This is a genomic window from Streptomyces deserti, from assembly GCF_054782695.1.
Genome location: NZ_BAAGRZ010000028.1, coordinates 56052 through 111196, shown reverse-complemented (window position 1 = coordinate 111196; position 55145 = coordinate 56052). Strand labels below are relative to the sequence as shown.

The following is a 55145-nucleotide window of genomic DNA, read 5'->3' as shown; positions in this document are numbered from 1 at the left end:
CCGTCCACGAGGTGAACTCCGAGGTGTGGGCCAAGGGACGCGGCACCCGATCGCTGGGCATCGTCCTCGACGAGGCCACGGCCGCCCTGCGGTGAGCACGCCCACCACGACGGGCACGACACCGGGTGACGCCCCGGCGAAGCAGCGGACCGTACGCCGCGCACGATCCGGCGCACGGTGGCAACTCCCCGCCCTGCTCGTGCTGCTGACGGCGGCCTCCGCCTGCGCGCTGAGCCTGGGAACGCCCTACGTCCCGCCGCACCGGCTGCCCGGTGCCCTGCTGGCCGGGGACACCACGCTCGCCGGGATCGTCGTCGGCGAACTCCGCGTGCCCCGCCTGCTGCTGGCCCTGGTCGCCGGGGCCTGCCTGGGAGCGGCGGGGCTCGTCCTGCAGGAGGCGCTGCGCAACCCCCTGGCCGTCCCGGAGATGCTCGGCGTGTCCTCGGGGGCCGCGCTCGGGGTGGCCGCGCCGCTGGTGCTGGCCGTGTCGATCCCGGCCGCCGTCCAGCCCCTGCTGGCCATCGGCGGGGCCGCGCTCGGCGGCGGACTCACCCTGCTCGCCGCCGGGTTGGGGCGCAGCCCGTCCGCCGTCCTGCTCACCGGCGCGGCGGTCGCCGCCGCACTCCAGGCCGCACTGCTCGTACTGATGGTGATGGCCGACCAGTTCGACCTCCAGCTGATCTACCGCTACCTGCTCGGCTCCCTGTCCGCCCGCACCTGGGACGACGTCCTCGGCCTGTGGCCCTGGCTGCTCGTGGCGGTGCCCGCGCTCGTGCTGTGCGCGCCGGTGCTGTCGGTGCTGCGGCTGGGGGACGAGGACGCCGAGGCGCTGGGCGTGCGCGTCCAGCGGGCCCGGTTCGCCGCGCTGGCCATCGCCGTCGTCCTGATCGCGCCCGTGACGGCCGTGTGCGGGCCGGTGGCGTGGGTCGGGTTTCTCGCCCCGCATCTGGCGCGACGGCTCAACCCCGATGGCGACGCGGTGCGTTGGCTGCCCTGGTCGGCGGCGTGGGGTGCCGCCGTGGTGGCCGTGGCCGACGTCCCGGCCCGGCTGGCGCTGGCGCCCGTGGAGACACCGGCCGGCGCCTGGACGGCCCTTCTGGGCGTACCCGCCGGGGTCGCCCTGCTCCGGTCCGGCGGCCGGCGAGCGGGAGTCGATCCTGGAGAAGTTCCCTCGGGCATCTCGCGCCTCCCCAGCGCGACTGGAACGGCCGCAGAGACGCTCAAGGGCGCGACCGGTACGGGGGAAACGCTCACGGGCGTGACCGGTACGGCAGAGACGCTCAAGGACGCGACCGGTACGGGGGAGACGGGATGAGCGGGCGTTTCGGTGTGCTGGCCGCAGTCGTCCTGGTGTGCGCCGGTGTGGAAGTCGTGGCCGGGCGGGGCATGTCCCCGGCCGCGGTCTGGGACGTCCTCGGCGGGGGCGGCGACGCGACCGAACGGCACATCCTGCTCCAACTCCGTCTGCCCCGGCTGCTGGTGGCCCTGGGTGCGGGAGCGTGCCTCGGTGTCGCGGGCCTGGTGCTGCAGTCGGCCCTGCGCAACCCGCTCGCCGGGCCCGAGGTCACCGGTGTGACGCCCGGGGCGGTGCTCGGGGCCGTCGCCGCGACCGGTCTCGGACTGGCCGGATGGGAATCACCCCTCGCCGTGGTCGTCGCCGCGTGCGTGGGCGGCTGTGCCGGGGCCGCGCTGCTGTGGCTGCTCGCCGGGCCCGGCCGGAGCGACCCCGCGCAGACCGCCGTGCACGGCGTGCTCGTGTCGGCGGTGCTGGGCGGGCTCACCGCCATGGTGCTGCTCGTCGACCCCGGCGAACTCGGCAGTGTCGTCCAGTGGCTCGTCGGCACGACGGAGGGCCGCGTATGGCAGCACTGGCACCTGCTGTGGCCCTGGGCGCTGGCCTGGGGCGCCGCCGCCTGGCTGCTGGCGGGCCCGTTGACCCTGCTGCGCTGCGGGGACGACATCGCCACCGCCGCCGGCCTCTCCGCGGGGCGCGCCCGCAGCCTCGCCCTGCTGTGCGCGGTGGCGCTGACGGCGGGTGCGGTGGCCGCCGTGGGGGCGCTGGGTTTCGTCGGGCTGCTCGTACCGCACCTCGCGACGGCCGTGTTCGGCGCGGACCTGCGGGCGGCGCTGCCCGGTGCCGCCCTGGTGGGGGCGGCCGTGGTGTGCGGTGCCGACGCGGCGGCGCAACTCGTCTCACGGCTGCTGGCGGTGACGCTGGACGCCGGGCGGCTGACCCTGCCCGTCGGGGCGCTCACCACCTGCGTGGGAGCCGCGTTGCTGCTGATCGTCGTACGCCGTGCGCCGAGCCGGACGTTCTGATGTCTCCGAAGTCTTTGAGGTCTTTGATGTCGACGAAGGACAGAGCATGACCGACCCCGTGGGGATCCACGTCCAGGGCGTCCACTTCGGCTATCCGGGCCGACCCGTGCTGCGCGGCGTCGACATGACCGTCGAACCCGGCGAGCTGACCGCCCTCATCGGCCTCAACGGCTGTGGAAAGTCCACCCTGTTGCGGCTGGCCGCCGGATTGCTGCGTCCCGACGAGGGCCGTGTCCTTCTCGGTGGCGACGACCTGGCCCGGCTCTCCCGGCGGGCCACCGCCCGGCGGGTCGCGCTGCTGCACCAGTCGGCCCCGGCCGTTCCCGGTATGACGGTGCGTCAGCTCGTCCGGCAAGGCCGGTACGCGGCCCGCGGCCCGCTCGGCATGCTCCGCGAGGGCGACGATCCCGTCGTACGGCGGGCCCTGCGCGACGTCGGCGTGGAACAGTGGGCCGAGCGGACCGTGGACGCGCTGTCCGGGGGCGAACGGCAGCGGGTCCGGCTCGCGATGGCGCTCGCGCAGGACACCCGTGTGCTGCTGCTCGACGAGCCGACCACCTACCTGGACCTGCACCACCAACTCGACGTGCTGCAGACCGTGGTGCGGCTGCGCGAGGAACGCGGCCTCACCGTGGTGATGGTGCTGCACGACCTGGCCCACGCCGCCCGGTTCGCCGAGCGGATCGTCGCGCTGCGGCACGGCCGCGTGGTGGCCGACGGGACACCGAAGGACATCGTCACCCCGGGGCTGCTGGCCGACGTCCTCAAGGTGGCCGGCCGGGTCGGCCGGGACCCTAAGGGCGGCTGGCCGGTGTGCTACCCGGACCACCCTCTGACCGGGGTGGCGCCATGACGGCCCGGTCCGCGGGCCAGGGCCCCATCGCCGACGCGGGCGCCGCAGCGCGCCGGGACCGGATCGTCCACGGCCCGCCCCCGCGCACCAGCCAGCCCGGCCAGGAGGGGACCTCGTGATCGTCCACCCCGAGCTGCGCCGCGCCGCCCGGCACGCCCGGCGCCCCCTGCTCGCGGCCACCCTCCTGCAGGGCGCCGTCACCCTCACCCACCTCGCGCAGGCCGTGCTGCTGGCCCACGCCCTCGCCGACGTGGCCCGCGGCGACACCGGCCGGCTCCCGCCGCTCCTCGGGGCGGTCCTCGGCGCCGTCGCCGCCCGCGCCGGCCTCGGCTTCCTGCAACGGCGTACCGCCACCCGTGCCGGTGCCCGGGTCAGAGTGACCCTGCGGGACGAACTCCTGACCCACCTCGGCCGGCTCGGCCCCGCACACCTGACCACCGCCCGCGCCGGAGCCGTCCGCACCACCCTCGTCGACGGGGTCGAGGGCGTCGACGCCTACGTCTCCCGCTACCTCCCCCAGCTCCTGATCACCCTCACTGTGCCGCCCCTGCTGCTCGCCGCCCTGGCGGTCGTCGAACCGGCCGTGCTGCTCGGCCTCGTCCCCGCCCTGCTGCTCGCCCTGGCCGGGCCGCGCGCCTGGGACCGGCTGCTCGCCCGGCGGGGCAAGGAGCACTGGGACACGTACGAAGCACTGGGCGCCGACTATCTCGAAGCCTTGCAGGGCATGCCCGCGCTGCGGGCCGCGGGCGCCGTCGGGCGCACCCGGCAGCGGCTGGAGGAGCGGTCGGCGGCGCTGCACCGGGCGACCGTCGCCAAGCTCCGCGTGTCGCTCGTCGACACCGGGCTCACCGACCTCGCCATCCAGGGCGGCGTCGTGGCCGCCGCGCTGCTCGCCTGCTGGTCGGCCGTCACCGGCTCACTCGCGCCGACGGGCACGTATCTGGTGCTGCTCCTGGCCTCCGAGTGCTTCCGGCCGGTGCGCGATCTGTCCCGCGAGTGGCACGCCGGATACCTGGGCGTGTCGGCCGCCGACGGGCTCATGGCCCTGCGGACCGCCGAGCCCGCGGTCGCCGACCCGGGAACCGTACCGGCACAGTGGCCGTCCCCGCCCCAACTGCGTTTCGAAGATGTGGAGTTCACCTACGACGGCGCCGAGACGCCCGCGCTGCGCGGCGTCACCTTCACCGCCGAGGCCGGACGGACGACCGCGCTCGTCGGCCCGTCGGGCGCCGGCAAGTCCACCCTCCTCGCCCTGCTCCTGCGACACCACGACCCGCGGCACGGCCGGGTCACCGTCGACGGCCGCGACGTCGCCGCCTACGCCCTCGACTCACTGCGGCAGGGCATCGCCGTCGTCTCCCAGGAGACCCACCTCTTCCACGCCACCATCGCCGACAATCTGCGCCTGGCCCGGCCGGACGCGACCGACGACGAGCTCGTACGCGCCGCCCGCACCGCCGGCGTCCACGACGAGATCGCCGCCCTCCCCGACGGCTACGCCACCGTCCTCGGCGAACGCGGCGCCACCCTCTCCGGCGGCCAGCGCCAGCGGCTCGCCCTCGCCCGGGCCCTGCTGGCCGACGCCCCGGTGCTCGTCCTCGACGAGGCCACCAGCGCGGTCGACGAGCGCCGCGAGGCGGACATCGTCCGCGAACTCCTCGACGCCGCCGGCGGCCGGACCGTCCTGGTGGTCGCCCACCGGCTCGCCGCCGCCCGGCACGCCGACCGCGTCGTGGTCCTGGACGGCGGACGCGTCGACGCCGTCGGCGACCATGCCACCCTCGTCGCGGCAGGGGGCCTGTACGCGCGGCTCGTCAGGGCGGGCGAGACGTACGAAGGAGGACTCGCCGCATGACCGGCACCACAGGCACGGACACCACCACCGGCACCACCGAAGCCGCCGATCGCAGAACCACCGGCACCGCCACCACCGGCACCCTCGACGCGGCGCCGCCCGCTCGCGGCGCACTGCGCGCCCTCCTGCCCGCCCTCGCCGGGCACCGGGCCATGATGACGCGCACCTGCGGCGCCGCCCTCCTCGAACAGGGCTCGCTGGTCACGCTGTTGACGCTCGCCGCGCACACCGTCGGAACCGCCGTCATCGAGGCCCGTGCCCCGTCGGCCGGTACGGTCACCGCCCTCGTCGTCCTCGTCCTCGTACGCGCCCTGATGACCTGGCGCGAGATGGACCTCTCGCACGACCTCGCCTACCGGGTGCTGGCCGAGCTGCGGGTGCGGGTCTTCGACGGGCTCGCCCGCAGCGCCCCCGCCCGCCTGGCCGGCCGGCGCAGCGGGGACCTGGCCGCCACGGCGATGGCCGACGTGGAGGCGCTGGAGTTCTTCTACGCCCACACCACGGCCCAACTCCTCGCCTCGGGAGTCGTGTTCACCGGAGGCGCGGGAGTCCTGGCCGCGACGGAGCCCTGGCTGCTGGCGGCGGTGCTGCCGGTCGCCGCGCTGCTCGCCGCGGCACCGTTCGCCGACGCGCGCGGACGCGCGGCGCGCGGGGCCCGCACGCGGTCGGCCGCCGCGAAGCTGTCCGCCGACACCGTCGAGGCCGTCGACGGGCTGCGCGAACTGCTCGCCTTCGGCGGGCTGACCGAACGGCGCCGCCGCCTCGCCGCACAGGGCCGGAGGGTCGGGGATGCCCAGCGCGCCGAGGCCACCTGGGAGGCCCTGGCCGCCGCCGTACGCGACCTCCTCATCGTGGTCGCGGTGCTCGGCGTGGTGACGGCCGCCGCCCAGTCCGCCACCGCCGGGCGGCTGCACGGCGCCTGGGTTCCCGCGGCGATGACGCTGGCCCTGTCGGTGCTGGGCCCGGTCGCCGAGTCGGCCAGGACGCTGAGCCAGGCCGTGTCCCTGCGCGCCGCGGCCGCCCGCGTCGACGCGGCCCTGACCGCCCCCGCGCTCGCCCCGCCGCCCGCCGCGCCCCGCGGCCTGCCCTCCGGTCCGCTGGCCGTACGGCTGCACCGGGTGAGCTTCGGCTACGGCGGCCGACTCGTCCTGGACGGCCTCGATCTGACGGTTCCCGCAGGCCGGACCGTCGCCCTGGTCGGCGCCTCCGGGACCGGCAAGTCGACCTGCGCCCACCTGCTGGCCCGCTTCTGGGACCCGTCCGAGGGAGCCGTCCAACTGCTCCCCGGCACCGGCGACCCCGTCGACCTCCGGGACGTGGCCGACGCCGAACTCCGCCGTGCCGTCGCCGTGGTGGGCCAGGACACCCCCCTCTTCCACGGCACCCTCGCCGAGAACCTGCGCCTGGCCGCCCCGGACGCGGACGAGCACCTCCTCGCCGAAACCGCCCGCCTGTGCGGGGTCGACCGGATCGCTCCCCTGGACACCCTGGTCGGCGAGCGCGGCGCCACCCTGTCCGGCGGCCAGCGCGCCCGGATCGCCCTCGCCCGCGCCCTGCTCGCACAGCCCCGGGTCCTCGTCCTGGACGAGACCACCGCCCACCTGGACAACACCGGCGACGCGGAGCTCGCCGCCGCACTCGGCAAGGACACCCACCGCACCACCCTGGTGATCGCCCACCGCCCGGCCACCATCCGCCGCGCCGACCGCATCGCCGTCCTGGAAGGCGGGCGCATCGCGGAGGAGGGCACCTGGGAGGAGCTGACCGCCCGCCAGGACAGCGCCCTCCGGCGCGTGCTGGCCGTCGCCCCGCACTGAAGCGGGTGTCGCGAGGAGCACGCGCGTTCAGCAATCACACGCACCTGCGCCCAAAGGGGCACCTGCCTCAAGGGGGCACCTGCGTTCATCATCACGATCGGCAATCACGTGCACGGACATTGACGTGCTCAGAGCAGCGCCCTTAGCTTCGCCAGAAAGCGCTTTCTCTCACCGCTTTCCCTCACGCCCTTGGAGCCCCGCGATGCGCCTGAAGCCCGCCCCCACCTCCGCCGGTCTGCTCAGCCTGCTGGCCGGCGCGCTCGTCGCACTGCCCGTCGGCACGGCGCACGCCGCGTCCGCGGACGTGAACCAGTTATACGTGGCGACCAACGGAAACGACGGCAACCCGGGGACCCTGGCCGCACCGCTGAAGACGATCCAGCGGGCGGTGGACCTCGCGCAGCCCGGGTCCACGATCCTGGTCCGCGGGGGGACGTACGCGCCGAGCGGCAACATCCAGCTGCTCAAGAACGGCACGTCGAGCCGGCCCATCACCCTGCGCAGCCACAACGGTGAACGAGTCGTCATCGACGGCGAGAACATGCCGTACACGCCGGGCGCCGTGGGCTCGACGATCCCGCGCGCCCAGCGCGGCGCGATCCACATCGAGGGCGACCACTGGCGGCTGGTCGGCCTGGAGATCATCCACGGCCCGTACGGCGTCTTCGGTCTGGACACCAACCACACCGTCTTCGACCGTCTGGTCACCCGGGACAACTACGAGTCCGGGTTCCACCTCCAGGGCTCCTCCGCCCACAACCAGATCCTCGACCTGGACAGTCACGGCAACCGTGATCCGCGCAAGAACGGCGAGAGCGCCGACGGTCTGGCCGTCAAGGAGGGATCCGGCAGCGGCAACGTCGTGCGCGGCGCCCGGCTGTGGAACAACGCCGACGACGGCTTGGACCTGTGGATGTTCGACGCGTCACCGATCCTCGTCGAGAACACCCTCGCCTGGGGCAACGGGTTCAACCGGTGGAACCTGCCCGACTACCAGGGCGACGGCAACGGGTTCAAGATGGGCGGCAACGGCGTGGCGGCCGATCACACCGTCCGCAACAGCATGGCGTGGGACAACTCCGCCGGCGGCTTCGTCGACAACGACAACCCGGGCCGGATGAAGATCGAACGCTGCACCGCCTGGGACAACCCCAAGACCGGGTTCAACTTCGACCGCTCCGCCAGCACGCTGACCAAGAACCTCGCGGTGGCCAACGGCACCAACGCCTCGCTGGGCTCCACCTCCACCGGCAGCGGCAACTCCTGGAACCTCGGCGGCACTTGGTCGTTCACGAGCACCGACCCGGGCGCCATCACTGGCCCCCGGGCCGCCGACGGCTCCGTCCCGTCCTCCACCTTCCTGCGTCCCGCGAACGGGGCGGACGTCGGGGCACGGTTCTGACCAGGCCCAACAGATTCAGGCGCTCAGCGCCTCGTCGAGCGTGGGATGGCAGCCCACCACGGTGTCGAGTCCCACGAGCTGGACCACACGCAGCACCGGCCCCGGCGGTACGACCAGGCGCAGCCAGTTGCCGCCGCCGGCCTGGTGGGCGGCGACCAGGGTGTTGATGCCGGTGGAGTCGATGAAGGTCACCGCGCTGAGGTCGACCACGGTGTTCCGCCCGGCGTCCATGCACGTCACGACGGTGTCGGCGAGCCGTGATCCGACGGTGTAGTCGATCTCTCCCTCGATCGTGACGACCGTGATGCCGTCCCTTGTGGCGGCCTGTGTGATGGCCAGCGGTTCGGGGACCGCTGCTCCTTCGGCTTGCGTCACTGTTCCCCTCGGAGGTGGTGGAAGCAGGGCCCTGCCCGGCCCGGCCGCTGGGCCAACGATGCAACGCCGTCACCAGGCGGTGCAACCCCGCGTACGGCCCGCTCCCGAAACGCAACATCCGTGCGACCGAAAACCGCTCGACCGGCGCGGACCGGCGTGTCTACGATCCGGGGCGCGGCATCGCGTGTCGGTCACCGGCCGGGTGAGGCATGGAGGCGCCGCGGAGATGCCCGTGGAGGCATTCAACCGTGTCAGTCGAGTTCAACCACACCATCGTTCTCTCCCGCGACCGGGAGAAGTCCGCTCGTTTTCTCGCCGAGATCCTGGGACTGGAGGTCGGGGAACCGGCCGGGATGTTCCTGCCGGTGACGACCGCCAACGGCGTCACGCTGGACTTCGCGACCGTCGACGCCGACATCCCCGCGCAGCACTACGCGTTCCTCGTCTCCGAGGCCGAGTTCGGCGCGGCCCTCGCCCGGCTCGTCGAGCGCGGGATCCCGATCCAGGCCGATCCGCACGGCAGGCACCCGCGCCGGATCAACCGCAACGACGGCGGGCGCGGCGTGTACTTCACGGACCCGGCCGGTCACGGCCTGGAGATCATCACCCGCCCCTACGGCAGCGACCCGACCTCCCCGCTGAACGGCGTGACGGAAGAAGTCCCCGGGGCCTGCTGAGCCGGTGGGCCGGGCCGGGGTGAGGCGAGCGGCCGCCACGCCCCGGCCCGGTGGCCGACGCCTCCCGTCCCCGTTGCGTTCAGCCTCCGTCCGCCTTGAGGGGCAACCGGGCCGGCTCGCGGTCGCGGTCCGTGAGCTGGTCGCGGCGGGGGAGCAGCAGTGGGGTGGCCAGGAGGAGAACGCCGGCCACCGCGATCGCGGTGCGGAGGCCCGTCAGGCCGGCCAGCAGGCCCCACAGGGCGGTGAGGGCCGCGATGGTGGCCTTGCCGGTGGCCGACCAGGCGGACAGCGTACGGGCGACCCGGTCCGTCGGGGTCTGCTCCAGGCGGTACGTGGCGAACACCGGGTTGAACACGCCCATGCAGGTGATCAGTGCGAACTCCACGGCCATGACGAGCACGAGCCCCGCCGTGCCGGGCCGGACGAAGGCCAGCCCGAGGGGCCAGCAGGCCCGCAGCGCTCCGGCGGTGAGCAGGACCGGGTGCCGGCCGAACCGCGCGACGAGCCGGCGCGACAGCCGGGAGCCGAGCAGACCGCCGGCGCAGGGCACCGCGAAGGCGAGGCCGTACTGCCAGGGTGCGAAGCCGAGGTCTGCGAGCATCAGGACGGCCAGCAGCGGCGAGGTCGCCATGATCAGGCCGTTGACGAGGACCGTGTTGAAGAACAGCGGGCGCAGCGCCGGGCCGGCCAGGATGTACCGCCAGCCGTCGAGCAGGTCGCCGGCGTGCGGCCGGGGCCGCCGTGCGTCGGTGCGTACGGGGCGCTGTTCCGGGCCGCCGACCGCACGGATGCCGCCGGCCGACAGCAGATAGCTGACCGCGTCGGCGAGCACCGTCGTCACCGGGCCGAACAGCGCGACCGCGGCTCCGCCGAGCGGGGGCCCCACCATGGTGGCGGTCCATGTCGTGGCCTCGAACCGGCCGTTCGCGACGAGCAGGTCCCGCCGCGGGACGAGCTCCTTCAGGCACGCCCCGGCCGCCGCTTTGAAGGTGATGTCGGCCGCGGCGACGACGACGGACACCACCAGCAACTGGGCGAAGCCGAGCCCGCCGAGGGCGTACACGACGGGGATGCTCAGCAGCGCCGCGCACCGGACCAGGTCCGTCGCGATCATCACCGGCCGTTTGCGGCGGAACTCCACCCACGGCCCGAGCGGTACCGACACCACCGCCCCCACCGCCGCCCCCGCGGCCGCCAGCAGCGACACCTGGGCCGGCCCCGCGTCCAGCACCAGGACCGCGATCAGAGGGAACGCGTCGAACGCGAGCCACGTGCCCAGCGTGCTGACGGTGTACGCCGCCCACAGCCACCGGAACCGCCGCCCCAGCGACCGCCTCCCCACCATGCCCGGCTCGTCCTCGCTCTCCCACCCGGACGACCTCGCGTCGACCGGGGGACATCAAAGCGAGCAGCGGTCCGCGCGGGCAAACAACCGATCGGCCGGTGAGTCACCACCACTGGTTGTTCCACTCCCGGCCGGCCACCGCGGGGGCACTCCCGACCCGAGGGCGACGTCCCGTGGCCGGTTTACGGCCGCCGGTGCGGGCTACGCGGCGACCGGAACACATTGGCCGCACAGCCCTGGAGGTGCCCATGACCCGGCGGATACGGGACGTCATGTCGCCGGACGCGACGTCCGTCGAGCCGATGACCACGGTGGCGCGGGCGGCCCGCCTGATGCGAGAGAAGGACATCGGCGACGTCCTGGTGGCCTACGACTGCGACCTGTTCGGTGTGCTCACCGACCGCGACATCGTTCTGCGGGGCGTCGCCGAGGGCCGCGACCCCGAGGCCACGTCCGTAGGCTCCCTGTGCACGCGCCCGCCCGTGGCGACCCTCGCGCCGGACGACACGACCGACCACGCCGTCGACCTGATGCGGCGCTACGCCGTGCGCCGCCTGCCGGTCGTGGAGCGCGGCGGCTGCCCGGTGGGCATGGTCAGCCTCGGCGACCTCGCTGCGACGGAGGACCCGCACTCGGCCCTGGCGGACATCAGCAGGGCCGCGCCCAACCACTGAACCGCCGCGACCAGGCACGCCCCGCAGTGCCAGTTCAGCGCCGGTTCCAGCGCCGGTGTCAGCGCTGGTACAGCCCCACCAGCGTCCCGCTGGCGAGCTGCCGTTTCTCGACCGCCTCGTGCACCTGGTCGGCGCTGGGCGCGTCGGGCAGGACGCACGGTTCGGACAGGGCGTAGAGCCGGAAGAAGTAGCGATGCGCCTCGTCCCCGGGAGGGGGATGCGGGCCGCCCCAGCCCCGTTCGCCGTAGCCGTTGACGAGTTCGGTGCCGCCCGGTGGGCACTGGCCCGCGTCGACGCCCCCGCTGCGCGGGTCGATGCCGACCACGATCCAGTGCGTGAAGGTGCCCGACGGGGCGTCGGGATCCTCGCAGAGCAGCAGCAGTTCGGCCGCGTCGTCCGGTACGCCGCTCCAGGTCAGCGGAGGGGAGACGTTCTCTCCCTCGTACGCGTACCGGCGTGCGATGAAGGAGTGGTCGTTGAATGCGTTACTGATGAGTTCGATGCCGGACATGTGCCCCGGTGTACCCCCGCCGGGACCGGACATGCGGTTCGGCCTCGACGGCCTCGGGTACCCGAGGGATCTCCGGAAAGAAAGCCGGACATCGGCCCGGAACCGGTCCGGAGCAGTCCTTGGGACCGTGTCCGGACAACAGGAGGGGACGGAGGAAGCGAGGATGTCTCCCCTGGCAGAAGCATCCGCGGCTGAAACGTCCGCGGCAGATACGTCCACAGCGGAAACGTCCGCGGCAGACCCGTCGGCGGCCGACCCGCACGAGGACCGCCGTGCCCCCGCCCGCACCGCCCGGCTGCGCAGCCGTATCCCCGAGCCCGACGAGGAACCGGACCTGCTCGGCCAGTACCTCGCGCAGATCGCGGCGACGCCCCTGCTCAGGGCCGAGGAGGAGGTACGGCTCGCGCAGCGCATCGAGGCCGGGGTCCAGGCGATGGAGGAACTGAGCCGGGCCGACGTCGGTGAGCCGGGCCTCGAACCCGAACGGCACCGGGAACTCCAGGAGGCCGTCCGCGACGGGCAGGCGGCCAAGGACCACATGGTGCGGGCCAACCTCCGGCTCGTGGTGTCCATGGCCAAACGGCACGCCCACCGGGGCCTGCCCCTGCTGGACGTCATCCAGGAGGGCAACCTGGGGCTGATCCGGGCGGTCGAGAAGTTCGACCACACCAAGGGCTTCAAGTTCTCCACGTACGCCACCTGGTGGATCCGCCAGGCGATCGAGCGGGGCCTGGCCGCGCACGCCCGGACCGTACGGCTGCCGATGCACGTCGTGGAGCAGCTGCAGAAGCTCGCCAAGGTCGAGCGGAAGCTGCAGCTGAGCCTGGAGCGCGAGCCGACCGCCGCGGAGGTGGCCCGCGAGAGCGGCCTCGCCGAGGAGAAGGTCGACTGGCTGCGCCGCGTGGGGCGGCACGCGGTCAGCCTCGACACGCCGGTGGACGAGACCGGCGAGACCGTCGTCGGCGACCTCATCCCCGACACGGAGGTGCTGCAGGCCCCGGAGGTCGCCGAATACCAGGCGCTCGCCGAGGAGTTGCGGGAGGCCGTCGGCACGCTCGCGCCCCGCGAGGCGCTCATCCTCAGCCTGCGGTACGGCCTGCACGACGGACGGCCCCGCACCCTGGAGCAGGTCGCCCAGCACGTGGGTCTCACCAGGGAGCGGGTCCGCCAGCTGGAGAAGGCCTCGCTCGCGCACCTGCGCGCCCCGGAGACCCGGGACCGTCTGCTGACCTGGGCGGGCTGACCGGGAACAGCAGGGAGTACGTGCGCCCCTCCACGCCCCACTCGCCGGCCGGCGGCCGTGCCCCCGCGTCCATCGCGCGCAGCACGGGCCGCCCGATGTGGGCGAACACCAGCCGCCGCACCCCGTGCCGTACGGCCTGCTCGGCGACGGTCTGCACGGTCGCGTGGCCGCCGACGCCGCCCCGGAACCGGATCGGCCGGCCCCAGGCGGCGGCCTCCGCGAACATCAGGTCCGCGCTTGCGGCCCACCGAGGGAATTCCCAGAACTCGGGCGCCCACACCACCGCGCGCCCACCCGCCTCGACGCGGTAGCCGTACGCGGGATGGGATGTGTGCGCGACCGGGTGGCACCGCACCCGTACGTCCTCCAGGTCCATGTCCCCGGCCCGCAGCGGAACCCCCCGCTCGGCGGCGCTCCGGCGCAGTGCGGACCGCAGTTCCGCCTGCTCGTCGGTGACCAGCCAGCCGTCCAGCCGGCCGGGCGGCGGCTCGGCCCCGGCCCCGCCGTCGAACGCCACGCGGTGCCCGGCGCAGCGCAGCAGCAGGCCGGCGGGCGCGAACCGCGGCGAGTTCATCGCCCCGGCGCCGAGCAGGGTCAGGCGCAGCCGGCGGTTCATGAGCCGCGCGCCAGCGCGAGGGCACCGTCGGACTCCAGGACCACCCGCACCCCGCCGCTGATCCGGTCGAGCGTCGCGCGCAGCCAGGCGCGGTCCTCGTCCGGTGCCGGTTCGAGCCGCATCCGCCGGACCCGCAGCGGCACCATGCGCAGCCCGGCCAGATGCCCGCTGTCCGCCGCGACCGAGACGAGGAAGGCCAGCCGCAGGTCGTCCCGGTAGTCCTCGTAGCCGGAGATGCCCTCGTAGTCGTCGACGAAGTCGCCGCAGCCGTACAGGATCAGCCGGTCGCGGTACACCTCCAGCGGGCGGGGGTGGTGCGAGGAGTGGCCGTGCACGACGTCGACGCCGCCGTCCACCAGGGCGTGCGCGAAGCGGACCTGGTCCCGGGAGACGCGGTAGCCCCAGTTGGAGCCCCAGTGCACGGACACGACCACCAGGTCACCGGGCCGCCGGGCCCGACGTACGCGCTCCACGACCGCGTCGGCCTCCCACAGCGACAGTTCGGGGAGGTACGCCACACCGGGCCGGTCCCGGGTCGCCGCCCAGTCGGACGGGACGCCGCTGGACGCCGCACCGAGGGCGAACACCAGCATGCGAACGCCGCCGGGCAGGGGGACGGCGGCGGGCGCGTGGGCCTCGTCGGCGTCGCGGCCCGCGCCCGCCGTGCGCAGGCCCGCCCCGGCGAGCGTGTCCAGGGTCTCCAGCAGACCGGGCGGGCCGAAGTCCAGGACGTGGTTGTTGGCCAGGACGCAGACGTCGGGCCGGATCGCGGTCAGCGCGGGCAGGTTGTCCGGGTGCATCCGGTAGTGGATCTCCTTGCCCGGCGCGAACGTGTCGCTGCGGGTGACCGACGTCTCCAGGTTCACGATGCGAGCGTCCACCCCGTTGGTCACCCGAAGCGCCTCGCCCCACGGCCAGGAGGGCGCAACGGGCGCGGGGATCGGCCCGTTCACCGACTCCGCCAGCCGGACGTAGGACCGCGCGTCGACGACGTACGCCTCCCGCAGTGCCGGATCACCGGGATGCGCCAGGATCTGGTCGACGCCGCGCCCGAGCATCACGTCCCCGCACAGGAACAGCGTCACCACGCTGCCGCCCATGTCTCCACGGTAGGCCGACCGCGCGCATGGAGCCGCCCCCGCGCGGTACTCGCAGCATGGCGCAGGAGGTCGCGATGGAACTGGCCGTGGACCTGGTCGAGGACCGCCCCTACCGCTTCCGCATCCCACCCCGGGCGCCGATGCGCGTACCCGGCGTGGTCTTCGCCTCCCGCGACCTGCTCGCCGACGCCGAGCAGTCCTTGCAGCAGGTCGTCAACGTGGCCACACTGCCGGGCATCGTCGGCGCCTCGTACGCCATGCCGGACGTGCACTGGGGCTACGGCTTCCCCATCGGCGGCGTCGCGGCGACCGACATCGGCCGGGGCGGGGTCGTCTCGCCCGGCGGGGTCGGCTTCGACATCTCCTGCGGGGTGCGGCTGCTGGCCGCCGACGCGGACCGGCGCGAGCTCCAGCCGGCGCTGCCCGCCGTCATGGACGGCCTGGACCGGGCGATCCCGCGCGGCGCGGGCCCCGGCGGAGTGTGGCGGCTCACCGGCCCCGGACAGCTGGAGCGGATCCTGCGCGGCGGCTCCCGCTACGCGGTCGAGGAGGGGCACGGCGAGGAGCGCGACCTGACCCGCTGCGAGGACGGCGGAGCGGTCGCCGACGCCGACGTCGGCCAGGTGAGCGGGCGGGCGCGGGACCGCGGCCTCGGGCAGGTCGGCAGCCTCGGGTCCGCCAACCACTTCCTGGAGGTCCAGCAGGTCGCCGAGGTGTACGACGAGACGGTCGCCGCCGCCTTCGGCCTCGCCCTCGGCCAGGTGTGCGTGATGATCCACTGCGGCTCGCGCGGACTCGGCCACCAGATCTGCACCGACCACGTCCGCGCGATGGACCGGGCCATGGCCCGGTACGGCATCACCGTGCCCGACCGGCAACTCGCCTGCACCCCCGTCGACTCCCCGCAGGGACGGGACTACCTGGGCGCGATGGCCGCGGCCGCCAACTACGGCCGCGCCAACCGCCAGCTGCTGTCCGACGCGGCCCGCCAGATCTTCCGCCGCGCCGCAGGGACCCGTCTGTCGCTGGTCTACGACGTGTCCCACAACCTCGCCAAGATCGAGACCCACGAGGTCGAGGGGCAGCGCCGCAAGCTGTGCGTCCACCGCAAGGGCGCCACCCGCGCCTTCCCGCCCGGCCACCCCGAACTGCCCGCCGACATCAGGGAGTTCGGCCAGCCGGTGCTGATCCCCGGCACGATGGGCACGGCCTCGTACGTGCTGACCGGCGTGCCCGGCGGCGACGCCTTCCACTCCACCTGCCACGGCGCGGGCCGCGTCCTGAGCCGCCACCGCGCCGCACGCACGGTCACCGGGAGGGAACTGCGGGCCAGGCTGGAGGCCTCCGGCATCGCCGTCCGCCCGAAGTCCTGGCGGGGCCTGGCCGAGGAGACACCCGAGGCCTACAAGGACGTGAGCGCGGTGGTGGCCGCGAGCGAGGGCGCCGGGCTGTGCCGCACGGTGGCCCGGCTGGTGCCGCTCGGGGTGGTCAAGGGCTGACAGGGCTGACGCCGAGTTCGCCCGGGAGGGGCAGAGGCCGGTCCGCCCGGGAGGGGCACAGGCCGGGTCCGCCCGGATACCTGCCTGTCTCAGGCGCCGACCGTCACGGCGCACGACCAGCCGTTCACGGGTCGACCGTCACCGTGGACGACCAGCCGTTCACGGCTCGACCGTCACGGCGCACGACCAGCCGTTCACGGGTCGACCGTCACCGTGGACGACCAGCCGTTCACGCGTCGACCGTCACCGTGCACGACCAGCCGTGCACGACCAGCCGTTCACGCGTCGACCGTCACCGTGCACGACCAGCCGTACGGATCCGGCCCGATGTGCAGATCGTTCCACGCCACGGCCTTCGGCACGGCCCCGGTGATCTCCACGTCCGACAGTCCGGCGACCGCCAGCCGCACGTCCAGGTCGCCGTCGGCCTCGTCCGCCTCCACGTCCACGGGCACCTGGCCGTACACCTCCAGCCGGTAGATGACCTCGTCCAGCAGCGTGGCCAGCAGGTCGTCGTCACTGGCCTCGGCCAGCCGGACCCGGTCCACGGCGGTGGGCCGCACCCCGGAGACGTCGGCGAAGCACTCCACCATCCCCAGCACCGCCTCCGCCAGGCAGTGCTCCCGGCTCGCCGCCCACGCCTCGATCCGGATGTCGGCGGTATGCGGCACCGCCCGGTGCCCGCTCGTACCCGGCCGCCGTACCCGCCTGTCGTCGTCCGCGTCACCGACCATGTCAACCGACTGCCCGATCATCGGCCACGCATGCAGTGCTGCGGATGGACCTTGACGCTCAAGGGCGCCGCGCGCTTCCTTGAAAGAGGTATCAAAGGGGACATCAAAGGGTGGTCACCTGGGCACCGCCGGACCGGGGCGGGGTGTCAGACGCCTGCGTTCCGGTTACCCGGAAGGAATCGGGAGTGGAACGGAGGTTGTGTCGTGAATCTGCCCGCGCAGCACACCGGCGGGCCTCTGGAAGAGCGGCGCCGGCCGGGCTGGGGACTGTGGGACTGGAACCCCTTCACCGAGGTCGACAACCCCCGGCGTGACACGGGCCGGACCCCCGGGCACGGCGCGACTGCCGTGTGGGGGAGCGGCTCCTGGGTGCCCGCGGTCGAGGAGGACGAGACCGACGACGCCTACGTGGTCCGCGCCGAACTGCCCGGCATTCCGCGGGAGAACATCACCGTGGACATCGACGACCGGGACCTGCGGATCTCCGGCGAACTGACCGACGAACTCAAGGACCGGGTCCTCTCGCGCCGCGCCGGCCGGTTCTTCTACCGCACCAGCCTGCCCAGCGGCGTCGACCCCGAGAAGGCCGAGGCGGAACTGACCGACGGCGTCCTGCGAGTCCTCCTGCCGAAGGCCGGCGCCACCAGGCGGCGCAGCATCGCCATAGGAGGCAGAGGCTAGAACGCGTGGCACGCGCACGTGCCGAACCGCACGTGCCCTTTCGGACGATGGGTAAGACGAGGGGTGCCCGCGCGGGCACCCCTCGTCGGGTGACGAGCACACCGGCGCTCGTACCGAGGGAGGAAGGAGGGAGCCAGGTATGCGGCAAGCGTGTGTGCTGCTGAAGTACGGAGAACTGGCGCTCAAGGGGCGCAACCGCGGGCGCTTCGAGCAACAGCTGCTCGCCAACGCGCGCCGCGCCCTGGACGACCTCGGCCCGGGCGTGCGGGTCCGCCGCCGGCGCGGGGTGATCGTCCTGTCCGCCCCCGGCCGGCCGGACCTCCAGCCGGAGCTGCTTCACCGGGCCCGCGAGGTGATCGGGGTCAGCGTCGTGCAGCCGGCGCTGCGCGTGGACCGCACGCCCGAGGCGGCGGTCGCGGCGGCCCTCGAACTGGCCCGCGCCGCACGGCCCGACGGCACGCGGCCGCGTTTCGCGGTACGGGCCCGGCGCCGGGACAAGGACTTCCCGCTCACCTCGACCCAGTTGAACGCCCTGATCGGCGCCGCGATCAACGGGGAGCTCGGCTGGCCGGTCGACCTCGGCCACCCGGAGGTGGAGGTGGCCGTCGAGGTCGACCGGCGGGAGATCTTCGTCTCCGCGGAGCGGTACAGCGGCCGGGGCGGGCTGCCCGTCGGCTGCAGCGGCCGGGCGCTGGTGCTCCTCTCCGGCGGCTTCGACTCCCCGGTCGCCGCCCACCGGGCCATGCGGCGCGGCCTGGCCTGCGACTTCGTGCACTTCACCGGCGCCCCGCTGACCGGGCCCTCCTCCGCGTACAAGGCGTACGCCCTGGTCCGCTGCCTGGCCCGGTTCCAGGGCGAGGCACGGCTGTGGATCATCCCCCTGGGGCACGCCCAGCGGGAGCTGTCCCTGGCCGGGGCCGGTTCCCTGCACGTGGTCGCCCAGCGCCGCCTGATGGTGCGCACCGCCGACCGCCTCGCCCAGCAGTACGGCGCACACGCCCTGGTCACCGGGGACAGCCTGGGCCAGGTCTCCAGCCAGACGCTGTCCAACCTGGCCACGGTCGAGCAGGCCGCCACCCTTCCGCTGCTGCGGCCGCTGCTGGCCTGGGACAAGGAGGAGATCATGGCGGAGGCGGACCGGCTGGGCACCGGGGAGATCTCCCGCCTGCCCGACGAGGACTGCTGCAGCCTGCTCGCCCCGCGGTCCGTGGCCACCCGCACCACCCCGAGCGGCCTGGAGCGGCTCGAGCGGCGGCTGGACGTGGCGGGCACGGTGGAGAACCTGCTCGCCAAGGCCCGCCTGCTGCGCGTGACCTCGGGCCGGGCGGAGAACACCGAGGCTCTGGCCGGGGAGCGGTCCGCGGCGGCGTCCTGACCGACTCCCCGCCCGGGAGGTGGGAGCCGCGCCCCATCGCGGGTACGCGGCCGGGAGCACACACTCATCGATCCCGGGGGAGAGGAGTCTCCCGATGATCTCCCAGACGGTCACGGTGCCCGCCGACGGCAGGGCGCTGCCCGGCGACCTCGACGTGCCGGCCCCCGCCCGGGCGGTCGTGCTGTTCGCACACGGCAGCGGCAGCTCCCGGCACAGCCCGCGCAACCGCCAGGTCGCCGCCGATCTGCGCACCGCCGGACTCGGCACCCTGCTCATCGACCTGCTCACCGCAGAGGAGGAGCGGCAGGACATTCTGACAGCCGAACTGCGCTTCGACATCCCCCTGCTGGGCCGCCGCCTGATGGCCGCCATCGACTGGCTGGCGGCCGAGCCCGCCACGCAGGACCTGCCCGTCATCCTGTTCGGCGCCAGCACCGGCGCGGCCGCCGCCCTGCTCGCCGCCGCCGGACGGCCCGACCGGGTGCTGACCGTCGTCTCGCGCGGCGGACGGCCCGACCTGGCGGGCGACGCCCTGGACGCCGTACGGGCACCCGTACTGCTGATCGTGGGCGGGAAGGACCACCACGTGCTGCGCCTCAACGAGGAGGCGGCCCGGCGGCTGCACGCCCCGCACTCCCTGCACGTGGTCCCCGGCGCCACCCACCTCTTCGAGGAACCCGGCGCCCTGAACCAGGTCGCCGACGCGGCCCGGCAGTGGTGCGACGAACAACTGAGGGCCGCGGCACGCTGACACCGCCCGACCGGCCTCCGGCGGTGGCCGGGCTACGGCAGCGCGAGGGCCGTAGCGCCGCACCCCGCAGCCGCCCGTCGCCGTCAGCCGGCCGAGGCATGCGCCCTGCTGCTTCCGCGTGCCGGCTGTAGCAGGCGGCGGACGGCAGTAGCGCGCGTGTGCTCGTCCCGGCTGCCCCGGGCCGTCAGCCCGCCGCTGGTGCGCCGATCCGCAGTCGGGCGCCCTGGCGCAGGAGTTCTCGTTGCACCAGGCGGTAGGGCAGGCCCCGTGGGCCGTGTCCGTGGCGTACGGTCATCGCGGCGCACACGCCGGCCGCCTGGCCCGTCGCCATCGCGATCGGCATGACGCGGTACGACGAGTGCGCCACGTGCGTGCCGGAGATGCAGCGGCCGGCCACGAGGAGCCGATCCGTCCCGCGCGGGATGAGGCAGCGCAGCGGGATGTCGTAGAAGCTGCCCGTCGGGACTCGCTTCAGGACGGTGCCGGAACCGCGCGGGTTGTGGATGTCGACCGGGTAGGCGCCGTGCGCGACGACGTCCGGGAAGGGGCGGGCGGCCAGGATGTCGTGACCGGTGAGCTGGTAGTCGCCCAGGACGCGCCGGGTCTCCCGTACGCCGATGTGGACACCGCTCTGCACCAGGTACGACTCCTCGAAACCGGGCACGCGGGTGCGCAGGAAGTGGTCGATCTGCGCCATCTGGCGGCGGGCGGTGTACTCGGCCCGGGTCAGGTCCCACACGCTGGTGCCGAGCACCCGGTTCACGCGCGTGCAGTTGACGCTGACCTCGCGGGGATGCGGGGTCGCGAAGAACAGGATGTCCTCACGCGGCAGCCGCAGATCGCCGTCGGCCCTGGCCTCCTCCACCAGGTCCCACAGGCCGTGCACGCCGCGCCACTGGTCGGGATGCGCGCGCACGTAGTCGGCGAAGTCCGGCCGGGCGAAGTCCGCGACCCGGAACATCAGCGTCATGGGCTGCACGAGTCCGTCCTCGGGCCGGCCGATCTCGTACGGCGCCCCGCACGCGGCCGCGACGTCGCCGTCGCCCGTGCCGTCCACGACCACCCCGGCGTCGATCACCACCGGACCGGACTTGGTCTCGAACACCACCCGCCAGCCGGAGCCGTCCTCCAGCCGCAGCGCGCTGGAGGCGAAGGCGTGGAACAGCATCCGCACACCCGACTCGTCCATCATGTCGAGCAGCACCAGCTTGAACAGCTCCGGGTCGAACGGGACCGTGTACCCGGTCCTCGGCGAGGGCTTCAGACAGCCGCCGCGCCCCATGAGCCGGTCCAGCAGCCGCCACAGCACCCCCGCGACGACCGGCTCGCCCTCGCCGTGGTCGGTGGGCAGCAGCCGGGCGTCCTCACCCGACTCGCTGAACGTGGCCTGCTTGTGCTCGTTGTGGAACGACATCAGCGGCATGACCAGCGCCACCGTCGCGTTGCCGCCGAGGAACCCGTAGCGCTCCACCAGGACGACCTCGGCCCCGGCGTCGGCGGCGGCCACCGCGGCGGCGCACCCGGCCGGGCCGCCGCCGACCACGAGGACGTCGCACCGGCCGCCGTGCCGGGCGGACCGTGGCGGCAGAGTGACCGTGCTGTTCTCTCGGGGCTCTTCCAGGATCGGCATCGGTCTCCTCCCGCGGGGCGGGCTCGGCTGCCACGTCCGGCAGGCTCGGCGGCGTCACACGTTCACACGCTCAGCGGCCGGGGCTCGGCTGCCGAGGCGTCCTGCTCCGCCGCCGTGTCCGCCCCGCCGTCGATCTCGTCGAGCAGGGTCCCGCAGCGGGTGCAGGTCTCCCGCGCCAGCACGGACAGTTCCCGCATCCGGGAGTGCAGGTCCGTACGGCGCTGCGGATACTCGTCCCACAGCCGGTCCACCTCCGCCAGCAGCAGCCCCGCCTGCTCGCGGGCCACCCCGACCAGGGCGGGCGCGCCGATGCGGCTGGCGAAGTCGAAGACCTTGCCCGAGTAGGGCAGCGGCAGCACGGGCAGCCCGGACAGCGCCGCGAAGATCACGAAGTGCAGGCGCATGCCGACGGCCAGGTCCAGGTGGCGCATGAAACCGAGGACCTGCCCCGGACTGTAGGAGCCGTGCAGGATCCGGCCCTGGTCCGGCGCCGTCATGTGGGACAGCACGGCGTGGGCGTGCCGTACGTCGTGCCGCTCCATCGGCAGGAACACCACGTGCGCGTCCAGACGCCGTACGAGGAAGTCCGCGACGTCGGCGAGCAGCGCGTGGTAGTCGCCCTCGTCCAGCTTCTCGGCCGCCCGGCCCGGCTCCCGCACCGACATGCCCACCAGGCGGGCGGCGGTGGGGACGCCCTCGTGGCGCATCATCTCATCGGTGAAGGGCTCCGGCTCCAGCAGCAGCGCCGGATCGGCGGTGACGACGACGTCGCGCTCGACCCCGACCTCCTCCAGCACGAGACGGGACTCCTCGTCGCGCACCACGACGTCGTCGAAGTCCGCCAGCACGGTGCGCACGGCCTCCCGGTCCTCGGCCTCCCGCAGCGGGCCGGCGCCCACGGCGTAGGCGAACGTACGGATGCCGCGCTCCTGCGCGGCCCGCACCAGCCGGAGATAGCGGCGCGCCTCGCCGTCGTAGAGGATCCCGCCGCCGCCCAGCACCAGCAGGTCCAGGGATGCCAGGGTCTCCATGACCCGGTGGCGGCTGACGCCCTCCCAGTCCACCACCTCGTCGGCACCCGGATGGTGGATACGGGTGTGCTCGGCGTTCCGGCTGAAGACGACCAGCCTGGCCTGCGGCCGCTGTGCGCGCAGACAGCCCAGCACACAGGTCAGGATCGACTCGTCGCCGATGTTGAAGCCGCCGTACGAACCCAGCACGCCGATGCGCGGGCCCGACCGGGCGAGCTGCGGATGTGAAGGGGGAGTGATCATCCGGGTGGCTCCCGTCACGTCGGAGTCTGCGAGGGCGGGTGCGCCCATGGCGCGGAGGGGTGATGCCGTGCGATGCCGTGCGTACGGTCCCTCGGGTTGCCTGCGTGGCCCGGCCGGAAACACCCCGCCTTCCGAGTGTGACGGAGGTCGGGGCGGTGCGCATCGTCCAGCGGCGAGGGGGTACGCGGGTGCCGGACCGAAGGGGCCGTCTCCGGATGGGAACGACGGGAGAAGGAGGCGCATCCGCCATGCGGTTCCGTGATCGCCGGGAGGCCGGCCGGCAACTGGCCGAACAGCTGCGCGTTCGCCAGGACGAGGGAACCCTGCCGGATCCCGTCGTCCTGGCCCTGCCCCGCGGCGGCGTCACCGTCGCCCGCGAGGTCGCCCGGGCACTGGACGCCCCGCTGGACGTGCTCGTCGTACGGAAGATCGGCGCGCCCTTCCAGGAGGAGCTCGGTGTCGGCGCGATCGCCGGTGACGAGGAGCCGCTCTTCGACACGGACACCTTGCGCCGTCTGAGTCTGAGCGAGGCCGTGCTCGCCCCGGTGGTCCAACGGGAACGCGCGGAACTCCGTCGCCGTGAGCGGCTCTACCGGCAGGGCCGTCCCGCCCCCGAGCTGCGGGGACGGACCGTGATCGTCGTCGACGACGGGCTGGCGACCGGCGCCACGGCCCGCGCCGCGCTGCGCTTCCTGCGGCGCCAGGATCCCGCGCGCATCGTCCTGGCCGCGCCGGTCTGTTCACCGGAGGCGGCCGACCTGCTGCGCCCCGAGGCGGACGAGGTGATCTGCCTGTACCAGCCGGCCGCGTTCATGGCCGTCGGCCTCTGGTACGACGACTTCGACCAGCTGACGGACGAGGACGTCCTGCGGGCGCTGCGGGATCACCACCGGTCGGTGAGCCAGTAGCCCCGTCCTTACCTTTGCTTGACCCGCTGTTCACCTGTGTGCGGTGGAAGAGACCACTGACTGCGGCGACGCTGTCGATCTCCACCCCTGCACCAGGAGTACCAGTGAACGTCTCACCCGCCGTCTGGCTGCTGACCGTCGCAGCCCTGTGTCTGCTCGTCGCCGTCGACTTCTTCATCGGCCGCAAACCCCACGACGTGTCCGTCAGGGAAGCCGGGACCTGGACCGTCGTATGGATCGTCCTGGCCTGCGTGTTCGGGCTGGGGCTGCTCTACTTCGGCGGGGCGCGGCCGACGGGGGAGTTCTTCGCCGGGTACATCACGGAGAAGTCACTGAGCGTCGACAACCTCTTCGTCTTCGTCCTGATCATGGCGAAGTTCGCGGTGCCGTCGCAGTACCAGCAGCGGGTGTTGATGATCGGCGTCATCATGGCCCTGGTGCTGCGCGCCGTGTTCATCGCGGCCGGCGCGGCGATCATCTCCGCGTTCTCGTGGGTGTTCTACCTCTTCGGCGCCTTCCTGATCTGGACCGCGTGGAAGCTGATCCAGGACGCCCGCAAGGAGGAGCACGAGGAGGAGTACCAGGAGAACAAGCTGCTGAAGGCGGTGGAACGCAGATTCGGTGTGGCCGACCGCTACCACGGCACCAAGCTGTTCATCACCGAGAACGGCAAGCGCGTGATGACTCCCATGCTGGTCGTGATGCTCGCCATCGGCTCCACCGACGTCCTGTTCGCCCTCGACTCGATCCCCGCGATCTACGGCCTCACCCAGGACCCCTACATCGTGTTCACCGCGAACGCCTTCGCCCTGATGGGCCTGCGCCAGCTGTACTTCCTCATCGGCGGCCTGCTGAAGAAGCTGGTCCACCTCAGTTACGGCCTGTCGATCATCCTGGGCTTCATCGGTGTGAAGCTGGTCCTGCACGCACTGCACGAGTCCGGCGTCCACGTTCCCGAGATCAGCATCCCCTTCTCGCTCGGCTTCATCGTGCTCGTCCTGGCGGTCACGACGGTGACGAGCCTGCGGGCGGCGAAGAAGCAGGAGGCCGGGGAACGGCAGGCCGTGTAGCAGGGGTGTGCGGCAGTGGGACGAGCAGGAAGACGGCCGCGTAACCGAACTGGGGCGCGGTCACGACCGCGGCGGCCGCGCCCGGCGAGACGTCGAGGCCCGCGGCCACCAGTGGGCTGATCGCCTGAGGGAAGTACACGTTTCCCACGGCCACGCCGCAGACCAGCGCCAGCAGCAGGATCAGCCGGGGCACTCGCGGTCGGCCGCGCTGTACGGTTGTGCTCCGTCATGCGCCGAACTCCACGGCACTGCGCGGCCTTGCCAAAGGATGTAGCGGGGGCCTCAATGATCAGCTTCCTGCTCGACGTCGAGGACCTCGCCGACACCCGGTTCGCGATCTCGCCCCTGCGCGAGGTCATGGGCAGCCTGCGGGCCCTGCGCGCCCCCGGCCTCCACCCCCTGCACGTGCGGTGGCGTGCCGCGGTACTCCAGCGACTCGACCCGGCCGACGCCCGGCTGCTTGCGGCCCTGGTGGGGGACACCCTGGCCCTGCCCGACTTCCTGACCCCCAGGCCGACGACCTTCGCGCCCACGTTGCACGAGCAGCTGACCGCCGTACGGGCCACGCCCCCGGAGATCGTCCGCCGTGACCTGAGCGCGGCCCACGCGCCCGCACCGCTGCCGGAGGCCCTGCGGGCGGTCACCGCGCCCGGTGACGCGTCCGTCGCCGAGTTCCTGGAGGAGCTGGGCGAACTCCTCCACCGCTACTGGGAGCTGGCGCTCGCGCCGTCCTGGTCGCGGATGCGGCTGGTCCTGGAGGCCGACATCACCTACCGGGCCCGGCAGCTGGCCACCGGCGGCGCCCGGCTGCTCTTCGCCGACCTGCACCGGAACGTGCGCTGGCGGGACGGCGTCCTGCGCATCGACCAGATGATCGGACGCCATCACGTCGACGGCTCCGGGCGGGGCGGTGGAGCTCGCCCGGCGCCTCGGTGTCACCCCGAGCGCGGTCTCCCAGCACCTGCGGGTACTGCACGCTGCGGGCCTGGTCACCCGCACCCGCGACGGGCGGCACGTGCTGTACCGGCGCAGCCCGCTCGGCGACCAACTGGCCGCACACGGCGGGGCTTGACTCCGAGGTCAGGCACTTGGTCGCCGCCTCGCCGCGAGAACCTCGACGCCTTCACCCGGGGACATCGCCGATTGCACCGAGCGGCTCCCGCCTCAACGGCTCGCCGAACTCCGCTGAGCCGGGGCTGCGGGCCTGCTGCGGGACACGACCCGCGTGCCGCAGCCGTCGACGACGCGGACCTGCAGCGAGCCGCACCCGCAGCGAGTCCACACCGTACGGCCCGCTGCGGTGGTGTGCCGGGACACCACCTGGAACGGCTCGGCACCGTCCGGCCAGCCGCAGTGCGGGCAGATGGCGGCGCCAGTCGTGCTGGTCATGGCAACTCCTCGTACGTCGTGGCTGATTCGGCCGTCGCGACACAGCCAGGGTGCGCCGGAGCATCCGTACACGTCGAGGTTGACTTTGTGGACGTGACCGTGAAGCGTGGGCTTCATGATTGACCTGCGCAGGCTGCACGTCCTTCGGGCGGTCGCCCACTACGGCACGGTCACCGCGGCCGCCCGCGCCCTGCATTTCACGCCGTCCGCCGCCTCCCAGCAGATCCGGCAGCTCGCCCGCGATCTCGGCGTGGACCTGCTGGAGCCGCAGGGGCGCGGTGTACGGCTCACCCCGGCCGCCGAGAGCCTGCTCGCGCACGCCGACGCCATCCAGGCCCGCTGGGAGCAGGCCGAACTCGACCTGCGGGCCGACCACGGCACGCCGACCGGGCCGTTGCGCGTGACCGGGTTCCCGGTGGCCGTCTCGGTGCTGCTCGCGCCGCTGGCGGTCCGGCTGGGCGAGCGGTATCCGCGGCTGTCCGTGCGGATCACCGAGGCGGGGGTGCCGGGGAGCTTCGACCTGCTCTTCGAGGGGGAGGCCGACCTGGCGGTGGTGGAGGCCACCCCGCACAACCCGCCGCTGAGCGACGCGCGGTTCGACCAGCAGCCGCTCCTGGACGACCCGTTCGACCTGGTCGTCCCCGAGGGGCATCCGCTGGCCGGGCGGGCGCGCGTCGACCTCGCGGAGGCGGCGCGCGAGTCCTGGATCGCGCCGGTGCCGGAGAGCCCCTGCCGCCCGCATGTGATGTCCGCGTGCGGTGCCGCCGGCTTCACCCCGGACGTCGTCCACCACGCGCTGGACTGGAACGTCACCGCCCACCTGGTCGCCCACCGGCTCGGCATCGCCCTGATCCCGCGCCTGGCCCAGCTGACGCCGCACCTGCCGATCACCCGGGTGCGCTGCACGGGCAACCCGCACCGCAAGCTCCTCACCTGCACCCGGGGCGGCGGCCACGCCCGCCCGGCCGTCGCGGTCGCCCTGCGGGAACTGCGCGAGCTCGCGCCGACGGCGGTGGCCTGATCCGCGTCGCCCGGCATGCGAAAGGGCCGGAGCCCGGTGAGCTCCGGCCCTTCGGGTGCGGGGCGCGGTCAGGCCGCGGCCGGCTCCGTGGTCGTGCCGTGCAGCCGGGCGATGACCTCGGTCAGCTGCGCGGCGACCTCGGCGTCGTCGACCGGGTGCGTCTCGGCGAAGCGGGTCAGCGAGCCGGGGATGGACAGCTTGATGTCCTCGATCACCTTGCCGCCGGCCACGCCCACGGACTTGCGGGTCTCGTCGTGCGCCCAGACACCGCCGTACTGGCCGAAGGCGGTGCCGACCACGGCGACCGGCTTGCCGCTGATCGCACCGGCACCGTACGGGCGGGACAGCCAGTCGATGGCGTTCTTCAGCACGGCCGGAATGGTGCCGTTGTACTCGGGGGTGAAGAGCAGCAGGGCGTCGGCGGTGGAGGCGGCCTCGCGCAGCTTGACGGCGGCGGCCGGGACGCTGCCCTCGACGTCGATGTCCTCGTTGTAGAACGGGATGTCGGCCAGGCCCTCGAACAGCTGCACCTCGGCGCCCTCAGGGGCGAGCTTGACGGCGGCCTCGGCGAGCTGACGGTTGTGCGAACCGGCGCGAAGGCTGCCGACGAGCGCAAGGATGCGAACAGACATGCGGAACTCCCAGGTGCTGAAACACTGCCGTAACGATCCGGACCGAGGTCCGTTTAATGTTGTACCACCCTAACCGGACTGCGGTCCAGTTTCATTCCCGATGCTTTACGCTGGCTTCATGTCCGCCGCTTCGCCGCCTCTCCCGACGCCCCAGGAACCCGTCGACCGGCCGCACCTGCCGCAGCTCGGCCAGGACACCGGCATCGACGAGCCCTGCCTGCGGGCCGATGCCGCGCGCAACCGGGCCCGGCTGCTGGAGGCCGCCGCCCGGCTGGTGGCGGAGCGCGGCGCGGCCGGCGTCACGATGGAGGCGGTGGCCGCGGCGGCCTCGGTCGGCAAGGGCACGGTCTTCCGCCGCTTCGGCGACCGCACCGGCCTGCTCACGGCCCTGCTGGACCACACCGAGAAGAAGTTCCAGGCCGCGTTCCTCAGCGGCCCTGCGCCGCTGGGGCCCGGGGCGCCCCCCGCCGAGCGGCTCCGGGCGTTCGGCTGCGCCATGCTGCGGCGCTCGACCGAGGAACTGGAGCTGTTGCTGGCCGCCGAACCGGGCGCGGACCGCCGCTTCGCCTCGCCGCCCCGCCGCGTGCTGCGCCACCACGTGACCCTGCTGCTGCGCCAGGCGGTCCCGGACGCGGACTGCGAGCTCTTCGCGTACACGCTGATGGGCCAGCTCGACCCCGCCCTGATCCATCACCTGACCCAGCAGTGCGGGATGCCGCTGGAGCGGCTGGAGGCCGCGTGGGTCGACCTGGTCGACCGGGTGACGGGCGCGGACGGCCGCGCCGCCCCGTAGGCGGTCCGGCAGACGGTCCGGCCGCACACCGTTTCCGCACAACTCCCCCGCCCGAAGCCTCTGTTCGGGCTTCTGCAAAGATGCGGTCGTCATGGTGCAGATACCGAACACGCCCGCGCCCGCGTCGCCCGCACCCCTGCGCTCCGTGCCGACGAGCGCCGATGTGGCCCGCCTGGCCGGCGTCTCGCGCGCGACCGTCTCCTACGTCCTCAACAACACCAGCGCCGTACGGATCAGCGAGCCCACGCGCCGCCGGGTCCACGCGGCCGCGAAGGAACTCGGCTACGTCCCGCACGCGGCGGCCCGCAGCCTGCGCGCCGGGCACAGCCGGATGGTCCTGATGCCCGCGCCCGCCTTCCCCGTCGGCCCGCTCTACAGCCGGTTCATCACCGACCTCCAGGGGGCGCTCGGCCGCCTCGACTACACCGTCGTCCAGTACGGCACCGGCGGCCCGCACGGCGACGAGGCCGCCCGCGCCTGGGCCGAGCTGCGGCCCGTGGCCGTGCTGGTACCCGGCTCCGGACTCGGACCGCGGGGCGTGGCGGTGCTCAAGCGTTCCGGCGCCCGGGCGGTGGTCACCCTCGGCCCGGAGACCGTCGAGGGCGCGTACGCCCTGCTCCTGGAGCATGAGGCCGTCGGTCACAGCGTCGGCGCCCACCTCTACGACCGCGGCCGGCGACGGATCGGCGTCGTCGTCCCCCAGGAGCCCGGCCTGGAGGTGTTCTCCGCGCCCCGCCTCGCGGGCGTGCGCCAGGCCGTGCGCGGCACGGCCGCCACGGTGACCGAGCTGCCGCTCGCCTACGACGAGGAATCGGCGGCGCGGCTCGCCGCACGCTGGAGCGAGCTCGACCTCGACGGGGTGTTCGCGTACAACGACGAGTACGCGATGCTGCTGATGCGCGCCCTGCAGGACGAGGGCGTGCGGATCCCGGCGGAGACGGCCGTGGTCGGTGCCGACGACCTGATGCTCGGCCGGCTGCTGCGGCCGCGGCTGAGCACGGTCCGCCTGGAGCTGCCGTCCGGCCGGGAGCTCGCCGAACTGGTCGACCGCGCGGTGCGCGACCCCGGCGCCGCGCCCGAGACGCACAAGGTGCTGGGGGCCACGGTGGTCCACCGCGACTCCAGTTGACGTGCGGGAGGCGCGGCGTGCGCACATCGGCGGCGGCCCCGCACACCGGGGCATCGAGCTGCGATCCGACCGGGCACGGCACCGCCGACTTCGCTTCCGGCCCACGAGCCGATCCGGGAATCTTCACCGCGTGGCACCGGACAGGTGTCACCCAACTCCTCGACAGGTACTCGGACATATGCCTGGCACGTTGTGTGGCAGGCCATGCGCTTCTCCTGCGACATGACTAGGATGTTGCACGCTCAACCAAATGGGGATGCGTTCGAGCACCGGCCGCGGCTTGCCCGGCTGCGCCGGAACCGCCGCGTCCCGCCCCGCGGCCGTCGAACTGGCCGCGCCCTACACGGGACTTCCGCTCACCCTGTGAGCCGGTGACCGATCGGAGAGCCCTCATGCCGTTGCTCGAACCGAAGACCTGGCAGCTCCGCGTCCTGGCGGGAGGGGAGTACACCGTCACCGAGCCCGCCACCGGTGACGCGCTCGGCACCGTCACTCTCGCCACCGCCGAGGACGTACAGGCCGCCGCCGTGGCCGCCCGTGCCGCCCAGGCGGAATGGGCGCGCGTGCCGCACTTCGTCCGCGCCGCGGTGCTTCGCAAGGCCGGCGACCTGTTCACGGCACACGCCGGGGAACTGCGCGAGTGGCTGGTGCGCGAGTCCGGCTCCATCCCGGGCAAGGCCGACTTCGAACTGCACGTCGCCGCGCAGGAGTGCTACGAGGCCGCCGCGCTCGCGTCCCGCCCGGCCGGCCAGGTCCTGCCCAGCGAGGCGCCCCGCCTGTCCTACACGCGGCGCGTCCCCGTCGGGGTCGTGGGCGTGATCTCCCCGTTCAACGCGCCGCTGATCCTGTCCATCCGCTCCGTGGCCCCGGCCCTCGCGCTGGGCAACGCGGTCGTGCTGAAGCCGGACCCGCGCACGGCCGTCTGCGGCGGACTGTCCCTGGCGGCGGTCTTCGCCGAGGCGGGCCTGCCCGAGGACCTGCTGCACGTCCTGCCGGGCGGCCCCGAGGCCGGGCAGGCCCTGGTGGCCGACCCGCACGTCCCCGTCATCTCCTTCACCGGCTCGACGGCGGCCGGCCGGGCGGTCGGCGAGGCCGCAGGCCGCCATCTCAAGCGGGCGCACCTGGAACTCGGCGGCAACTCCGCGCTGATCGTGCTGGAGGACGCCGACCTCGACGCGGTGATCTCCACGGCCGCCTGGGGCTCGTTCTTCCACCAGGGCCAGATCTGCATGACGACCGGACGCCACCTGGTGCACGCGTCCGTCTACGACGAGTACGTCGAGCGGCTGGCCGCCCGGGCGGACTCGCTCGCCGTGGGCGATCCCCACCGCGAGCAGGTCCACCTCGGCCCCATCATCGACGGGGCACAGCTGGGCAAGATCCACACTCTGGTCGAGTCCAGCACCGCCAGCGGCGCCAAACTCGCCGCGGGCGGCACGTACGAGAAGCTCTTCTACCGGCCGACCGTCCTCGCCGACGCCGACGACCGCACCCCCGCCTATACGGAGGAGGTGTTCGGCCCGGTGGCCCCGGTGCGGCCGTTCAGCACCGTCGTCGAGGCGGCCACCCTGGCCGCGCACAGCGCGTACGGCCTGTCCCTGGGCATCGTCACCCGGGACTCCGCGCGCGGCCTGGACCTGGCCGAGCGCATTCCCACCGGCATCGTCCACATCAACGACCAGACCGTGAACGACGAGGCCGTCGCCCCCTTCGGCGGCATCGCCGCCTCCGGCACCGGCGCCCGCTTCGGCGGCGAGGCCAACCTGGAGGCCTTCACCGAGCTGCGCTGGACGACGGTGCGCGGGGACGTGGCGACGTACCCGTTCTGAGGCCGCTTACAGGGTGTTACTCGCCCTGCTGCGGCTGCTGGTCCTGCTGCTGGGCGATCGCCTTGCGGACCTCGTCCATGTCGAGCTTCCGGGCCTGCCCGATGACGTCCGCCAGGGCGGCCTCGGGCAGGGCGCCCGGCTGGGCGAACACGGCGACCTGGTCACGGACGATCATCAGCGTCGGGATGGACTGGATACCGAAGGCCGCGGCCAGCTCCGGCTGCGCCTCGGTGTCCACCTTGCCGAACACCAGGTCCGGGTTCTCCTCCGCCGCCTTCTCGTAGACCGGGGCGAACTGACGGCACGGCCCGCACCAGGACGCCCAGAAGTCGATCAGGACGAACTCGTTCTCCGTGACCGTCTGGTCGAAGTTCTCCTTGGTGAGCTCCACGGTGCTGCTCATGGCGTGTATCCCTCTTCCTGGTGTCGGGTCAAGCCGTCGGCACAACACGGCCGACCGGTCACGTATTCCGCGCCTCTACCCATGTGGCCACGGCGCACACCACCCACCAGACTGACCCCATGACGGAAACGGATTCCATCGCGTACGACGTCGTGGTGCTCGGAGCCGGACCCGTGGGGGAGAACGTCGCCGACCGCACGCGCGCGGCCGGCCTCGCCACCGCGGTCGTGGAGAGCGAGCTGGTCGGCGGCGAGTGCTCGTACTGGGCGTGCATGCCCAGCAAGGCCCTGCTGCGCCCGGTCATCGCCCGGGCCGACGCCCGCCGCGTGCCGGGCCTGCGCCAGTCGGTGCAGGGGCCCCTCGACGCGCCCGCGGTCCTTGCCCACCGGGACTACTACACCTCCCACTGGAAGGACGACGGCCAGGCCCGGTGGCTCGACGGCATCGGTGCCGACCTGTACCGCGGGCACGGGCGGCTCACCGGGCCGCGCACGGTGACCGTGACCGGCCCCGACGGCACGCGGCGGGTCCTCACCGCCCGGCACGCCGTGGCCGTCTGCACCGGCAGCCGCGCCGCACTGCCCGACCTGCCCGGACTCGCCGACGTGAGGCCCTGGACCAGCCGGGAGGCCACCAGCGCGCAGGCCGTACCCGGCCGTTTGGTGGTGGTCGGCGGCGGTGTGGTCGCCACCGAGATGGCCACCGCCTGGCAGGCCCTGGGCTCGAAGGTCACCATGCTGGTCCGCGGCAAGGGCCTGCTGGGCCGCATGGAGCCCTTCGCCGGCGAACTGGTCGCCGAAGCCCTCACCGAGGCGGGCGCGGAGGTCCGCACCGGCACCTCGGTGGAGTCCGTGACCCGCCAGAACGGCACCGTCGTGGTCGTCACCGGCACCGGCGACCGCATCGAGGCCGACGAGATCCTCTTCGCCACCGGCCGCGCCCCGCGCACCGACGACATCGGCCTGGAGGCGGTCGGCCTGGAACCCGGCTCCTGGCTCGACGTCGACGACAGCCTCCGCGTCACCGGCCACGACTGGCTGTACGCGGTCGGCGACGTCAACCAGCGCGCCCTGCTCACCCACCAGGGCAAGTACCAGGCCCGCATCGCGGGCGCGGCCATCGCCGCCCGGGCCACCGGAGAGAACACCGGGGCGGAGGCGTGGGGCGCGCACACCGCGACCGCCGACCACGCCGCCGTCCCCCAGGTCGTCTTCACCGACCCGGAGGCGGCGGCCGTGGGCCTGTCCCTGGCCGAGGCGGAACAGGCCGGACACCGCGTCCGGGCCGTCGACGTCGACCTGTCCTCGGTCGCGGGCGCTGGCCTGTACGCCGACGGTTACAAGGGCCGCGCCCGCATGGTCGTCGACCTCCAGGACGAGATCCTGCGCGGCGTCACCCTCGTCGGCCCGGGCGTCGGCGAACTCATCCACTCGGCGACCATCGCGGTGGCCGGTCAGGTTCCGGTGAGCCGCCTGTGGCACGCGGTGCCGTCCTACCCGACGGTCAGCGAGGTGTGGCTGCGGCTGCTGGAGGCCTACCGGGACAGCTGAGTCACGGCACCTTGGTCAGGCGTACGAGACCAGCTCCAGGTACTCCTCGCTCCACACGTCCTCGTCCGCCTCCGGCAGCAGCAGCACCCGGTCCGGGCGCAGCGCCTGAATCGCGCCCTCGTCGTGGGTGACCATGACGATCGCGCCCGGATACGTGCCCACCGCGCCCAGCACCTCGGTGCGGGACGCCGGGTCCAGGTTGTTGGTGGGCTCGTCGAGGAGCAGGACGTTCGCACCCGAGTGCACCAGGCCCGCCAGGGCGAGGCGGGTCTTCTCTCCGCCGGAGAGCACGCCGACGGGCTTGTCGGCGTCGTCGCCGGAGAACAGGAACGAGCCCAGGACGTGGCGGACCTCGCTGTCGGTGAGGTGCGGAGCGGCCGCCGCCAGTTGCTGACGTACTGTCAATCCGGCCTCCAGCGTGTCGTGTTCCTGGGCGAAGTACCCGAGTCGCAGCCCGTGCCCGTGGACCACCCGGCCGCTGTCGGGCGTGTCCCGCCCGGCGAGGATGCGCAACAGGGTCGTCTTGCCGGCGCCGTTGGGGCCGAGCACCACCAGCCGACTGCCCCGGTCGACGGCCAGGTCGACGCCGCGCAGGACGGATTGACCGCCGTAGGACCGGGTCAGACTGATGGCGCCGAGCGGGATCCGGCCGCAGGGCGCCGGCTCGGGCAGCCGGATGCGGGCCGTCTTCTCGGCGCGCCGGACCGGTTCGAGCTCGGCGAGCATGCGGTCGGCACGCCGGGCCATGTTCCGCGCGGCGGTCGCGGTCGCCACCCGGGCGCGCATCTTGTCGGCCTGGGCGTGCAGTGCCGCCGCCTTGCGCTCGGCGTTCGCCCGCTCGCGCGCCCGGCGCCGCTCGTCCGCCTCGCGGCGGGCCAGGTAGGCGTCCCAGCCGGTGTTGTGGATGTCGAGGGCGGCGCGTGCCGGGTCCAGGTGGAAGACGCGGTTGACGGTGTCGGCGAGCAGCGAGGTGTCATGGCTGATCATCACCAAGCCCCCCTGATGGCTCGTCAGGAAACTGTGCAGCCAGGCGATCGAGTCCGCGTCCAGGTGGTTCGTCGGCTCGTCCAGGAGCAGGGTGTCGTGCCCGGCGAACAGGATCCGGGCCAGCTCCACGCGACGGCGCTGACCGCCGGACAGGGCGCCGAGCGGCCGTTCCATCACGTCCGTCGGCAGGCCGACACCGGCGGCGACCCGGGCGGCCTCCGCCTCCGCCGCGTAGCCGCCACGGGCCTGGAACTCGGCCTCGGCGCGCACGTAGGCGTTCATCGCCCGCTCCGTCCCGTCGGCCATGGCCGCCTCGGCGCGGCGCAGCGCCCGTACGGCACGGTCCAGGCCGCGCGCCGACAGGATCCGGTCCGCGACGGTCACCGACTGGTCGGCCGCGCGGGAGTCCTGCGGGAGATGACCCACGTCGCCGGTTCGGGTGACGGTCCCGGCGGCGGGGCGCAGGGTGCCCGCCAGGGTGTTCAACAGGGTCGTCTTTCCGGCGCCGATGGGGGTACCTCCCTGCTCGAGCGAAGCCGAGAGCTTGGGGGAGGCCTACCAGGCCGATGCGGTCGCCGGGGGAGACGTGGAAGGAGATGCCGGACAGCAGCAGACGCGCGCCGACGCGCACGTCGACATCACGAACAGTGATCATGAGAAGACGCTCCGAACAAGCAAGAGGACACACGGGTGGCGTGAAAGCGGGTCCTCGGCTAGGAAATTCGGGGCGTAGACATGCGGCCACGATAAGGGAGGCGCCGCGCTCGCCGCCTCCGTTTTTTCGGCTACGGCAGCTCGAAGCCCAGTGCCCGAGCGGCCTCCTCCGGCGTGGGCTGCGACCAGCGCTCCGCCATCGCCTGGTTGGACGACAGCGAGCGCAGTTCGGCCCGGTCCAGGTACAGCGTGCCGTCGAGGTGGTCCGTCTCGTGCTGCACGATCCGCGCGGGCCAGCCGGTGAACACCTCGTCCACGGCGCGCCCTTGCTCGTCCTGCCCGGTCAGCCGTACCTGCGCGTGCCGCGCGACCACCGCCTGCCAGCCCGGCACGCTCAGGCAGCCCTCGAAGAACGCCACCGGCTCCGCGCCGACGGGCTCGTACGACGGATTGACCAGCACCCGGTAGGGCTGCGGCACCCGGCCACGCGCCAGCCGCACCTCCTCCGGCACCGGCGCCGGATCCTCGATCACCGCGATCCGCAGCGGAACACCCACCTGCGGTGCGGCGAGGCCGACCCCCGGCGCGGCGCGCATGGTGATGCGCCTCGACGAACCGGGCCAGCAGGGCGGGCCCCAGTTGACCGTCGTAGGGCTCGGTGCCGCGCCGCAGGACCGGGGCGCCGGCCGCGACGATGGGCAACGGGCCGCCGGTGGCGAGGAGTTCCTCGACCCGCTCGGCGAGGGGCGCGCGATCACTCGGAGTTCCCATCGCGTCAGCATGCCACGGCACCCCACACCCCTTTGTGACGCAGGACACATGCACTCCCCGGGAACTCGGCACGCCTCCGGCCCGACTACTGCATCACCACCGGCCACGAGACGTCCCCGGAGAAACCCGCCGATGACCACCACTCCCTCGACCACCACGGACGAGGCCCCGCAACCCGCCACCTCAGCAGCCCCGAAGGGAACTTGGACCCCGCTGCGCCCCCTGATCCTGCGCCTGCACTTCTACGCCGGCGTCCTGGTGGCCCCGTTCCTGCTCGTCGCCGCCGTCACCGGCCTGCTGTACGCCGCCTCGTTCCAGGCCGAGAAGATCGTGTACGACCACGAGATGACGGTCCCGGTCGGTGACGAGAAGCTGCCGATCTCCGCGCAGGTCGCCGCCGCCCGCAAGGCCCACCCTCAGGGCACGGTCGCGGCCGTACGCCCCTCGCCCGAGGACGACGCGACCACCAGAGTGCTGCTGTCCGGCGTCCCGGGCGTCGACGAGGACCGCACGCTCGCCGTGTTCGTCGACCCGTACACCGCGAAGGTGCGCGGCTCCCTCGAGCAGTACGGCGCGACCGGCGCGCTGCCGCTGCGCACCTGGATCGACGAACTCCACCGCGACCTGCACCTCGGCGAAAACGGCCGCCTCTACAGCGAGTTGGCGGCCAGCTGGCTGTGGGTGATAGCCGGTGGCGGTCTGGTGCTGTGGTTCTCCCGGCGCCGCGCCCTGCGCAAGGTGCGCGGCACCGGCGGACGCCGCCGCACCCTCGGTCTGCACGGCAGCGTCGGCGTCTGGGCCGCGGCCGGGTTCTTCTTCCTCTCGGCGACCGGCCTGACCTGGTCTGCGTACGCGGGAGCCACCATCGACGAGCTGCGCACCTCGCTCGGCCAGGCCACCCCGTCCGTGTCGGCTTCGGCGGGCGGCGACCACACGGGCCACGGCGCCGCGGCCGGCTCCGGCGGGAACGGCGAGCACGGCGTCGGCCTCGACAAGGTCCTGGCCGCCGCGCGCGCCGAGGGCCTCGGCGACCCGGTGGAGATCGTCCCGCCCGCCGACGCGGAGTCCGCGTACGTCGTGAAGCAGGTGCAGCGCAGCTGGCCCACCAAGCAGGACTCGGCCGCCGTCGACCCGGCCACCGGGCAGGTCACCGACGTGCTGCGGTTCGCCGACTACCCGGTGCTCGCCAAGCTCACCCGCTGGGGCATCGACCTGCACACCGGCGTCCTGTTCGGCCTAATCAACCAGATCGCCCTGATGCTGCTCGCGCTCACCCTGGTCCTGCTGATCGTGTGGGGCTACCGCATGTGGTGGCAGCGCGGCCGGGACTCCGCCTTCGGCCGTCCGATCCCGCGCGGCGCCTGGCAGCAGGTGCCGCCGCAGATCCTCGTCCCCCTGCTGGCCGCGGTCGCGGTCCTCGGCTACTTCATGCCGCTGCTGGGGATCCCGCTGGCCGCGTTCCTCGCCGTCGACGTCGTGCTCGGCGAGATCGCCTACCGGCGGGGGCGGCGGACATACGAGGGAACCGCGACGTAGCGTTTCCGGCCCGAACGGCACCGGTGCCCGGCTCCGTCACGGAATCGGGCACCGGTGTACGCATGAGGGCTACATCAGGGCTAGATCTTCTCGAAGTCGCCCGCCAGGGCCGAGGCGATGCGCAGATGCGACTCCGCCTCCTCGTGCCGTCCCTGGCGCTGGAGCGTGCGGCCGAGCATCAGCCGGGCGTAGTGCTCCACCGGGTCGCGCTCGACGATGACGCGCAACTCGGCCTCGGCGCGGCGCAGTTGGGCCGAGTGGTAGTAGGCACGCGCCAGCAGCAGCCGCGGTCCGGTCTGCTCCGGCACCTCCTCGACCAGGCCGACGAGGACGCGCGCCGCAGCGGCGTAGTCCTTGGCGTCGAAGAACATCCGCGCGCGCTCCCAGCGCTCCGCCGGCGTTCCGTGGGCGTAGTACGCCGTGTCGTAGGTCGTGTTCACCTGTGGCCTCCTTCGAGGCCGACAACCGAACCTGTTGGTTCAATATTCCATTACTCGGTCGAGGCGGCTGCTCGGTCGACGCGGCTGCTCGGTCAGGGCGGCTACTTGGCCAGGGCGGCCAGCTCGGCATCGGCGCGCTCGGTGATCAGGCTCAGCACCCGGCCGGTGACGGCGAGATCCTCCGGCGGAATGCCGGCGTAGATGCGGGCGGAGATGGGGGCCGTCTCTGCGGAGGTCCTGTCGTACAGCTCTCGCCCGGCCTCCGTGATCCGCACGCGCGACGCCTCGTCCGGGGCCAGCAGCTCCGCGGCGATCAGCTCGTCGATCACGCCCTGCACCTCCTCCGCCTCGATCTTCAACGCGCCGACGACACCGCCGACGAGCTGGTCCCGTTCGACCGGCCCGTCGGCGACGGCGGCGAGCCGGAGGGTGACGGACTGCTGGAAGGTGACGCCGTGCCGGGCCAGCACGTGCTCGAGAATCGCGCGCCCGGCGTAGTGGGCCAGGGCGATCACCCGTGGGCCGACCGGCGGTGTGGTGGTCATGACTGCTCCGTCTCGTTCTCGCCGAAAGGATCAAAAGGATCAAGAGGTGCGTCGAGCAGGGTCGCCAGGTCGCGCGTGAATTCCCGTGCCCGCGCGCCGTCGAGGCCGCCGAGCGGCTCCAGCAACTGCTCCAGGAGGCCGTGGACGACCGTGATCGCCCGTCGGGTGACCTCGCGGCCCTGCTCGGTGAGCGCCAGCTGCACCGCGCGCGGGTCGCGGGGGTCCCGGGTGCGCTCCAGGAGGCCGGCGGCCTCCAGCGCGCGGGCGAGCTTCGACACGTAGAGCGGCTCCAGCCCGGTGTGGTCGGCGAGGCGGCGCTGACTGGGGCGTTCGCCGGAGCGCTGCATGCCGTACAGCGATGCCACCAGCGCGTACTGCGCGTGGGTCAGCCCCAGCGGAGCCACCGCCCGGTCGACGGCCACCCGCCACTTCATCGACAGACGCCACACCAGGAAACCGGGCGTCGCTCCTTCGGAAACCCTGCTCATGGCAGATACAGTACATGGCTACTGTATCCATGGCTACTATTTTCTGACCGCCGGGCGAAGAGGTGGCCCCGAGTGACGTCCTGACGCGTGGGCTACCCGAGGACTAGGTTGTGCGCCATGAGCAACCTTGAGCGCGAGGCGGTTCCCGCCCTCTGCGGCGGCCGCGGCTTCGTGGTCGCGGAGCCCGTGCGTGAACTCCTCAGCCCGCGCCGCGTCCAGCTCGGCGAGTCCACCGAGGTCCGCCGGCTGCTGCCCAACCTGGGCCGCCGCATGGTGGGCGCCTGGTGCTTCGTCGACCACTACGGCCCCGACGACATCGCCGACGAGCCCGGTATGCAGGTGCCGCCGCATCCGCACATGGGCCTGCAGACGGTGAGCTGGCTGCACGAGGGAGAGGTGCTGCACCGCGACTCGACCGGCAGCCTGCAGCTGATCCGGCCGCGCGAACTGGGCCTGATGACCTCCGGCCGGGCCATCAGCCACTCGGAGGAGAGCCCTCGCTCGCACGCCCGCTTCCTGCACGGCGCGCAACTGTGGGTCGCCCTCCCGGGCCCCCACCGCCACACCGACCCGCGCTTCGAGCACCACGCCGACCTGCCGGTCGTCACGGCACCGGGCCTCAAGGCCACCCTCATCCTCGGCGCCCTCGACGGCGCGACGTCGCCAGGGACGACCTACACCCCGATCGTCGGAGCCGACGTCGCCCTCGCCCGCGGCGCGGACGTCCGGCTCCCACTGGAGCCGGATTTCGAGTACGCCGTGCTGTCCATGTCCGGCGAGGCCTACGTGGACGGCGTGCCGGTGCTGCCGGGCTCGATGCTCTACCTCGGCTGCGGACGCGGTGAACTCCCGCTGCGGGCCGAGTCGGACGCCGGTCTGATGCTCCTGGGCGGCGAGCCGTTCGAGGAGGAGCTCATCATGTTCTGGAACTGGATCGGACGGACCCAGGAAGAGATCGCGCAGGCCCGTGAGGACTGGATGACGGGTACGCGGTTCGGGGAGGTGAAGGGGTACGACGGGGATCCGCTGCCGGCCCCCGAGCTGCCAGCGACGCGTCTGAAACCACGGGGGAGGACCCGCTGACCTGGGTAAGTGGCTGATCGCTGGGGCGGGCGGTGCCACGGTCTTGCCGCTTGTGAGCAGCTGTGGCAGGACTCTTGCTCACCCAATGCCAACTCTGCTGACACCTCATCAGGTGGCCTTGGGTCGCTGTGGTCGCAGCCTCGTGGTGCGTCTCCGCACCATCGAGAGACTCCTGGGACGCGACTTGGAATCCGGCCTGCAACGCACCGGACTGCACCACCGTTTCCCGCTCACCGTTCAACCGGCCGCGCGCGCCAACCCGTTCCGTCGTGTCCTGTGGCACGCCGGTGCCCACGCTCGCCGGGCTCGCGGCGCCGGATCCGGTGCCGCGCCGGGTGGCGGCCCTGCTCGGGCCCGCTCCGGCGGTGCGCCGCCGGCCGTCGGGGTTCGCGTCGGTGGGTTTGGCCAGGCTCGACCAGTACCCTTTTGCTTGCCCTTTACCATGGGGGAGCGTGCTGACGCCCTCCGATACGACGACCGAGAAGGAGCGAGACTCCCGCAATGGGTGAGCCTCCCAGTACCAGCCGAGCCGTCCCCCGTCCGCAGCCCGTGCTGCCCGAGCGTGAGGGAACGGGGGTGGCGCGGTGACCGAGGTCCTGCTGCTCCTGCTGGCCCTCCTCCTCACCTTGGCCTGCGCCCTGTTCGTGGCGGCCGAGTTCTCCCTGACCACCGTCGAGCGCGGTGACCTGGAGCGCGCCGCCGAGGCGGGCGAGCGCGGTGCCGAGGGCGCGCTGAAGGCCGTACGCCGCCTGACCTTCCAGCTGTCCGGTGCCCAGCTCGGCATCACCGTCACCTCGCTGGTGATCGGCATGCTCGCCGAACCCTCCCTGGCGGTGCTGTTGCGCGGCCCGCTTCGGGCCGTCGGGCTGGGCGGTGCCGCCTCGCCGGCGGCAACCGTGCTGGGCGTGGCCGTGTCCACCGTTGTCCTGATGGTGGTGGGCGAACTGGTGCCCAAGAACTGGGCGATCTCCCGGCCCCTGGCCGTCGCCAAGGTGGTCGCCGGTCCGCAGCGTGGCTTCACCGCCGCGTTCGGCCCGTTCATCCACCACCTGAACACCACCGCGAACCGTTTCGTACGCCGCTTCGGCCTCGAGCCCGCCGAGGAGCTGGCCTCCGCACGCACCGCCGAGGAACTGGTCGCCCTGGCCCGGCATTCGGCCGCCGAGGGCGCCCTGGAGGCGGACTCCGCGGAGTTGTTCGTACGGACCCTGCACCTGGGCGAGCTCACCGCCGAGAACGTGATGACGCCGCGTGTCGACGTCAAGGCGCTGGAGGCGCACGCGACGGCCGCGGACGCCGCCAACCTCAGCCACGCCACCGGACTGTCGCGCTTCCCGGTCTACCGGGACAGCCTGGACGAGGTCGTCGGCACCGTCCACATCCGCGACGTGCTCGCCCTGGAGCCGGACAAGCGGGCGGTCACGCCGGTCACCGAGCTGTCCACCGCGCCGCTGCTCGTGCCCGACAGCCTCACCGCCGACCGGCTGCTGGAGCGGCTGCGCGCCAGTCGCACCATGGCCGTGGTCATCGACGAGTACGGCGGCACGGCGGGTGTGGCCACGGTGGAGGACATCGTCGAGGAGGTCGTCGGTGAGGTCCGCGACGAGCACGATCCCGTGGAGGTGCCCGACCTGCAGCCCGTTCCCGCGGCCGTGGACGGCCGCAGGGCCTGGGAGGCGGACGGCTCGGTCCGCATCGACCAGCTCAGCGCCATAGGACTCCTCGCCCCCGAGGGCCCGTACGAGACCGTCGCCGGGCTGGTCGCCACCCGCCTGGCTCGCATCCCCGCCAAGGGGGACGTCCTGGAACTGGACGACGGCTGGCGGCTGGACGTCCTCGACGTCGACCACCACCGTGCCGACCGCGTGCTCATCACCGAACCGGCCCGGATCCCGGTCCAGGCGGCGGAGGAGTCCCGATGACCGTCCTGCAACTCGCCATCGGCGCCCTGACGCTGCTGACCAACGCCTTCTTCGTGGGCGGAGAGTTCGCCCTGATCTCCGTACGCCGCAGCCAGATCGAACCGCGGGCGACGGCCGGGAACAAGCGCGCCCGGATGACCCTGTGGGGCCTGGAGCACCTCTCCGCGATGATGGCGACCGCCCAGCTCGGCATCACCGTGTCCTCGCTGGTCCTCGGCGCCGTCGCCGAACCGGCCATCGCCCACCTGCTGGAGCCCGCCTTCGAGGCGATGCACATCCCGCACGGCCTGGTGCATCCGATCGCGTTCGTCATCGCGCTCTCGCTGGCGACGTATCTGCACATGCTGATCGGCGAGATGGTCCCGAAGAACATCGCGCTCGCCGCACCGGTCCCCACCGCGCTGCTGCTCGGCCCGCCGCTGGTGGCCCTCACCCGGGCGCTGCGGCCGGTCGTGTTCGGCATCAACGCCTTCGCCAACGTCCTGCTGAAGCTGCTGCGCGTCGAACCGAAGGACGAGGTCGAATCCGCCTTCACCGACGACCAGCTCGCCCGCATGGTCGTGGACTCCAGCGAGGCGGGCCTGCTGTCGCCCGCCGACGGGGAGCGGCTGCGCGACGCACTGGAGCTGGGCACGCGGCCGGTGGGCGAGATCCTCGTCCCCGTGCAGCGGATGCGTACCGTCGGGCACACGGTCACCCCGGCGCAGCTGGAACGGATCGCCGCCGAAGCGGGCTACTCCCGCTTCCCGGTCACCGGCCCGGGCGGCACCCTGCTGGGCTACCTGCACATCAAGGACACCCTCGGCGTCACCGACCGCGACCGGCCCTTCCCGCGCAGTGCCCTGCACCGGGTCACCCGGGTCCGCATCGACACCCCGCTGGACGACACCCTCACCGCCCTGCGCGCCGACGGCGGCCACCTGGCCGCGGTGACCGGCGAGAAGGGCGCGGTCCTCGGCTTCGTGACCATGGAGGACGTCCTGTCCGAGCTGGTCGGCCCGGCCCCGGCCGGCGCCTGATGCGCCTGCGGCAGATCGGGAACGGCCTCCTGCTCGTCCTCCGGAACGCCGACGGACTGACACGGGGTCCCACGGCCCGGACGACCCGCAGTCCGGGCCGCGTGCCCTTCCTGCCGGTCGTCACCCGCGACGTGGCGGCGGCCTGGCGTGGGCCCCTGGCCCCGGGACTCCCGTCCTACCCGGCGAGCTCCTTGCGGATGCGGTCCAGCATGAACGCGGAGGACTCACGGGCCCGCTCCTCCCAGGCGAAGACGCAGGCCGTGGCGACGCCGTCGAAGTCCAGCTCGCGCAGGGTGCCGAAGAAGGCGTCCCAGTCGACCTCGCCCTGGCCGATGTCCAGGTGCTGGTGGATGCGGGCCGGGGTGCCGGGCGGGTTGAGGATATAGCGCAGGCCCGAGGAGCCCTTGTGGTTGAAGGAGTCGGCGATGTGCACGTGCTGGAGCTTGTCGCCGGCGTAGCGCATCATCGCGGCGATGTCGGCCGTGGGGTCGCTGCCGGAGAGATGGAAGGTGTGCGGGGCGCAGTAGAGGTAGTTCACCCAGGGCTTGTTGATCGCGCGGACCAGGTCGACGGCGGGGGTGTTCTCCTCGCAGAAGTCGTCCGGGTGGGCCTCCAGGTTCAGGGCGATGCCCTCCCGCTCGAAGAGGGGCAGCAGCTCCTCCATCGACCGCCAGAACGCCGCCTCGCTCTCGGCGGCGCGCTCGGGGCGGCCGTTGAACTCCGAGTTCATCAGCGGGCATTCGAGGTCGACGGTGATGTCGATCATCCGCTTCCAGTAGCGGACGGCGGCCTGCCGCTCGGTCTCGTCGGGGGAGGACCACTTGTACAGCGGCAGCACGGAGGACAACCGCACACCGTGCGTGCGCAGCGACTTCTTGAACGCGGCGACGCGCTCGTCGTCCGCCCGTGGATGCAGGAAGAACGGCATGAAGTCGTCGCGCGGCGACAACTCGATGTACTCGTAGCCGAGTTCGGCGACCGTGCGCACCATCGCGTCGAGCGGCAGCGCGCGGAACATGTACGGGTCGAGGGAGATCTTCATGCGGTGCCTCCGTAGAACGCCGGGCGGGGCTTCATGTCGACGGTGACGACGGTGCCGTCGGACTCCAGGGAGCGGACGGCGGCGTCGGTGATGACGGTGGCGGCGTAGCCGTCCCAGGCGGTCGGCCCGGTGGGCTCGGCGCCCGAGGCCAGGGCGTCGATCCACTCGCGGAACTCGGTGTCGAAGGCGTCCACGAACCGGCCCTTCCAGTCCTGGAGTACGGCCGTGCCGTGCCGCCCGGCGGTCCGCACCCCGACGGTGGCCGGGTCGGGCAGCCGCACCAGGCCCTCCTCGCCGACGACCTCGCACTGGATGTCGTAGCCGTACTGGCAGTTGACGAACACCTCGAGGTCGATGCGGACACCGCCCGCCGTCTCGAAGAGCATGATCTGCGGGTCCTTCAGATGCGCGAACCGCTTGCTCGTGGCGCGCGGGGTGAGCACCTGCGCGGAGACGATCTCGTCGTCGAGCAGCCAGCGCAGGGTATCGATCTCGTGCACGGCCGTGTCCTGCGCGGCCATCGCCGAGTGGTACGACTCGGGAACGGTCGGGTTGCGGTGGGCGCAGTGCACGATCAGCGGGCTGCCGAGGGATCCGGCGGCGAGGACGTCCTTCATCTGCCGGTACCCGGCGTCGAAGCGGCGCATGAAGCCGACCTGGACCAGGCGGCGGCCGTGGGCGCGCTCGGCGTCGACGATGCGCAGACAGTCCTCGGCAGTGGTCGCCAGGGGCTTCTCGCAGAAGACGGGTTTGCCGGCGGCGATCGCGTTCAGGACGTGCTCGGCGTGGGTGGGGCCCCACGAGGTGACGAGGACGGCGTCCACAGAAGGGGAGGCGATGAGGTCGGCGCCGGACGGGAACGCCGTCGCGCCGAACCGGGCGGCGACGTCCGCCGCGCGGGTGGCGTCGAGGTCGGTCACGGCGGTGACGACGGACCCGGTGACGAGCTCGGTCAGGCGCCGTATGTGGTCCTGGCCGATCATTCCGGCGCCGATGACGCCTACACGTACGGTCATGTCCGTTTCCTTACGAAGGATGACGAAGGGAACAACGAAGGGGGATCAGGAGTAACGGGCGCGGAGTTCGGCCTCGAGGGTTTCGAGCGTGCGGCCCTTGGTCTCGGGGACGTAGCGCTTCACGAAGGCGAGCGAGACCAGGCCCACCGCGACGAACACGAAGAACGTGTGGGAGATCCCGATCCCGGAGACCAGGGACGGGAAGACCAGACCGATCACGAAGTTGGTCAGCCACAGCACCACGACCGCGACGCCCATGCCGAAGCCACGCATCCGCATCGGGAAGATCTCCGACAGCATCAGCCAGGTCACCGGCGAGATCGCGCCCTGCTGGAAGGCGAGGAAGGTGACGGTCATGGCGAGCACGGCGAACGCGCGCCCGTCACCGGAGGGCAGCACCAGGGAGAAGACGCCGATCAGCAACAACGCGGCGGTCGTGCCCATCTGACCGGCCATCAGCATCGGGCGGCGGTCGACCCGGCTCAGCAGCCAGATGCCGACGAAGGTGGCCAGCACCGAGATCACACCATTGGCGATGTTCGCCGTCAGCGCGCTGTCCGAGGCGAAACCGGCGTCGGTGAGGATCTGGGTGCCGTAGTACATGATCGTGTTGACACCGGTGATCTGCTGCACGATCGCGATACCGAACCCGACGAACATCAGCCGCCGCACCCACGGCACGGTCTTCATGTCCTGCCAGCCGCCGAGCCTGGCCTGCTCGTCCTCGACGGCGAGTGCGGACACCTCGCTCAGCTCGGCCTCGGCCCGCTGCCGGGACCGCACCTGCCGCAGCACCTCCAACGCGTCGCCGAAGCGGCTCCGGGAGGCCAGCCAGCGCGGGCTCTCCGGCATCACCAGCATGCCGAACCACAGCACGACCGCCGGAATCGTGGCGATCACCAGCATCCAGCGCCACACCCCACCGGACTCGCCGCCCACCCGCGCGATGACCGCGTTGGAGGTGAAGGCCAGCAACTGTCCGCTGACGATCATGAGTTCGTTACGGGTGACCAGTGCGCCGCGCCGCTCGGCGGGGGAGATCTCCGCGAGGTAGACCGGCACGGTCACCGACGCGCCGCCCACCGCGATGCCCAGCACGAACCGGGCCACGACCATGACCGCCGTCGTCGGGGCGAGCGTGCAGCCGAGCGCGCCGATGAAGAACAGCACGGCCAGCGTGAGGATCGTGCGCCGCCTCCCGCGCGCGTCCGACAGCCGGCCGCCGGTCACCGCACCAAGCGCGGCACCCAGCAGCAGCGAACTGGTGACCATGCCCTCGGTGACCGGGGTCAGCCCCAGGTCGTCGGTCATGTAGGGCAGGGCGCCGTTGATGACACCGGTGTCGTAGCCGAAGAGGAGTCCGCCGAAGGTGGCGATGACGGTGATGACCCGCAGCCGCCGCCGGACCGCGGGCGGCGCGTCGTCGACGAGGGTGGCGTGCTCGGGTTTCGTGTCGTCCCTGACGTCCATGGGGCCTCCTAGCGGGTGAGCTTCGGGCGCCGGGTTCCCGTCAGGCCGCACCCAGCCAGGTGTTCACGGGTGCGCACCGCGATGGGCAGCGGTACGTCGGGTGCGCACGGGTACAGGTCCTGCTCGACGATCACGAACAACTCGGCGTCCAGCCGGGCCAGTTCGGCCACCACATCGTTCGGGTCCGGCACACCCGCGGGCGGTGTCACGCACACGCCGCGCCTGACGGCCTCGCCGAAGGAGAGGTTCTCGGCGGCGACCTGGGCGAGGACCGTCGGATCCATCTGCTTGATGTGCACGTAGCCGACCCGCTCGCCGAACCGGCGGATCAGGTCCAGGTTGTCGCCGCCGCCGTACGCCACATGCCCGGTGTCCAGGCACAGGTTGGTGTACCGGCCGTCGGACTCGTTCAGCAGCCGCTCGATCTCCGGCTGGGTCTGGATATGGCTGTCGGCGTGCGGGTGGACGACGAGGCGTACGCCGTACTCGTCGAGGAGGAGGCGGCCGAGCCGGTCGGCCCGCGCGCCGAAACCCGCCCACTGCTCGGCGGTCAGCTCGGGGGACTCGGTGAACGCGCCGGTCTTCTCGTCCCGGTACATCGGCGGGATGAGGACCAGGTGGTGGGCGCCCGCGGCGGCGGTGAGCGCGGCGACCCGGCGGACGTGCGCGAGCATGTCGTCCCAGGCCTCCGGGCGGTGCAGAGCGCCGAAGGCGGTACCGCCGGAGACCTTCAGGCCGCGGGCGTCGAGCTCCTCCTTCAGGCGCCGCGGATCGGTGGGGAGATAGCCGTAGGGGCCCAGTTCCAGCCACCGGTAGCCGGCCTGCGCGAGCTCGTCGAGGAAGCGGGTGTACGGGACCTGGTGCTCGTCCTCGGGGAACCACACACCCCAGGAGTCGGGGGCGGAGCCGAGACACAGATTGCCCGCGACGGTGGGGACCGGGGAGGGCGCCGTTGCCATAGCGAGTCCTTTGGGAAGAAGGGGCTGGAGGATCTGCCTGGCGCGCTCTACTAGAGCGCTCTAGACGAGTACGATGAGCCCTGTCCAAATGTCATGTCAATAGCTTGTTGCCGGAAGATTCCGGGACGGCTTCGAGCGGCCCGTAAGGTGGGCGGCGGCGAAGGGTGGGGTCACAGGTGGACGGATCGAGCAGGCGGCGGCCCACGATGGCGGACGTCGCCGAGAAGGCGGGCGTCTCCAGGGCGCTCGTCTCGATCGTCTTCCGCGACCAGCCGGGCGCCAGTCAGGAGACCCGCGAGCGGGTGCTGCGCGTCGCCGACGAGATCGGCTACCGCCCCGACAACGCGGCCCGGCTGCTGGCCCGCGGTCGCAGCCGCACCCTCGGTGTGATGTTCACCGTCCACCAGACGTTCCACACCAACCTCATCGAGGGCATCTACCCGGAGGCCGAGCGGTTCGGCTACGACGTGCTGCTCTCGGCGGCCGCCCAGGGCCGCAGCGAGGCCAAGGCGGTCGAGGCGCTGCTCGGTCACCGCTGCGAGGCGGTGATCCTGCTCGGTTCCGACGCGGAGGCTGCGTATCTCGACGAACTCGCCCGCCGCACCGTCGCCGTCTCGGTCAGTCGCCGGGTGCCCCACGCCCGCGTGGACTTCGTGCACTCCGCCGAGGCCAAGGGGGTCCGCCAGGCCATGGACCACCTGGTGGAACTGGGCCACCGCCGGATCGTGCACATCGACGGCGGCCGGGGCCCCGGCTCGGCCGAGCGGCGGCGCGCGTACCGGGCCGCGATGCGCCGCCACGCGCTGGAGTCCGAGATGCGGGTGATCCCCGGCGACCACACCGAACAGTCCGGCATCGAGACCGGCCACCTGCTCCTGGCGGAGCGGGACCGCGGCCTGCCGCTGCCGACCGCGGTCCTCGCCGGCAACGACCGGTGCGCACTGGGGCTGTTGATGGTGCTGACCCGGGCCGGTGTCGACGTCCCGCGTGAGATGTCCGTCGTCGGCTACGACGACAGCCACCTCTCCCATCTGATGCCGATCGGCCTGACCACGGTCCGCCAGGACGCCGCGCTCATGGCGGAGCACGCGGTGCGGTTCGCCGTGGAACGGCTGGAGAACCGGGCGCTGGAGTTGAGAGAGGCGGTGCTCGACCCGAAGCTGGTGGTCCGGGGCACCAGCGGGCCGGCCCCGAAGGAGCCGGCCTGAGCTGCGGTCGGTGACAAGGGAGAAGGGGTCCGTCCACCGGACCCCGCGCTGCTACCGCGTCCCGTTCTCCGCGAACTTGGCGATGGTGTCGACGTTGTCCTTGGTGACGAAGGCCGGTCCGGTGAGCACCGGGGCGGTGCCGCCGCCGCTGAAGTTGCCGTTGGTCCTGTACAGCCACAGGGAGTCGACGGCGAGGTAGCCCTGCAGGTAGGGCTGCTGGTCGACCGCGAACTCGACCTGGCCGGCCTGGACGGCCTTCACCAGCTCCTTGTTGAGGTCGAAGGTCGCCACCTTCGCCTTGCTGCCCGCGTCCTTCACCGACTGCACGGCGGTCAGCGCGAACGGGGCGCCGAGCGTGACCACCTGGTCGATGGAGGAGTCCTTCTGGAGTTTGGCGGTGAGCGTGGACTTCACGGAGGGCATGTCGGTGCCGTTGACGTAGAGGTTCTCCGTCGTGCCCTTGAAGCCCTTCTTCAGACCGGCGCAGCGGGCCTCCAGCGCGACCTGGCCCTGCTCCTGGATGACGCACACGGCGCGCTTGGCGCCCATCTGGTTGAGCCGCTCGCCGAAGGCCTGGCCGGCGATGTTCTCGTCCTGGCCGAAGTACTCGAGCATGCCGAGGTCCTTCCAGTCGTCCAGGCCCGAGTTGAAGCCGACGACGGGGATGCCGGCCGCCTTGGCCTTGGCGACCACCGCCTTCATCGCGTCCGGCTTGGCGGCGGTGAGCGCGATGCCGTCCACCTTCTGGTCGATGGCGTTCTGCACCAGGTTGGCCTGGTTCCCGGCGACGGGGTCGCTGGAGTAGACGAGCTTGATGTTGTCCTTGGCGGCGGCGGCCTGGGCGCCCTTGCGGATCAGGTCCCAGAAGGTGTCGCCGGGGGCGGCGTGGGTGACCATGGCGACGGTCATCCGGGGCGTGCTCGCCTTGCCCACGGTGGCGTTCGCACCGCCTTCCTCGGACTTCTTGCCGCCTGAGCCGCTGGAGCAGGCGGTGGCGAGCAGGGCCGCGGCGAGGGCGGTGGCGGTCAGGGCGGCGGCTCGGTGGTGTCTGTGCATGTCCCTTGCACCTCTGTGCTGGTCGGGGCGGGAATCGGGTGGAGCGGGGGAGCTGGGGGCGGCGGTCGGCGCTGGGCATGCCGACGGGCCGTGTCGGCCGGGCGGGGCGGAGAGCGGATGGCGGCGCCCCGGGCGGCGGGAGCATGTGCGGGAGGGGGAGCGGTCGGGGTGCGGACCACTCGTCTCTGGGCGACTAGAGCGCTTTATTAGCGCGCTCTAGTGGCAGGTACTATGCGGCGGCCCGGAGGGGATGTCAACAGGTTTGTCAGGACGTTCCAACAAACGATGTCGGTGTACCCCCGGCTCCGCTTCTCCCTCGGCCCGTGGCCTGGATCACACCGTCCGGGTTGAGTGCCGAACCCGGTCGATTTCCGTACTCGTGCGTAACGAGCCGCGGCTGGATGCGAGGATGGGGCGCCATGACTGCAGGGTGGTGTGCTCGCACGGTACGGGCCGCGATGTTCGCGGCCGTCTGTGTCGTGCTCGCCGCCCTGGGGCACGTCATGATGTCCGGCGACCACGTGCCTCTCGGTACGCTGGCGGCCGGCTGGGCCGTGACCGGTGTCGCCGGCTGGTGCCTCGCGGGCCGCGAGCGCGGACTCGCGCTGATCGTGACCGTCGCCGTCGCCGCCCAGACGCTCCTGCACACGGCCTTCTCCCTCGCGCCGCCGGCGGCCGTCACCGGGACGGCGGGTGGCCCGGACGCCATGGACATGAGCGCCATGCGGCACGACATGGGCAACATGTCCATGCCCATGCCCATGTCGACGTCCGTGCCTGTGCCGACGTCCCCGGGCGGGGAGCACGGCATGGGCGGGCACCTGGGGCACGCGGCGGATTCCGCCGCCGGTGACTCCTCCCTCGGTATGCTCGCCGCCCACCTGCTGGCCGCCCTGCTCTGCGGCCTCTGGCTGGGGTACGGGGAGCAGGCCGCCTTCCGTCTGCTGCGCGCGGTGGGCAGCCGGCTGGCCGCGCCGCTGCGGCTGGTGCTCGCTCTGCCCACACCGCCCCACCGTCCACGCGTGCGCGTGCGGCGGGCCCGGTCGGACCGGGCGCCGCGTCTGCTGCTTCTCGTCCACGCGATCACCTCTCGGGGACCGCCCGCGGGATCCGCTGCCGTCTGACGGCAGTCGGCGCACCCGGGCCGCCCCAGTCGCGCCCCGGGTCTCGGCCGTACATCCGAGCCGCCCGTACGCACGCGCGTCGGGGCAGGCGCCGTACGGCCGCATCCCGCTCATCGGACCGTGCGGCGACGCACACGCACAGCCGCACGTGCACGCACATCCACGTGCCATCCACGTGCACATGCACGTGCACCTGCGATGCGCGACATGAGATGCGCGCACATGCGACGAGAGGTGCACGCACCTGCATTGGCGCGCACGCACACGCACATGCACACGCTCACGTGCGCGTGCCCGCCGCCCGCGGTCCCGGACATTCCGAGAAGGACACCAGGTGATCACTCCTGCCCTGCCGGCCACGCGCGCGCGAACACAGCGGCCTCCGGCGTCGGCCGACGAGTCGGCGACCGCGTGGGCGCTGGCCGCCCGCGGCGGCGACTCCGACGCCGTCGACCGCTTCGTCCGCGCCCTGCACCGCGACGTCATCCGTTATGTCGCCCACCTGTCGGCCGATCCGCAGGCCGTCGACGACTTGGCGCAGGACACGTTCCTGCGGGCGCTGGGCAGCCTGCACCGGTTCGAGGGCCGCTCCTCGGCGCGGGCCTGGCTGCTGGCCATCGCCCGGCGCGCGGTGGCCGACAGCCACCGGTACACCGCCGTACGGCCCCGACTGGCCGACGTGCCGGACTGGCAGCTGGCGGTCGAGCTCGCCCAGCCGCGCGGTCTGCCCGGCTTCGACGACGGCATCGCGCTGCTGGACCTGCTGGCCTCCCTGCCGGACGAGCGGCGTGAGGCGTTCGTCCTCACCCAGCTGCTGGGCCTGTCGTACGCGGAGGTGGCCGCGCTGAGCGACTGCCCGGTCGGCACGGTCCGCTCCCGCGTGGCCCGCGCCCGGGCGACGCTCACCGCCCTGCTGGCCGAGGCGGAGGAACCCGCTCCGGCCGCGCTGGCGGTGGCCTGAGGAAGGGGGGGCCGGCGTGCGTCCGGCGTGCGCCGGCCCCCCTCGCCCTGCCCGAGAGTCTCGGGAGCGGCTGGGCCCCTACCTCGCCGAACTCTCCGAGGGCGCCCCGAATCGACGCTGCGGCGCCGGTGGAGCGCATCCCCGTCTTCGTACGCGACGGAGCGCGCGTCGCCACCGCCTTCACCGGGTGCTCGACGCGTGCGGTCTCGGGCGGGCCCTTGCGTCGTCCGTGGGGAGCGCGAGGCAGGCCCAGGGCGGAAGTACGGAATCATCCGGTCGGCCGAGCAGGGGCGGGCGCGTACCGCCGGCTCCCCACCGCCGGATGTCTGGACTGTGAGTCCAGACAATGGACGTGTAGTCTGAAGTCCGGTCGGGGGGAGGAGTGCCCATGGCGGACGAACGAGCCCTGGATGCCGAGCGGGACGCGATCCTCGCCGCGCTGACGCCGGTCGTCGACGGCATCGCGGCGACGTTCGGGCCGGTGTGCGAGGTCGTGCTGCACGACTACCGGTGCCCGGAGAAGTCGGTGGTCGCCGTGGCCGGCTCGGTGACCGGGCGGACGGTGGGCGGGGCGATGAGCGAGATCGGCATGCGGATGCTCGCCCGCGGCGACGAGGCGGGCGACGAGCTCAACTACCTCACCCGGACCGGGAACGGGACGCTGGTGAAGTCCTCCACGATGGTGCTGCGGGACTCCACGGGCGCCGTGTTCGGTGCTCTGTGCGTCAACGTGGACGCCACCGCGGTCGGCCGGGTCCACAGCCTGCTCGGCGCGCTCGCCGGGCTCAGCGGCGAACCGGCCGAACTGCCCACCACCACCTTCGGCAACGACATCGACTCGGTGGTCGACGCCCTCGTCGACGCCCACCAGGAGCGCCAGCGGGGGAGCTGGGCGGAACTCGACCGCGCCGAACGCCTGGAGCTGTTCCGCGGCCTGGACGCCCGCGGTGTCTTCGCCGTGCGTCGGGCCGTCGAGCAGGTCGCGGCCCGGCTCGGCATCTCCCGCGCGTCCGCCTACCACTACCTCGCCCAGGCCAGGGCGGCGACCGACACCCCTTCCCATCCCGATGGAGGACCCGCGTGACGACCACCACCCCTCCGGTCACCCTCGACGACGTCCGAGCTGCCGCCGCGCAGCTCAAGGGGGTCGCGCACCGCACCCCGGTCCTGCGCTCGCGGACCCTCGACGCGCTGGTCGGCGCCGAGGTCTTCCTCAAGTGCGAGAACTTCCAGCGGGTGGGCGCCTTCAAGTTCCGCGGCGCCTACAACGCTGCCTCCCGCCTCACTCCCGAACAGCTGGCCCGGGGCATCGCCGCCTACTCGTCCGGCAACCACGCCCAGGCCGTCGCCCTCGCCGCCCGCGAACTCGGCACCACCGCCGTGATCGTCATGCCGGAGGACACCCCGCCGTCCAAGCGGGACGCCACCGTCGGTTACGGCGCCGAGATCGTCACCTACGACCGCTACACCGGCGACCGGGCCGCCATCGCCGAGGCCCTGGCCGCCGAGCGCGGCCTCACCCTCATCCCGCCCTACGAGCATCCGCACGTCATCGCCGGACAGGGCACCGCGGCGCTCGAACTCCTCGAGGAGACAGGGGAGCTGGGAGCGCTGATCACCCCGGTCGGTGGCGGCGGACTGATCGCCGGGAGCGCCACGGCCGCCAAGGGCCTGCACCCGGACATCCGGGTGATCGGCGTCGAACCGGAGGCCGGCGACGACACCAAGCGGTCGCTTCAGGCGGGACGGCGCGTCACCGTCCCCGTGCCGCGCACCATCGCCGACGGCCAGGCCATCGACACGCCCGGCGAGCTGACCTTCTCCGTCAACCGGCGGCTCGTCGACGACATCGCCCTGGTCGGCGACGACGAGATCCGCGACGCCATGCGGTTCGCCTTCGAACGCCTGAAGATCGTGATCGAGCCGAGCGGCGCCACCCCGCTGGCCGCACTGCTCACCGGCCGCGCCGGCCGCCTGCCCCGCCGCGTCGGCGTGATCATCTCCGGCGGTAACATCGACACCGAGCGCTTCGCCCGGCTCTGCGGCCCGGGACACCGAAGCTCCCGAGACTGAGGACGGACACCCCGAATGGCGGTCCCGGTTGGACGGGCGGACGATGGAGTGGTGGGGCGGGGCTGCCGCCATGCCACTCGGGGCAGACGGAGACCGGCCCCGGGTCGCGTGGAGCGCGGCCGGAAGGGAGGAGGAGCGTCATGTTGGAGGTCAAGACGCTCGACAAGCCCGACGAGCGGCGCGATTTCCCCCGCGGGCACCTCGAAGCCGTCCACATGTCGGGACTCGACTTCGCCGTGGCCACGTTCGAGCCGGGCTGGCGCTGGTCGGAGTCCGTGGCGCCGATCGCCGGGACCGACAGCTGCCAGGTCCACCACAACGGCTACATCGCCCAGGGGCGCCTGCGTATCCGCATGGACGACGGCGCCGAGGGCGAGGTGGGCCCCGGCGACGTCTTCGTGTGCCCTCCGGGCCACGACGCCTGGGTCGTGGGTGACGAACCCGTCATCGCCTACGACTTCGCCGGACAGATGGCCAAGGAGTACGCGAAGTCAGACTAGGTCAAGGCCAGGTCATGGCCCCGGCCCTCACACCGGCAGCAGGCGCCCGATCAGGGCGCTGAGCTGCCGGGCCGTGCGGCACTCGTGCATCTCCACCAGCTCGGCGTAGGCCGGTGCCGCGGAGGCGCCCGTGCCCCAGCGGGAGCGCTGCTCGGGGTTCAGCCAGTAGACACGGCGGGCCCGTTCCGCCAGCCGACGCACGGCCGGCAGGTTCGGGTCCATGCCGTTCGTACGGGCGTCACCGAGGACGAACACCGTCGTGCGCGGGCCCACGGCATCGCCGTACCGCTCCGTGAACTCGCCCAGCGCGACGCCGTAGTCGCTGCTGCCGTGCCAGCCGGTCAGCGTCGCCTCCGACGGATGCGGGCGCCGAGCCCCTCCGGGTCCGCGGCGCCGTGCACGAGCAGCCGGGTCACCTCGTCGATCCGGTTGACGAAGGCGAACACCCGCACCTTGCTGAACTGGTCGTGCAGCGCCTGCACCAGCAGCATCGTGAAGTCCGAGAAGCCGGACACCGAGCCCGACACATCGCACAGCAGCACCAGCTCCGGGCGGGCCGGGCGGCGCCGGCGCAGCACCGGCCGCATCGGCACCCCGCCCGTCGACAGGGAGCCGCGCAGGGTGCGCCGCAGGTCGATGGCGCCGCGCGCGGCCCGGCGGCGCCGGGCGGCCAGCCGTGTGGCCAGCTTGCGGGCGAGCGGCTGCACCGTGCGGCGCAGCTCGGCCAGTTGGTCCCGCCCGGCGAACAGGAAGTCGACCCGGTCCGGGCTCGGGGCCACCGCCCGCCGGGCGATCTCGTCCCGGCCCCGCCGCTCGGCGACCCGCCGCCGCGCCTC

52 protein-coding genes and 5 pseudogenes (1 of these 57 only partly in view) are annotated in these 55145 nt (G+C 72.9%); 34 read left to right on the top strand and 23 right to left on the bottom strand.

All coding sequences use genetic code 11. The features are described 5' to 3' along the window. Nucleotides 1-205 precede the first annotated feature (205 nt). The 7 genes from ACYVMZ_RS32100 to ACYVMZ_RS32070 all read left to right on the top strand — a co-directional run bounded on the left by ACYVMZ_RS32100 (nt 206) and on the right by ACYVMZ_RS32070 (nt 8246). Nucleotides 206-1315: a FecCD family ABC transporter permease gene (locus ACYVMZ_RS32100; protein ID WP_461085946.1), complete on the top strand. Its 1110-nt coding sequence runs from the start codon at nt 206-208 to the stop codon at nt 1313-1315. Further along, nucleotides 1312-2319: a FecCD family ABC transporter permease gene (locus ACYVMZ_RS32095; RefSeq protein WP_461085930.1), complete on the top strand. Its 1008-nt coding sequence runs from the start codon at nt 1312-1314 to the stop codon at nt 2317-2319. Before ACYVMZ_RS32100 ends, ACYVMZ_RS32095 begins: the two co-directional genes overlap by 4 nt. Before the next feature lie 46 nt (nt 2320-2365). Continuing rightward, a complete protein-coding gene (locus ACYVMZ_RS32090; protein ID WP_461085928.1) occupies nt 2366-3172 on the top strand; it encodes an ABC transporter ATP-binding protein in 807 nt (268 codons plus the stop codon). Further along, nucleotides 3169-3291, top strand: a complete 123-nt coding sequence (locus tag ACYVMZ_RS32085) for a hypothetical protein (RefSeq protein WP_461085926.1) — start codon at nt 3169-3171, stop codon at nt 3289-3291. The genes ACYVMZ_RS32090 and ACYVMZ_RS32085 overlap by 4 nt, the downstream gene beginning before the upstream one ends. Continuing rightward, nucleotides 3288-5027: an ABC transporter ATP-binding protein/permease gene (locus tag ACYVMZ_RS32080; protein WP_461085924.1), complete on the top strand. Its 1740-nt coding sequence runs from the start codon at nt 3288-3290 to the stop codon at nt 5025-5027. The genes ACYVMZ_RS32085 and ACYVMZ_RS32080 overlap by 4 nt, the downstream gene beginning before the upstream one ends. Further along, complete coding sequence (locus ACYVMZ_RS32075; protein WP_461085921.1) at nt 5024-6844, top strand: ABC transporter ATP-binding protein; 1821 nt, start codon at nt 5024-5026, stop codon at nt 6842-6844. The genes ACYVMZ_RS32080 and ACYVMZ_RS32075 overlap by 4 nt, the downstream gene beginning before the upstream one ends. A 202-nt stretch (nt 6845-7046) precedes the next feature. Beyond that, a complete protein-coding gene (locus tag ACYVMZ_RS32070; RefSeq protein ID WP_461085919.1) occupies nt 7047-8246 on the top strand; it encodes a right-handed parallel beta-helix repeat-containing protein in 1200 nt (399 codons plus the stop codon). Between the two features lie 15 nt (nt 8247-8261). Here the strand turns inward: ACYVMZ_RS32070 and ACYVMZ_RS32065 are convergent, their stop codons facing one another. After that, nucleotides 8262-8621 (bottom strand): STAS domain-containing protein, encoded by a 360-nt coding sequence (locus tag ACYVMZ_RS32065; protein WP_461085917.1) that lies wholly within the window; start codon nt 8619-8621, stop codon nt 8262-8264. A gap of 248 nt (nt 8622-8869) precedes the next feature. On the opposite strand from ACYVMZ_RS32065, the gene ACYVMZ_RS32060 reads away from it, so the two are divergent. Beyond that, nucleotides 8870-9298: a VOC family protein gene (locus ACYVMZ_RS32060; protein WP_461085915.1), complete on the top strand. Its 429-nt coding sequence runs from the start codon at nt 8870-8872 to the stop codon at nt 9296-9298. A 79-nt stretch (nt 9299-9377) separates the two neighbouring features. On the opposite strand, the gene ACYVMZ_RS32055 is transcribed toward ACYVMZ_RS32060, so the two are convergent. Further along, complete coding sequence (locus tag ACYVMZ_RS32055; RefSeq protein WP_461085913.1) at nt 9378-10643, bottom strand: MFS transporter; 1266 nt, start codon at nt 10641-10643, stop codon at nt 9378-9380. 248 nt (nt 10644-10891) lie between these two features. Here ACYVMZ_RS32055 and ACYVMZ_RS32050 point away from each other — a divergent pair, with 248 nt between their 5' ends. Continuing rightward, nucleotides 10892-11317 (top strand): CBS domain-containing protein, encoded by a 426-nt coding sequence (locus tag ACYVMZ_RS32050; protein WP_461085911.1) that lies wholly within the window; start codon nt 10892-10894, stop codon nt 11315-11317. A 58-nt stretch (nt 11318-11375) separates the two neighbouring features. Here ACYVMZ_RS32050 and ACYVMZ_RS32045 read toward each other — a convergent pair whose 3' ends face one another. After that, nucleotides 11376-11828 (bottom strand): YbhB/YbcL family Raf kinase inhibitor-like protein, encoded by a 453-nt coding sequence (locus tag ACYVMZ_RS32045; RefSeq protein WP_461085909.1) that lies wholly within the window; start codon nt 11826-11828, stop codon nt 11376-11378. 307 nt (nt 11829-12135) lie between these two features. Here ACYVMZ_RS32045 and ACYVMZ_RS32040 point away from each other — a divergent pair, with 307 nt between their 5' ends. Further along, a complete protein-coding gene (locus ACYVMZ_RS32040) occupies nt 12136-13071 on the top strand; it encodes a sigma-70 family RNA polymerase sigma factor (protein WP_461085944.1) in 936 nt (311 codons plus the stop codon). On the opposite strand, the gene ACYVMZ_RS32035 is transcribed toward ACYVMZ_RS32040, so the two are convergent. Next, nucleotides 12977-13687 (bottom strand): MBL fold metallo-hydrolase, encoded by a 711-nt coding sequence (locus tag ACYVMZ_RS32035; protein WP_461085907.1) that lies wholly within the window; start codon nt 13685-13687, stop codon nt 12977-12979. The genes ACYVMZ_RS32040 and ACYVMZ_RS32035 overlap by 95 nt on opposite strands. Continuing rightward, a complete protein-coding gene (locus ACYVMZ_RS32030) occupies nt 13684-14787 on the bottom strand; it encodes a CapA family protein (protein WP_461085905.1) in 1104 nt (367 codons plus the stop codon). The genes ACYVMZ_RS32035 and ACYVMZ_RS32030 overlap by 4 nt, the downstream gene beginning before the upstream one ends. Nucleotides 14788-14843: 56 nt before the next feature. Here ACYVMZ_RS32030 and ACYVMZ_RS32025 point away from each other — a divergent pair, with 56 nt between their 5' ends. Continuing rightward, entirely contained in the window at nt 14844-16286 is a 1443-nt protein-coding gene (locus ACYVMZ_RS32025) for an RtcB family protein (protein ID WP_461085903.1), read from the top strand. 278 nt (nt 16287-16564) lie between these two features. Here the strand turns inward: ACYVMZ_RS32025 and ACYVMZ_RS32020 are convergent, their stop codons facing one another. Then, nucleotides 16565-17020, bottom strand: a complete 456-nt coding sequence (locus ACYVMZ_RS32020) for an archease (protein ID WP_461085942.1) — start codon at nt 17018-17020, stop codon at nt 16565-16567. A gap of 204 nt (nt 17021-17224) precedes the next feature. Between ACYVMZ_RS32020 and ACYVMZ_RS32015 the strand changes: the two genes are divergently transcribed. The 3 genes from ACYVMZ_RS32015 to ACYVMZ_RS32005 all read left to right on the top strand — a co-directional run bounded on the left by ACYVMZ_RS32015 (nt 17225) and on the right by ACYVMZ_RS32005 (nt 19827). Beyond that, a complete protein-coding gene (locus ACYVMZ_RS32015; protein WP_461085901.1) occupies nt 17225-17701 on the top strand; it encodes an Hsp20/alpha crystallin family protein in 477 nt (158 codons plus the stop codon). A 139-nt stretch (nt 17702-17840) separates the two neighbouring features. After that, the gene (gene thiI, locus ACYVMZ_RS32010) at nt 17841-19076 is read left to right on the top strand and encodes a tRNA uracil 4-sulfurtransferase ThiI (protein ID WP_461085899.1); all 1236 of its coding nucleotides are present in this window, start codon (nt 17841-17843) and stop codon (nt 19074-19076) included. A 94-nt stretch (nt 19077-19170) separates the two neighbouring features. Further along, nucleotides 19171-19827 (top strand): dienelactone hydrolase family protein, encoded by a 657-nt coding sequence (locus ACYVMZ_RS32005; protein ID WP_461085897.1) that lies wholly within the window; start codon nt 19171-19173, stop codon nt 19825-19827. Nucleotides 19828-20011: 184 nt separating this feature from the next. On the opposite strand, the gene ACYVMZ_RS32000 is transcribed toward ACYVMZ_RS32005, so the two are convergent. Beyond that, nucleotides 20012-21457 carry an FAD-dependent oxidoreductase gene (locus ACYVMZ_RS32000; protein ID WP_461085894.1) on the bottom strand — a complete coding sequence of 482 codons (1446 nt, stop codon included), beginning with the start codon at nt 21455-21457 and terminating at the stop codon, nt 20012-20014. A gap of 62 nt (nt 21458-21519) precedes the next feature. Next, entirely contained in the window at nt 21520-22731 is a 1212-nt protein-coding gene (locus ACYVMZ_RS31995) for a polysaccharide pyruvyl transferase family protein (protein WP_461085940.1), read from the bottom strand. A 248-nt stretch (nt 22732-22979) separates the two neighbouring features. On the opposite strand from ACYVMZ_RS31995, the gene ACYVMZ_RS31990 reads away from it, so the two are divergent. Both ACYVMZ_RS31990 and ACYVMZ_RS31985 read left to right on the top strand, forming a co-directional pair. Further along, nucleotides 22980-23639, top strand: coding sequence for a phosphoribosyltransferase (locus ACYVMZ_RS31990; protein ID WP_461085892.1), 660 nt, complete (start codon nt 22980-22982; stop codon nt 23637-23639). Nucleotides 23640-23743: 104 nt separating this feature from the next. Beyond that, complete coding sequence (locus tag ACYVMZ_RS31985; protein WP_461085890.1) at nt 23744-24709, top strand: TerC family protein; 966 nt, start codon at nt 23744-23746, stop codon at nt 24707-24709. A 282-nt stretch (nt 24710-24991) separates the two neighbouring features. Here ACYVMZ_RS31985 and ACYVMZ_RS31980 read toward each other — a convergent pair whose 3' ends face one another. Further along, nucleotides 24992-25594, bottom strand: a complete 603-nt coding sequence (locus ACYVMZ_RS31980) for a hypothetical protein (RefSeq protein WP_461085888.1) — start codon at nt 25592-25594, stop codon at nt 24992-24994. Between the two features lie 25 nt (nt 25595-25619). On the opposite strand from ACYVMZ_RS31980, the gene ACYVMZ_RS31975 reads away from it, so the two are divergent. After that, nucleotides 25620-25781, top strand: a complete 162-nt coding sequence (locus tag ACYVMZ_RS31975; RefSeq protein WP_461085885.1) for an ArsR/SmtB family transcription factor — start codon at nt 25620-25622, stop codon at nt 25779-25781. 92 nt (nt 25782-25873) lie between these two features. On the opposite strand, the gene ACYVMZ_RS31970 is transcribed toward ACYVMZ_RS31975, so the two are convergent. Next, a complete protein-coding gene (locus ACYVMZ_RS31970) occupies nt 25874-26098 on the bottom strand; it encodes a hypothetical protein (protein ID WP_461085883.1) in 225 nt (74 codons plus the stop codon). 115 nt (nt 26099-26213) lie between these two features. Here ACYVMZ_RS31970 and ACYVMZ_RS31965 point away from each other — a divergent pair, with 115 nt between their 5' ends. Next, the gene (locus ACYVMZ_RS31965; protein ID WP_461085881.1) at nt 26214-27119 is read left to right on the top strand and encodes a LysR family transcriptional regulator; all 906 of its coding nucleotides are present in this window, start codon (nt 26214-26216) and stop codon (nt 27117-27119) included. A 68-nt stretch (nt 27120-27187) separates the two neighbouring features. Here the strand turns inward: ACYVMZ_RS31965 and ACYVMZ_RS31960 are convergent, their stop codons facing one another. Further along, entirely contained in the window at nt 27188-27751 is a 564-nt protein-coding gene (locus ACYVMZ_RS31960; RefSeq protein ID WP_461085879.1) for an NADPH-dependent FMN reductase, read from the bottom strand. A gap of 118 nt (nt 27752-27869) precedes the next feature. Between ACYVMZ_RS31960 and ACYVMZ_RS31955 the strand changes: the two genes are divergently transcribed. The 4 genes and pseudogenes from ACYVMZ_RS31955 (at nt 27870) to ACYVMZ_RS31940 (ending at nt 31502) form a co-directional block, all read left to right on the top strand. After that, nucleotides 27870-28544: a TetR/AcrR family transcriptional regulator gene (locus ACYVMZ_RS31955; protein ID WP_461085877.1), complete on the top strand. Its 675-nt coding sequence runs from the start codon at nt 27870-27872 to the stop codon at nt 28542-28544. Between the two features lie 91 nt (nt 28545-28635). Continuing rightward, complete coding sequence (locus ACYVMZ_RS31950; protein ID WP_461085875.1) at nt 28636-29673, top strand: LacI family DNA-binding transcriptional regulator; 1038 nt, start codon at nt 28636-28638, stop codon at nt 29671-29673. A gap of 134 nt (nt 29674-29807) precedes the next feature. Then, nucleotides 29808-30040, top strand: a pseudogene (locus ACYVMZ_RS31945) (4-hydroxybenzoate 3-monooxygenase); the annotation flags it as partial. A 25-nt stretch (nt 30041-30065) separates the two neighbouring features. Next, nucleotides 30066-31502 (top strand): aldehyde dehydrogenase family protein, encoded by a 1437-nt coding sequence (locus ACYVMZ_RS31940; protein ID WP_461085938.1) that lies wholly within the window; start codon nt 30066-30068, stop codon nt 31500-31502. A gap of 16 nt (nt 31503-31518) precedes the next feature. Here the strand turns inward: ACYVMZ_RS31940 and trxA are convergent, their stop codons facing one another. Further along, on the bottom strand, nt 31519-31905 hold the full coding sequence (gene trxA / locus ACYVMZ_RS31935; protein ID WP_461085873.1) for a thioredoxin: 387 nt from the start codon (nt 31903-31905) through the stop codon (nt 31519-31521). A 119-nt stretch (nt 31906-32024) separates the two neighbouring features. On the opposite strand from trxA, the gene ACYVMZ_RS31930 reads away from it, so the two are divergent. Further along, on the top strand, nt 32025-33455 hold the full coding sequence (locus tag ACYVMZ_RS31930) for a dihydrolipoyl dehydrogenase family protein (RefSeq protein ID WP_461085871.1): 1431 nt from the start codon (nt 32025-32027) through the stop codon (nt 33453-33455). A gap of 15 nt (nt 33456-33470) precedes the next feature. On the opposite strand, the pseudogene ACYVMZ_RS31925 reads toward ACYVMZ_RS31930, so the two are convergent. Continuing rightward, nucleotides 33471-35097, bottom strand: a pseudogene (locus ACYVMZ_RS31925) (ABC-F family ATP-binding cassette domain-containing protein). A gap of 130 nt (nt 35098-35227) precedes the next feature. Continuing rightward, nucleotides 35228-35867: pseudogene (locus ACYVMZ_RS31920) on the bottom strand (peptide deformylase). Between the two features lie 132 nt (nt 35868-35999). Here ACYVMZ_RS31920 and ACYVMZ_RS31915 point away from each other — a divergent pair. Continuing rightward, nucleotides 36000-37403: a PepSY-associated TM helix domain-containing protein gene (locus ACYVMZ_RS31915; RefSeq protein ID WP_461085869.1), complete on the top strand. Its 1404-nt coding sequence runs from the start codon at nt 36000-36002 to the stop codon at nt 37401-37403. 80 nt (nt 37404-37483) lie between these two features. Here the strand turns inward: ACYVMZ_RS31915 and ACYVMZ_RS31910 are convergent, their stop codons facing one another. The 3 genes from ACYVMZ_RS31910 to ACYVMZ_RS31900 all read right to left on the bottom strand — a co-directional run bounded on the left by ACYVMZ_RS31910 (nt 37484) and on the right by ACYVMZ_RS31900 (nt 38876). Next, complete coding sequence (locus ACYVMZ_RS31910; protein WP_461085936.1) at nt 37484-37774, bottom strand: tetratricopeptide repeat protein; 291 nt, start codon at nt 37772-37774, stop codon at nt 37484-37486. A gap of 170 nt (nt 37775-37944) precedes the next feature. After that, nucleotides 37945-38388: a MarR family transcriptional regulator gene (locus ACYVMZ_RS31905; RefSeq protein ID WP_461085867.1), complete on the bottom strand. Its 444-nt coding sequence runs from the start codon at nt 38386-38388 to the stop codon at nt 37945-37947. Then, complete coding sequence (locus tag ACYVMZ_RS31900) at nt 38385-38876, bottom strand: MarR family winged helix-turn-helix transcriptional regulator (protein WP_461085865.1); 492 nt, start codon at nt 38874-38876, stop codon at nt 38385-38387. The genes ACYVMZ_RS31905 and ACYVMZ_RS31900 overlap by 4 nt, the downstream gene beginning before the upstream one ends. A gap of 117 nt (nt 38877-38993) precedes the next feature. On the opposite strand from ACYVMZ_RS31900, the gene ACYVMZ_RS31895 reads away from it, so the two are divergent. The 4 genes and pseudogenes from ACYVMZ_RS31895 to ACYVMZ_RS31880 all read left to right on the top strand — a co-directional run bounded on the left by ACYVMZ_RS31895 (nt 38994) and on the right by ACYVMZ_RS31880 (nt 42900). Further along, on the top strand, nt 38994-39959 hold the full coding sequence (locus tag ACYVMZ_RS31895) for a pirin family protein (RefSeq protein ID WP_461085863.1): 966 nt from the start codon (nt 38994-38996) through the stop codon (nt 39957-39959). Nucleotides 39960-40222: 263 nt separating this feature from the next. Further along, nucleotides 40223-40366: pseudogene (locus ACYVMZ_RS31890) on the top strand (M56 family peptidase); the annotation flags it as partial. A 177-nt stretch (nt 40367-40543) separates the two neighbouring features. Then, nucleotides 40544-41881 (top strand): hemolysin family protein, encoded by a 1338-nt coding sequence (locus tag ACYVMZ_RS31885; protein WP_461085861.1) that lies wholly within the window; start codon nt 40544-40546, stop codon nt 41879-41881. Continuing rightward, the gene (locus ACYVMZ_RS31880) at nt 41878-42900 is read left to right on the top strand and encodes a hemolysin family protein (protein WP_461085859.1); all 1023 of its coding nucleotides are present in this window, start codon (nt 41878-41880) and stop codon (nt 42898-42900) included. The genes ACYVMZ_RS31885 and ACYVMZ_RS31880 overlap by 4 nt, the downstream gene beginning before the upstream one ends. Before the next feature lie 175 nt (nt 42901-43075). Here the strand turns inward: ACYVMZ_RS31880 and ACYVMZ_RS31875 are convergent, their stop codons facing one another. The 4 genes from ACYVMZ_RS31875 to ACYVMZ_RS31860 are packed head-to-tail and all read right to left on the bottom strand — an operon-like array spanning nt 43076 to nt 47387. Then, complete coding sequence (locus ACYVMZ_RS31875) at nt 43076-43942, bottom strand: sugar phosphate isomerase/epimerase family protein (RefSeq protein WP_461085857.1); 867 nt, start codon at nt 43940-43942, stop codon at nt 43076-43078. Next, entirely contained in the window at nt 43939-44958 is a 1020-nt protein-coding gene (locus ACYVMZ_RS31870; RefSeq protein ID WP_461085855.1) for a Gfo/Idh/MocA family protein, read from the bottom strand. Before ACYVMZ_RS31870 ends, ACYVMZ_RS31875 begins: the two co-directional genes overlap by 4 nt. A gap of 45 nt (nt 44959-45003) precedes the next feature. Further along, nucleotides 45004-46428: a sugar porter family MFS transporter gene (locus ACYVMZ_RS31865; RefSeq protein ID WP_461085853.1), complete on the bottom strand. Its 1425-nt coding sequence runs from the start codon at nt 46426-46428 to the stop codon at nt 45004-45006. An 8-nt stretch (nt 46429-46436) separates the two neighbouring features. Then, on the bottom strand, nt 46437-47387 hold the full coding sequence (locus ACYVMZ_RS31860; protein WP_461085851.1) for a TIM barrel protein: 951 nt from the start codon (nt 47385-47387) through the stop codon (nt 46437-46439). 206 nt (nt 47388-47593) lie between these two features. On the opposite strand from ACYVMZ_RS31860, the gene ACYVMZ_RS31855 reads away from it, so the two are divergent. Further along, nucleotides 47594-48595 carry a LacI family DNA-binding transcriptional regulator gene (locus ACYVMZ_RS31855; RefSeq protein WP_461085934.1) on the top strand — a complete coding sequence of 334 codons (1002 nt, stop codon included), beginning with the start codon at nt 47594-47596 and terminating at the stop codon, nt 48593-48595. Nucleotides 48596-48646: 51 nt separating this feature from the next. On the opposite strand, the gene ACYVMZ_RS31850 is transcribed toward ACYVMZ_RS31855, so the two are convergent. Continuing rightward, nucleotides 48647-49651, bottom strand: a complete 1005-nt coding sequence (locus ACYVMZ_RS31850; RefSeq protein ID WP_461085849.1) for a substrate-binding domain-containing protein — start codon at nt 49649-49651, stop codon at nt 48647-48649. 419 nt (nt 49652-50070) lie between these two features. On the opposite strand from ACYVMZ_RS31850, the gene ACYVMZ_RS31845 reads away from it, so the two are divergent. The 5 genes from ACYVMZ_RS31845 (at nt 50071) to ACYVMZ_RS31825 (ending at nt 54309) form a co-directional block, all read left to right on the top strand. Then, nucleotides 50071-50775, top strand: coding sequence for a hypothetical protein (locus ACYVMZ_RS31845; protein WP_461085847.1), 705 nt, complete (start codon nt 50071-50073; stop codon nt 50773-50775). A gap of 334 nt (nt 50776-51109) precedes the next feature. Continuing rightward, a complete protein-coding gene (locus ACYVMZ_RS31840) occupies nt 51110-51736 on the top strand; it encodes a sigma-70 family RNA polymerase sigma factor (RefSeq protein ID WP_461085845.1) in 627 nt (208 codons plus the stop codon). A 388-nt stretch (nt 51737-52124) separates the two neighbouring features. Next, nucleotides 52125-52820, top strand: a complete 696-nt coding sequence (locus tag ACYVMZ_RS31835; protein WP_461085843.1) for a helix-turn-helix transcriptional regulator — start codon at nt 52125-52127, stop codon at nt 52818-52820. Further along, entirely contained in the window at nt 52817-53809 is a 993-nt protein-coding gene (locus ACYVMZ_RS31830) for a threo-3-hydroxy-L-aspartate ammonia-lyase (protein ID WP_461085841.1), read from the top strand. Before ACYVMZ_RS31835 ends, ACYVMZ_RS31830 begins: the two co-directional genes overlap by 4 nt. Nucleotides 53810-53949: 140 nt before the next feature. After that, nucleotides 53950-54309 carry a cupin domain-containing protein gene (locus ACYVMZ_RS31825; RefSeq protein ID WP_461085839.1) on the top strand — a complete coding sequence of 120 codons (360 nt, stop codon included), beginning with the start codon at nt 53950-53952 and terminating at the stop codon, nt 54307-54309. 27 nt (nt 54310-54336) lie between these two features. On the opposite strand, the pseudogene ACYVMZ_RS31820 reads toward ACYVMZ_RS31825, so the two are convergent. After that, a pseudogene (locus ACYVMZ_RS31820) lies at nt 54337-55145 on the bottom strand (VWA domain-containing protein); its annotated part runs 296 nt beyond the window's last position; the annotation flags it as partial.

Coding starts and splice junctions, on each gene's coding strand:
- ACYVMZ_RS32025 (WP_461085903.1), top strand. CDS start 14,844: ATGGCGCAGGAGGTCGCGATGGAACTGGCCGTGGACCTGGTCGAGGAC.
- ACYVMZ_RS31950 (WP_461085875.1), top strand. CDS start 28,636: ATGGTGCAGATACCGAACACGCCCGCGCCCGCGTCGCCCGCACCCCTG.
- ACYVMZ_RS31880 (WP_461085859.1), top strand. CDS start 41,878: ATGACCGTCCTGCAACTCGCCATCGGCGCCCTGACGCTGCTGACCAAC.
- ACYVMZ_RS31960 (WP_461085879.1), bottom strand. CDS start 27,751: ATGTCTGTTCGCATCCTTGCGCTCGTCGGCAGCCTTCGCGCCGGTTCG.
- ACYVMZ_RS31865 (WP_461085853.1), bottom strand. CDS start 46,428: ATGGACGTCAGGGACGACACGAAACCCGAGCACGCCACCCTCGTCGAC.
- ACYVMZ_RS31910 (WP_461085936.1), bottom strand. CDS start 37,774: ATGTTCTTCGACGCCAAGGACTACGCCGCTGCGGCGCGCGTCCTCGTC.
- ACYVMZ_RS32005 (WP_461085897.1), top strand. CDS start 19,171: ATGATCTCCCAGACGGTCACGGTGCCCGCCGACGGCAGGGCGCTGCCC.
- ACYVMZ_RS31875 (WP_461085857.1), bottom strand. CDS start 43,942: ATGAAGATCTCCCTCGACCCGTACATGTTCCGCGCGCTGCCGCTCGAC.
- ACYVMZ_RS31970 (WP_461085883.1), bottom strand. CDS start 26,098: ATGACCAGCACGACTGGCGCCGCCATCTGCCCGCACTGCGGCTGGCCG.
- ACYVMZ_RS31900 (WP_461085865.1), bottom strand. CDS start 38,876: ATGAGCAGGGTTTCCGAAGGAGCGACGCCCGGTTTCCTGGTGTGGCGT.
- ACYVMZ_RS32035 (WP_461085907.1), bottom strand. CDS start 13,687: ATGAACCGCCGGCTGCGCCTGACCCTGCTCGGCGCCGGGGCGATGAAC.
- ACYVMZ_RS32090 (WP_461085928.1), top strand. CDS start 2,366: ATGACCGACCCCGTGGGGATCCACGTCCAGGGCGTCCACTTCGGCTAT.
- ACYVMZ_RS31825 (WP_461085839.1), top strand. CDS start 53,950: ATGTTGGAGGTCAAGACGCTCGACAAGCCCGACGAGCGGCGCGATTTC.
- ACYVMZ_RS31915 (WP_461085869.1), top strand. CDS start 36,000: ATGACCACCACTCCCTCGACCACCACGGACGAGGCCCCGCAACCCGCC.
- ACYVMZ_RS32020 (WP_461085942.1), bottom strand. CDS start 17,020: ATGGTCGGTGACGCGGACGACGACAGGCGGGTACGGCGGCCGGGTACG.
- ACYVMZ_RS31870 (WP_461085855.1), bottom strand. CDS start 44,958: ATGACCGTACGTGTAGGCGTCATCGGCGCCGGAATGATCGGCCAGGAC.
- ACYVMZ_RS31930 (WP_461085871.1), top strand. CDS start 32,025: ATGACGGAAACGGATTCCATCGCGTACGACGTCGTGGTGCTCGGAGCC.
- ACYVMZ_RS32070 (WP_461085919.1), top strand. CDS start 7,047: ATGCGCCTGAAGCCCGCCCCCACCTCCGCCGGTCTGCTCAGCCTGCTG.
- ACYVMZ_RS31995 (WP_461085940.1), bottom strand. CDS start 22,731: ATGATCACTCCCCCTTCACATCCGCAGCTCGCCCGGTCGGGCCCGCGC.
- ACYVMZ_RS31845 (WP_461085847.1), top strand. CDS start 50,071: ATGACTGCAGGGTGGTGTGCTCGCACGGTACGGGCCGCGATGTTCGCG.
- ACYVMZ_RS31855 (WP_461085934.1), top strand. CDS start 47,594: ATGGCGGACGTCGCCGAGAAGGCGGGCGTCTCCAGGGCGCTCGTCTCG.
- ACYVMZ_RS32075 (WP_461085921.1), top strand. CDS start 5,024: ATGACCGGCACCACAGGCACGGACACCACCACCGGCACCACCGAAGCC.
- ACYVMZ_RS31940 (WP_461085938.1), top strand. CDS start 30,066: ATGCCGTTGCTCGAACCGAAGACCTGGCAGCTCCGCGTCCTGGCGGGA.
- ACYVMZ_RS31965 (WP_461085881.1), top strand. CDS start 26,214: ATGATTGACCTGCGCAGGCTGCACGTCCTTCGGGCGGTCGCCCACTAC.
- ACYVMZ_RS31850 (WP_461085849.1), bottom strand. CDS start 49,651: ATGCACAGACACCACCGAGCCGCCGCCCTGACCGCCACCGCCCTCGCC.
- ACYVMZ_RS32000 (WP_461085894.1), bottom strand. CDS start 21,457: ATGCCGATCCTGGAAGAGCCCCGAGAGAACAGCACGGTCACTCTGCCG.
- ACYVMZ_RS31955 (WP_461085877.1), top strand. CDS start 27,870: ATGTCCGCCGCTTCGCCGCCTCTCCCGACGCCCCAGGAACCCGTCGAC.
- ACYVMZ_RS32050 (WP_461085911.1), top strand. CDS start 10,892: ATGACCCGGCGGATACGGGACGTCATGTCGCCGGACGCGACGTCCGTC.
- ACYVMZ_RS31990 (WP_461085892.1), top strand. CDS start 22,980: ATGCGGTTCCGTGATCGCCGGGAGGCCGGCCGGCAACTGGCCGAACAG.
- ACYVMZ_RS31905 (WP_461085867.1), bottom strand. CDS start 38,388: ATGACCACCACACCGCCGGTCGGCCCACGGGTGATCGCCCTGGCCCAC.
- thiI (WP_461085899.1), top strand. CDS start 17,841: ATGCGGCAAGCGTGTGTGCTGCTGAAGTACGGAGAACTGGCGCTCAAG.
- ACYVMZ_RS32030 (WP_461085905.1), bottom strand. CDS start 14,787: ATGGGCGGCAGCGTGGTGACGCTGTTCCTGTGCGGGGACGTGATGCTC.
- ACYVMZ_RS31895 (WP_461085863.1), top strand. CDS start 38,994: ATGAGCAACCTTGAGCGCGAGGCGGTTCCCGCCCTCTGCGGCGGCCGC.
- ACYVMZ_RS31860 (WP_461085851.1), bottom strand. CDS start 47,387: ATGGCAACGGCGCCCTCCCCGGTCCCCACCGTCGCGGGCAATCTGTGT.
- ACYVMZ_RS31835 (WP_461085843.1), top strand. CDS start 52,125: ATGGCGGACGAACGAGCCCTGGATGCCGAGCGGGACGCGATCCTCGCC.
- trxA (WP_461085873.1), bottom strand. CDS start 31,905: ATGAGCAGCACCGTGGAGCTCACCAAGGAGAACTTCGACCAGACGGTC.
- ACYVMZ_RS31980 (WP_461085888.1), bottom strand. CDS start 25,594: ATGGCGTCCGATCATCTGGTCGATGCGCAGGACGCCGTCCCGCCAGCG.
- ACYVMZ_RS32095 (WP_461085930.1), top strand. CDS start 1,312: ATGAGCGGGCGTTTCGGTGTGCTGGCCGCAGTCGTCCTGGTGTGCGCC.
- ACYVMZ_RS32045 (WP_461085909.1), bottom strand. CDS start 11,828: ATGTCCGGCATCGAACTCATCAGTAACGCATTCAACGACCACTCCTTC.
- ACYVMZ_RS32055 (WP_461085913.1), bottom strand. CDS start 10,643: ATGGTGGGGAGGCGGTCGCTGGGGCGGCGGTTCCGGTGGCTGTGGGCG.
- ACYVMZ_RS32085 (WP_461085926.1), top strand. CDS start 3,169: ATGACGGCCCGGTCCGCGGGCCAGGGCCCCATCGCCGACGCGGGCGCC.